This window comes from Rhodonellum sp. (assembly GCF_030656585.1).
In the GTDB taxonomy this organism is placed as follows: domain Bacteria; phylum Bacteroidota; class Bacteroidia; order Cytophagales; family Cyclobacteriaceae; genus Rhodonellum; species Rhodonellum psychrophilum.
Genome location: NZ_JAUSPP010000042.1, coordinates 1 through 57,671, shown reverse-complemented (window position 1 = coordinate 57,671; position 57,671 = coordinate 1). Strand labels below are relative to the sequence as shown.

41 protein-coding genes (1 of these 41 running past the window's edge) are annotated in these 57,671 nt (G+C 41.8%); 14 read left to right on the top strand and 27 right to left on the bottom strand.

The window, feature by feature from the left end; genetic code table 11:
* From Q7J63_RS10975 to alaS, 6 genes are all read right to left on the bottom strand, one after another.
* Nucleotides 1-562, bottom strand: partial view of a hypothetical protein gene (locus tag Q7J63_RS10975; protein ID WP_304886101.1) — the 5' portion only. The gene continues 278 nt to the left of window position 1, outside the view; the window shows 562 of its 840 coding nt (coding positions 1-562); its start codon is at nt 560-562; the stop codon falls past the left edge of the window.
* Nucleotides 559-1,137: a hypothetical protein gene (locus tag Q7J63_RS10970; RefSeq protein WP_022582219.1), complete on the bottom strand. Its 579-nt coding sequence runs from the start codon at nt 1,135-1,137 to the stop codon at nt 559-561. The genes Q7J63_RS10975 and Q7J63_RS10970 overlap by 4 nt, the downstream gene beginning before the upstream one ends.
* A 27-nt stretch (nt 1,138-1,164) precedes the next feature.
* Nucleotides 1,165-1,632 carry a nucleoid-structuring protein H-NS gene (locus tag Q7J63_RS10965; RefSeq protein WP_304886098.1) on the bottom strand — a complete coding sequence of 156 codons (468 nt, stop codon included), beginning with the start codon at nt 1,630-1,632 and terminating at the stop codon, nt 1,165-1,167.
* A gap of 268 nt (nt 1,633-1,900) precedes the next feature.
* The gene (locus Q7J63_RS10960; RefSeq protein ID WP_304886096.1) at nt 1,901-2,995 is read right to left on the bottom strand and encodes a TlpA disulfide reductase family protein; all 1,095 of its coding nucleotides are present in this window, start codon (nt 2,993-2,995) and stop codon (nt 1,901-1,903) included.
* Between the two features lie 23 nt (nt 2,996-3,018).
* Nucleotides 3,019-4,479 (bottom strand): Asp-tRNA(Asn)/Glu-tRNA(Gln) amidotransferase subunit GatB, encoded by a 1,461-nt coding sequence (gene gatB / locus Q7J63_RS10955; RefSeq protein WP_304886094.1) that lies wholly within the window; start codon nt 4,477-4,479, stop codon nt 3,019-3,021.
* A gap of 96 nt (nt 4,480-4,575) precedes the next feature.
* Complete coding sequence (gene alaS / locus Q7J63_RS10950) at nt 4,576-7,200, bottom strand: alanine--tRNA ligase (protein WP_304886093.1); 2,625 nt, start codon at nt 7,198-7,200, stop codon at nt 4,576-4,578.
* 118 nt (nt 7,201-7,318) lie between these two features.
* On the opposite strand from alaS, the gene Q7J63_RS10945 reads away from it, so the two are divergent.
* Nucleotides 7,319-8,296 carry a M23 family metallopeptidase gene (locus Q7J63_RS10945; protein ID WP_019598842.1) on the top strand — a complete coding sequence of 326 codons (978 nt, stop codon included), beginning with the start codon at nt 7,319-7,321 and terminating at the stop codon, nt 8,294-8,296.
* Nucleotides 8,297-8,793: 497 nt separating this feature from the next.
* Here the strand turns inward: Q7J63_RS10945 and Q7J63_RS10940 are convergent, their stop codons facing one another.
* Nucleotides 8,794-10,545, bottom strand: a complete 1,752-nt coding sequence (locus Q7J63_RS10940; protein WP_304886091.1) for an ABC transporter ATP-binding protein — start codon at nt 10,543-10,545, stop codon at nt 8,794-8,796.
* 369 nt (nt 10,546-10,914) lie between these two features.
* On the opposite strand from Q7J63_RS10940, the gene Q7J63_RS10935 reads away from it, so the two are divergent.
* From Q7J63_RS10935 to Q7J63_RS10920, 4 genes are all read left to right on the top strand, one after another.
* Nucleotides 10,915-11,469 carry a DinB family protein gene (locus tag Q7J63_RS10935; protein ID WP_304886089.1) on the top strand — a complete coding sequence of 185 codons (555 nt, stop codon included), beginning with the start codon at nt 10,915-10,917 and terminating at the stop codon, nt 11,467-11,469.
* Complete coding sequence (locus tag Q7J63_RS10930) at nt 11,466-12,023, top strand: sugar O-acetyltransferase (RefSeq protein ID WP_304886087.1); 558 nt, start codon at nt 11,466-11,468, stop codon at nt 12,021-12,023. The genes Q7J63_RS10935 and Q7J63_RS10930 overlap by 4 nt, the downstream gene beginning before the upstream one ends.
* A gap of 479 nt (nt 12,024-12,502) precedes the next feature.
* Nucleotides 12,503-13,081, top strand: coding sequence for a ferritin-like domain-containing protein (locus Q7J63_RS10925; RefSeq protein WP_019598848.1), 579 nt, complete (start codon nt 12,503-12,505; stop codon nt 13,079-13,081).
* 693 nt (nt 13,082-13,774) lie between these two features.
* A complete protein-coding gene (locus tag Q7J63_RS10920) occupies nt 13,775-15,007 on the top strand; it encodes a hypothetical protein (protein WP_304886086.1) in 1,233 nt (410 codons plus the stop codon).
* A gap of 294 nt (nt 15,008-15,301) precedes the next feature.
* Here the strand turns inward: Q7J63_RS10920 and Q7J63_RS10915 are convergent, their stop codons facing one another.
* The 3 genes from Q7J63_RS10915 to Q7J63_RS10905 form a co-directional block, all read right to left on the bottom strand.
* The gene (locus Q7J63_RS10915; RefSeq protein ID WP_304886084.1) at nt 15,302-16,399 is read right to left on the bottom strand and encodes a glycerate kinase; all 1,098 of its coding nucleotides are present in this window, start codon (nt 16,397-16,399) and stop codon (nt 15,302-15,304) included.
* Nucleotide 16,400: 1 nt separating this feature from the next.
* Nucleotides 16,401-17,747 carry a sodium:alanine symporter family protein gene (locus Q7J63_RS10910; protein ID WP_304886082.1) on the bottom strand — a complete coding sequence of 449 codons (1,347 nt, stop codon included), beginning with the start codon at nt 17,745-17,747 and terminating at the stop codon, nt 16,401-16,403.
* Between the two features lie 316 nt (nt 17,748-18,063).
* A complete protein-coding gene (locus tag Q7J63_RS10905; protein WP_304886080.1) occupies nt 18,064-19,683 on the bottom strand; it encodes a beta-N-acetylhexosaminidase in 1,620 nt (539 codons plus the stop codon).
* A 305-nt stretch (nt 19,684-19,988) separates the two neighbouring features.
* Between Q7J63_RS10905 and Q7J63_RS10900 the strand changes: the two genes are divergently transcribed.
* A complete protein-coding gene (locus tag Q7J63_RS10900) occupies nt 19,989-21,458 on the top strand; it encodes a Gfo/Idh/MocA family protein (RefSeq protein ID WP_304886079.1) in 1,470 nt (489 codons plus the stop codon).
* Nucleotides 21,459-21,984: 526 nt separating this feature from the next.
* Here Q7J63_RS10900 and Q7J63_RS10895 read toward each other — a convergent pair.
* The 6 genes from Q7J63_RS10895 to Q7J63_RS10870 form a co-directional block, all read right to left on the bottom strand.
* Entirely contained in the window at nt 21,985-23,370 is a 1,386-nt protein-coding gene (locus Q7J63_RS10895) for a TolC family protein (protein WP_304886077.1), read from the bottom strand.
* On the bottom strand, nt 23,367-24,722 hold the full coding sequence (locus Q7J63_RS10890) for an HlyD family secretion protein (protein WP_304886075.1): 1,356 nt from the start codon (nt 24,720-24,722) through the stop codon (nt 23,367-23,369). The genes Q7J63_RS10895 and Q7J63_RS10890 overlap by 4 nt, the downstream gene beginning before the upstream one ends.
* Before the next feature lie 12 nt (nt 24,723-24,734).
* On the bottom strand, nt 24,735-26,435 hold the full coding sequence (locus tag Q7J63_RS10885) for a peptidase domain-containing ABC transporter (RefSeq protein ID WP_304886073.1): 1,701 nt from the start codon (nt 26,433-26,435) through the stop codon (nt 24,735-24,737).
* A complete protein-coding gene (locus Q7J63_RS10880) occupies nt 26,425-27,105 on the bottom strand; it encodes a TetR/AcrR family transcriptional regulator (RefSeq protein WP_304886072.1) in 681 nt (226 codons plus the stop codon). Before Q7J63_RS10880 ends, Q7J63_RS10885 begins: the two co-directional genes overlap by 11 nt.
* A 158-nt stretch (nt 27,106-27,263) precedes the next feature.
* Complete coding sequence (locus Q7J63_RS10875) at nt 27,264-27,629, bottom strand: DUF2237 family protein (RefSeq protein ID WP_304886070.1); 366 nt, start codon at nt 27,627-27,629, stop codon at nt 27,264-27,266.
* Between the two features lie 248 nt (nt 27,630-27,877).
* Nucleotides 27,878-28,270, bottom strand: coding sequence for a DUF983 domain-containing protein (locus tag Q7J63_RS10870; RefSeq protein WP_022582298.1), 393 nt, complete (start codon nt 28,268-28,270; stop codon nt 27,878-27,880).
* 171 nt (nt 28,271-28,441) lie between these two features.
* On the opposite strand from Q7J63_RS10870, the gene Q7J63_RS10865 reads away from it, so the two are divergent.
* Together Q7J63_RS10865 and Q7J63_RS10860 are read left to right on the top strand one after the other, a co-directional pair.
* Nucleotides 28,442-28,759: a hypothetical protein gene (locus Q7J63_RS10865; protein ID WP_304886067.1), complete on the top strand. Its 318-nt coding sequence runs from the start codon at nt 28,442-28,444 to the stop codon at nt 28,757-28,759.
* Nucleotides 28,760-28,811: 52 nt separating this feature from the next.
* A complete protein-coding gene (locus Q7J63_RS10860) occupies nt 28,812-29,699 on the top strand; it encodes an HAEPLYID family protein (protein ID WP_304886065.1) in 888 nt (295 codons plus the stop codon).
* 35 nt (nt 29,700-29,734) lie between these two features.
* Here the strand turns inward: Q7J63_RS10860 and Q7J63_RS10855 are convergent, their stop codons facing one another.
* The 6 genes from Q7J63_RS10855 to Q7J63_RS10830 form a co-directional block, all read right to left on the bottom strand.
* Complete coding sequence (locus Q7J63_RS10855) at nt 29,735-29,947, bottom strand: hypothetical protein (protein WP_019598865.1); 213 nt, start codon at nt 29,945-29,947, stop codon at nt 29,735-29,737.
* An 8-nt stretch (nt 29,948-29,955) separates the two neighbouring features.
* Nucleotides 29,956-30,462, bottom strand: coding sequence for a DUF4920 domain-containing protein (locus tag Q7J63_RS10850; RefSeq protein WP_304886062.1), 507 nt, complete (start codon nt 30,460-30,462; stop codon nt 29,956-29,958).
* 92 nt (nt 30,463-30,554) lie between these two features.
* Nucleotides 30,555-31,211, bottom strand: a complete 657-nt coding sequence (gene msrA, locus Q7J63_RS10845) for a peptide-methionine (S)-S-oxide reductase MsrA (protein WP_304886061.1) — start codon at nt 31,209-31,211, stop codon at nt 30,555-30,557.
* A gap of 43 nt (nt 31,212-31,254) precedes the next feature.
* On the bottom strand, nt 31,255-31,506 hold the full coding sequence (locus Q7J63_RS10840) for a DUF3253 domain-containing protein (RefSeq protein WP_304886059.1): 252 nt from the start codon (nt 31,504-31,506) through the stop codon (nt 31,255-31,257).
* Between the two features lie 10 nt (nt 31,507-31,516).
* On the bottom strand, nt 31,517-33,730 hold the full coding sequence (locus tag Q7J63_RS10835) for a DUF4838 domain-containing protein (RefSeq protein ID WP_304886057.1): 2,214 nt from the start codon (nt 33,728-33,730) through the stop codon (nt 31,517-31,519).
* Between the two features lie 4 nt (nt 33,731-33,734).
* Complete coding sequence (locus Q7J63_RS10830) at nt 33,735-34,277, bottom strand: class I SAM-dependent methyltransferase (protein WP_019598870.1); 543 nt, start codon at nt 34,275-34,277, stop codon at nt 33,735-33,737.
* 93 nt (nt 34,278-34,370) lie between these two features.
* Here Q7J63_RS10830 and Q7J63_RS10825 point away from each other — a divergent pair, with 93 nt between their 5' ends.
* Nucleotides 34,371-36,398, top strand: a complete 2,028-nt coding sequence (locus Q7J63_RS10825; RefSeq protein WP_304886054.1) for an LTA synthase family protein — start codon at nt 34,371-34,373, stop codon at nt 36,396-36,398.
* Nucleotides 36,399-36,558: 160 nt separating this feature from the next.
* Here Q7J63_RS10825 and Q7J63_RS10820 read toward each other — a convergent pair whose 3' ends face one another.
* From Q7J63_RS10820 to Q7J63_RS10800, 5 genes are all read right to left on the bottom strand, one after another.
* Nucleotides 36,559-37,758 (bottom strand): hypothetical protein, encoded by a 1,200-nt coding sequence (locus Q7J63_RS10820; RefSeq protein ID WP_304886053.1) that lies wholly within the window; start codon nt 37,756-37,758, stop codon nt 36,559-36,561.
* The gene (locus tag Q7J63_RS10815; protein ID WP_304886051.1) at nt 37,758-38,999 is read right to left on the bottom strand and encodes a YaiO family outer membrane beta-barrel protein; all 1,242 of its coding nucleotides are present in this window, start codon (nt 38,997-38,999) and stop codon (nt 37,758-37,760) included. The genes Q7J63_RS10820 and Q7J63_RS10815 overlap by 1 nt, the downstream gene beginning before the upstream one ends.
* A 20-nt stretch (nt 39,000-39,019) precedes the next feature.
* A complete protein-coding gene (locus Q7J63_RS10810; RefSeq protein ID WP_031327211.1) occupies nt 39,020-40,471 on the bottom strand; it encodes a glycosyltransferase family 2 protein in 1,452 nt (483 codons plus the stop codon).
* On the bottom strand, nt 40,464-41,894 hold the full coding sequence (locus tag Q7J63_RS10805) for a hypothetical protein (RefSeq protein WP_304886050.1): 1,431 nt from the start codon (nt 41,892-41,894) through the stop codon (nt 40,464-40,466). Before Q7J63_RS10805 ends, Q7J63_RS10810 begins: the two co-directional genes overlap by 8 nt.
* Before the next feature lie 173 nt (nt 41,895-42,067).
* Nucleotides 42,068-42,430 (bottom strand): response regulator transcription factor, encoded by a 363-nt coding sequence (locus Q7J63_RS10800; protein ID WP_019598876.1) that lies wholly within the window; start codon nt 42,428-42,430, stop codon nt 42,068-42,070.
* A 237-nt stretch (nt 42,431-42,667) separates the two neighbouring features.
* Between Q7J63_RS10800 and Q7J63_RS10795 the strand changes: the two genes are divergently transcribed.
* The 5 genes from Q7J63_RS10795 to Q7J63_RS10775 all read left to right on the top strand — a co-directional run.
* Nucleotides 42,668-44,329 (top strand): amidohydrolase family protein, encoded by a 1,662-nt coding sequence (locus Q7J63_RS10795; RefSeq protein WP_304886048.1) that lies wholly within the window; start codon nt 42,668-42,670, stop codon nt 44,327-44,329.
* 11 nt (nt 44,330-44,340) lie between these two features.
* Nucleotides 44,341-45,723: an amidohydrolase family protein gene (locus tag Q7J63_RS10790; RefSeq protein WP_019598879.1), complete on the top strand. Its 1,383-nt coding sequence runs from the start codon at nt 44,341-44,343 to the stop codon at nt 45,721-45,723.
* A gap of 33 nt (nt 45,724-45,756) precedes the next feature.
* Nucleotides 45,757-47,058, top strand: coding sequence for an amidohydrolase family protein (locus Q7J63_RS10785; RefSeq protein ID WP_019598880.1), 1,302 nt, complete (start codon nt 45,757-45,759; stop codon nt 47,056-47,058).
* A gap of 824 nt (nt 47,059-47,882) precedes the next feature.
* Nucleotides 47,883-48,353 carry a hypothetical protein gene (locus Q7J63_RS10780; protein ID WP_304886046.1) on the top strand — a complete coding sequence of 157 codons (471 nt, stop codon included), beginning with the start codon at nt 47,883-47,885 and terminating at the stop codon, nt 48,351-48,353.
* 110 nt (nt 48,354-48,463) lie between these two features.
* Nucleotides 48,464-57,671 (top strand): MBG domain-containing protein (locus Q7J63_RS10775; RefSeq protein WP_304886044.1); only part of this gene is annotated, 9,208 nt, incomplete at its 3' end.

The following is a 57,671-nucleotide window of genomic DNA, read 5'->3' as shown; positions in this document are numbered from 1 at the left end:
TTCTTAAATTCATAAAGCCCAGTTCGTGGCTCAAAGGATGTAAAAATCCTTTGTCATTGCCTTCGGGTTTATTGAAAATATCTTTAAAAGGTGCAAAATTCACCTTATCAATCACCCATTCGTAACCCAGTCCTTCAGGTTGGAGTTTTAGGAAAAGAGTGACGTTTTCTTGTTTGCCTTTATAATTGAAAATGGCATTTACCTCAGAAAACCATCCTTCTTTGTGGAAATTTAAATACTGCGGTAATCCTTGGGAAAGTACTTCTTTTGCAAACTCAGATTTGAGATCATTAGAAACCGAAGAAGTTTGATTGTCGAACAATATGCCTAGAAATTGACTTCTCAATTGTCTATCTCTATATAAAGGATCGCCTTCATAAAAGCGCTTGGAACCGTCAACACTTTCCTCTGCATTGAACCTTCTAAAAAATTGATTGACTTGTTTGGTGGAAGCGGCGAATCTTCCGTCATCCTTAGGTTGGCCGGGGCTGTATAAACCTTGCCCCGGTACCAACTGTAAAGATGTGATAATAGTTAATAGTACTAAAATTATTTTTCTCATGCTGCGGTTTCAGTCACACGGATATCGCCAAGCATCACATCCCAGAATTCGATGGTTCTACCCGCAATTTGTGTTTGCTTCTTCTCTACATAAATGGTGATATCTTTTTTAGTCGTATCTTTGTAGTTCAAGCCACTTTCAAGGGATGTCCCTTCAAATCTCTGGTAAACTGTTACTACACCTACGTATCTGCCATCAGGCTGTCTTTCCAAATCACTGATATAGTGAATGTCATACCAGCTGATGTTCACGCGGTCATAGTTCAAAGCCATCAATCTTTCGAAATATCTTCTCACTTTGTAATAAGCGATTTCAGTTCTGTTAATTGAGGAAACACCCATCTCAGCGTCTGGTGCAAATAGCTCTTCAGCCCTGTCCATAACTCGGTTTGCTTCAGAAAATTGCGTCTCTTTGCTTCCGATGATGCTGATGTATTTGCTCAAATCTTTTACCTTTTCCAAAGCCAAAGAGTCAATTGCCTGCTTTCTGGCTGGGCTGATGTTATCGGATTGTGCTATTGATAGCGTGGCAGTTGCCAAAAACACAATCAGGAAAAGAGGAATATATTTTGTCATGATCTCTATTTTTATCTTATTGGGTGATTATTTACGACGAAGTTCAAGTTCTGAAACCCTTCCGTTACCATCAAGTCTGATATCACTGATGAAATTAAGGTTCTTTTTGGTGTCCTTCAAATAGTTCAAATATTTCGCAATAGTGGTCGGTTCATCATAATCCTTGATTCCACTTTCTTCGTGAATCACGATAAGAACAGGAGTTTCCTGGTTTGAGAACATGCTTAAAGCTTCCTGAATAGAGCTGTTTGCCATTTGTACATTACTGGAATTGGCAATACTGTTGAAATAATTTTCAAGTTTACTTACGGCCAACTCTTCAGCAGTAGCCACTGGGGCAACGGGTTTGGCAGGCTCAACTCTTTCTACTGGAGCAGGCTCTGGTGCAGCTACAACAGCCTTCTTCTTGCTCTTACAAGCACCCATGGCCAATAGGCCAAATAATGCGATGGTAAGGATCCTTGTTAGGGGTGATTGGGAGGTTCTTTTTTTCATTTTCTGTTTTTATAGATTAAGTTAATTGTAAGCTGCTCGAAATGTGAAACAAAAAGCATTCCACATAGGTATCTTGAACGAAATTTATTTTTTTTTAAATTTTGATTCGTAACATGCCCATTTGTTTAAATCCCTGTATTAAAGGCGCAAATCTAAATTAAATTCTTAACATTAAATTCAAAATATTTGCATTGACTTCAATATTATTTTACATGATCTGTATTCCCATAAAAATCATGAAACAAAAGTGGTTTTTGGCGAAACGAATTTAATCAAATAACTCCTTGAGTTTATTTTCCAAACTTGGACCTCTTAAATCTTTGGCGATAATGTTGCCTTCTTTATCGATGAGGTAAGTGGCCGGAATGGCATTGATTTGATAAGTAGCTGCGGCAGCGGAATTGAAATATTTGAGATCAGAAACATGCGTCCAAGTCAATTCATCATCTGCGATTGCCTTTACCCACGCCTCCTTAGTTCTATCCAATGAAACCCCAAAAACTTCGAATCCCTTATCTTTGTACTGGTTATACAATCGAACTACATTTGGGTTTTCCTCTCTGCAAGGTTTGCACCAAGCGGCCCAAAAATCGATCAGTACATATTTGCCTCTCAAATCCGAAAGATTCACCATTTCTCCGTTTGGATCAGGAAGGGATATTTCCGGGGCGATTTGACCGATTGCCAATACCCTCATGTCTTCCAATTGCTGCATTAAAGTTGAAATGATTTTGGTATTGGGATAATCTTTGTTGAGTTGAGTCACCAAATTGTCCATGAATTGAAAATCATTTTTGGGATTCAACATGCCAATTGCTGCCAAAGCCGCAAAACTCCCATTCATTTCCGTGATCACAGTTTTTACTTTTTCCCCATGATTCTGTTCCAGATGCATTGCCTTTTCTTGTATTGATTTTATGGCTGCTTGGTCCTTATTGGTCATGGCCTCATAATACGCAGAGTTCAATTGATTGATTTCCTCTTGGTATTCCTCCATCAGCAATTCCACCTTCAGCATGTTTTTTGAATCTTCTGACCCTTCGATTTTTAGGCTCTCAACATCATTGAAATCAAAATCCAACTGCACATCTTCTTTGAAAAGAGCTAACCTCACCACCTTCTTGTCCATTAAATTCAACTCATAGAATTCAGGACTATCCGAAGCAAGTACGAAATTGAAGACACCATTGCTGTTCATTTCCAAAGTATCGACCACTTCGGATCTATCTTCCACAAATTTTGAAAGCGTGATGATTCCTGTCGGTGCATTGCTCAATTTCCCTGAAATATTCACAGTTCCATCGAAGCTATCAGAACCATTTTGACATCCAAAAAACGAAAAGGCAAGCAGGATTAAAAACATATTTTTTAGATTTTGCATTGTTATCAATTGTCTAATAATTCCATTAATATTTTTGTCGCTACTTTTGGATCCGCTTTCCCTTGGGATTTTTTCATTACCTGTCCCATAAACATCGCCATTAACCCTTTTTTGCCGGATTTGTATTCTGCTACTTTCGCTACATTCTCAGCCAAGACACTCTCAACAATTGGAATCAAGGATCCCTCATCACTGTCCTGGATGAGATTCAACTCTTGGGCAATTGCCAAGGGAGTTTTCTCAGCGTGAATCAACATTTCAGGGTAGACCTTTTGGGTGGCAACGGAAAAATTCACCTTCCCGTCATCGATCAATTGAATCAATTCCGCCAATCTCTTTGGACCAATTGGGAAATCAGAAATGTGTAGGGTAAGTTCATTCAAATAAGACTTTACAGGACCCATCATCAAATTGGACGCAGCTTTATAATTGCGGGTAAGCGTACACAGCTCCTCAAAATAAAGCGCGATTTCCTTGGAATCGGTCAACACACCGGCATCGTATTCAGGCAGCCCGTATTCATTGACAAACTTATGGTGGAGTTCCCTCGGTAAGGAAGGCATCGCTCCTTGGATACTGGACAACCATTCCTCTGAAACGATGACAGGGCTCAAATCCGGTTCAGGAAAATACCTGTAGTCATTCAAATCTTCTTTGGTCCGCATGCTTGCCGTCAAGCCGGTGGCCGCATCAAATGTCCTTGTTTCAGAAATGATTTCCTCTCCGGACTCAATCAACAAAATCTGCCGTTCAAACTCATGCTCAATTGCCCTGGCTACATTCCGGAAAGAGTTCATGTTTTTCACTTCTACTTTCTTGCCATATTCCTCAGCACCCCAAAGACGCGCCGAAACGTTGGCATCACAGCGCAAGGAACCTTCTTCCATATTGCCATCACAGATATCCAAATATTTTACCAGTTTTTTGACTTCGGAAAGAAACACATAAGCTTCTTCAGAGGACCTCATGTCTGGTTCAGATACAATCTCGATCAAAGGGACCCCGGCACGGTTGAAATCCACCAATGTATCCACTTCACCAGCAAGGTGCATGGATTTGCCCGCATCTTCCTCCATGTGAATCCTAGTCAGGGCAACTTCTCTTTTGGTCCCATCCGAAAGGGTTATGGGCACATTTCCACCAACACAGATCGGATTTTTGTCCTGCGTGATTTGATATCCCTTTGGAAGATCTGGGTAGAAATAATTTTTTCGGGCAAATATATTTCGCCTGGTGATCGTCGAATCACAAGCCAATCCCATTTTAATGGCGAACTCAACAGCTTTCCTATTGACTTTTGGTAAAGTGCCGGGATGCCCCAAAGTGATGACAGAAATATGGGTATTGGGGAGATTTCCAAATTCGGTTGAATCGGAAGTGTACATTTTACTTTTTGTCAGCAATTGGGCATGTACTTCCAAACCGATCACCAATTCATATTTACTCTTAACTTCTGCAGAAAGCATATATATTTATTCTTCAGCTAAATAAAATTATTTTTTGACTCAAAAATGGCTTAGAAATCACCTAAAACCAAATCTGTATGTATAAAACCTTCAATCTCATGAAAACATCTCCTTGGCTTTTTGGATTACGCTCGGCAATCCACCAAGATTCTTCCCTCCTGCAGTGGCAAAGAAAGGTTGCCCTCCCCCACCACCTCCGATTTCTTTGGCCAGTTCCCTGACCATGTTGCCCGCGTTCAATCCTTTAGAGGCGATCAATGCTTCATCGATCGTCACGGCTATTTGTGGCTTCCCCTCAATATCAGCAGCCAAAACCACCAATGCATTGCCCAATTCATTTTTTATTTCAAAGGACAATTTCTTCAAGGCATCAGCAGATGGTACTGAGATTTGTGCGAAAACACAATTCATTCCATCAATCGAAATTGCTTTTTCAAGTAATTCTTCTTTGAGTGCTCCTGTTTGGCGGTTTTGAAGGACTTCGACTTCTTTCTTCAACTCGTTTCTTTCCTTCAACAAAGCTTCCACTGATTTCTTCAAATCCTTTGGGTTTTTAAGCATTTCCTGAAGATCCTTCACCAAATTCACCTGTGCGTTCAAAAAGGATTCCGCAGCATCCGCAGTGATGGCTTCAATCCTTCTGACACCTGATGCAACCGAACCTTCAGAGACGATTTTGAAGAACCCGATCGCACCTGTGGAAGGTACGTGGATGCCGCCGCAAAGTTCGACGGAAAAATTTTTGTCAAATGTGATCACACGCACGAATTCGCCATATTTTTCCCCAAAAAGCGCCATAGCTCCTTGATTTTTAGCCTCTTCGATAGGCACGTTTCTTTGTTCGATTAAAGGGATGTTTGCCCTTATTTTTGAATTGACGATGCTTTCTATTTTGGCAATCTCCTCATCCGTTACTTTCGCGAAATGGGAGAAGTCAAAACGCAGCAACTGATCATTGACCAAGGAGCCTTTCTGTTGAACATGGTCTCCCAAAACTTGTTTCAGGGCTGCCTGCAAGAGATGCGTAGCCGTATGGTTGTTGATGATCAGCCTTCTTTTTTCACTTTCCACTTTACAGTGGAAAGTCATTTCAGGAGCTGATGGTAGTTTGTCTACAAAATGTACGATCAGGTCATTTTCTTTTTTGGTATCGAGTACCCTGATTTTTTCCGCCCCTGAAATCAGCCATCCCTGGTCACCGACTTGCCCACCACTTTCCGCATAGAAAGGGGTTTTGTCCAGAACCAACTGATAGCGATCTCCTTTTTTATCCGTGATCAGACGGTATTTGATGATGTTACTTTGGGATTCCAAATGATCGTAACCGATAAAATCCACGCCCTCATCTTCATTCACCATCACCCAATCGCCGGTTTCATGCTCCGCTGCAGCTCTGGATCTGCTCTTTTGCTTTTCCATTTCTATTGCGAACCCTTTTTCATCCACTGAAATCCCGTTTTCCCGAGCAATCAGTGAAGTAAGGTCCAAAGGAAAACCAAATGTATCATAGAGTTCAAATGAAGTCTTGCCATCGATGATGTTTTCATTTTTCTCCTTCAAATCCAATTTTATCTGATCCAGGATCTTGAGGCCGTTGTCTAATGTTCTTAAAAATGAAGCTTCCTCTTCCTGGATCACCTTGGAGATGAAATCCTGCTGCATGGCAATTTCAGGAAAAATCTCACCGAAATTCTCGGCAAGCAAGGGTAGCAACTCAAAAAGGAAAGGCTTTTGCAAGTCCAAAAAAGTATAGCCGTATCGGACGGCTCTTCTCAATATCCTTCTGATCACATAGCCAGCTTTGTTATTGGAGGGCAATTGTCCATCAGCAATCGTAAAGGAAATGGCCCGGATATGATCCACGATAACACGCATCGCAATATCCGTTTTTTCATCTTCACCGTACTTTTTACCTGATTTTTTTTCAATGGCCTGGATGAAAGGCATGAAAACATCCGTATCATAATTGGATGATTTGTTTTGGACAGCCCTCACCAGACGTTCAAACCCCATACCGGTATCCACATGCTTGGCGGGAAGTTCTTTCAGGCTTCCGTCGGAAATCCTGTTGAACTGCATGAAAACAAGATTCCAAATCTCGATTACCTGTGGATGATCATTGTTGACAAGATCATATCCTGATTCCCTTTCCCTTTCTACATCTGTCCGCAAATCCACGTGGATTTCGGAACAGGGACCGCAGGGACCTGTATCACCCATTTCCCAAAAATTGTCCTTTTTGGAACCAAAAATAATCCGATCCTCTGAGACGATGTTTTTCCAAATGTCAAAAGCCTCATTGTCCCGATCCAATTGGTCCCCTTTGTCCCCGCCAAAAACAGATACATAGAGTCTATCTTTTGGCAGTTGATAGACAGTCGTCAATAATTCCCAAGCCCATTCAATCGCTTCTTTTTTGAAATAATCACCAAATGACCAGTTTCCCAACATTTCAAACATCGTATGATGGTATGTATCCACCCCCACTTCTTCAAGGTCATTGTGCTTACCGGAAACCCGCAAACATTTCTGGCTGTTGGCCACTCTTTTTGCTTTAGGAACCTCATTTCCAAGGAAATAATCCTTGAATTGATTCATGCCCGCATTCGTAAACATCAAGGTAGGATCGTTTTTCACCACGATCGGAGAAGAAGGGACAAAGTGATGTTGTTTTGACTCAAAAAATTCAATAAAAGTACTTCTGATTCGTTTGGCTTCCATGTAAGCTTTTGACTATGTTCGGATTATATGTTTTTATGACTATATTTGCAAACTTGAAACAGAAATTTCCAAGTCCATCAAGGGCTACAAAATTATAAGATTTACCCTGCAAATTGTAATGAGTAGAATAAAATATTACTACGACCCCAAAACCTGCAAATACGAAAGATATACCCGAAGCAAATGGGATATCCTATTGAATACCCTTGGATTCCTTTCTTTGGCCTCCATCCTATCCGTCGGTATTTTGATTGTTTTCAATTTGTATTTTGACAGCCCAAAGGAATTGCTCCTGAAACGTGAAAACAAAGAATTGACCTATTACTACAAAATGCTTGAGGAGCAGGTTGGCAATATGGACCAAATGCTTGCCGATTTGCAGCAACGGGATGATAACCTGTATCGGGTTATTTTTGAAACAGAACCCCTACCTCTTGCCATAAGGAATGCTGGAATCGGAGGAAGTGATCGTTTTAGTGAAATCAAGCAGAAGGGCTTAAATAAGGAGAAACTCATTGTCGATGTTACCGGAAAGGTAGAAAATCTTAAAAGAAAGATGTATGTTCAATCCGTTTCCTATGACGAGGTGTATCGACTCGCCTCGAGCAAAGATGAATATTGGGCTTCAGTTCCCGCCATTCAGCCTATTTTCAATGAAGATTTGAACCTTCTTGCATCAGGATATGGAAATCGTCTCCATCCGATCCTTAAAGTAATCAAAATGCACAATGGAGTTGATTTTGCAGCTCCCAAGGGAACTCCGATTTATGCCACAGGTGACGGAGTCATTCAGAGTGTCAAAACGGAATTTGGAGGTTATGGAAAGTATATTGAAATCGACCATGGTTTTGGATTTGTGACCAGGTACGCCCACATGAATGATTTCAAAGTGAAAAAAGGACAAAAAGTCAAACGGGGTGACCAAATCGGTACCGTCGGAAACACGGGGTCTTCCACCGCGCCTCACGTGCATTACGAAGTGATCAAAGACAATATCTTCATCAACCCGGTCCATTATTTTTACAAGGATTTGGATCCAAAAGAGTATGATAAAATACTGGAATTGGCTTCCCGGGAAAACCAATCTCTTTCATAAATTTTCTTTGTAGAGTTCATCAAGAATGCGAAAAGGTGCAAGTCAGAGGGGAAATTAAAGTCCCATTGGTTTGCACCTTTTCTTATACCCCAGTTTTTGAAAGATTGTGTCCTTCTTTTGCATTTCCAACTGGAATACATCCTGAATGATTATGGTATCACTTTTTGTTTGCAGTTTTCGAATTTACCCTATCGGTAATACGCCTTATTCTCCACATAACCTGATTTTTTGAGGTGTCTATCCCATCAAAAACACAATGCATATTTCGGATTGAACTGGTTTATGGTTTATGGATATTCGTTTCCTTATCAATCGTTGCGGCATGGATTAAACGCGTTTTTTGCATTACAGACTCAATGCAAAATTGTAATTGACTGACAACCAATTGGATGTTGACTATTCTTGATTTGACCTTATTGGTGTCAGGAATTATTCTCCCAATAGGCTGATTTTCTTTCAGTTTCAATCCCATTTGGAAACCCATTGCATATTTTGGGTTAAATCCTGGCTTGGTAGGTATAGAGTTGATAATAGCGCCCTTGTTTTTGGATAAGCTCCTCATGTTTTCCTTGTTCGACAATCTCTCCCCTCTCAATGACCAAGATTTGGTCTGCTTGCCTGATCGTACTGAGTCTATGTGCGATCACAAAGGTGGTTCTCCCTTGCATCAATTTCTTCAAACTCAATTGTATAAGTGATTCACTTTCAGTATCTAAATTAGACGTCGCTTCATCCAAAATCAGCACTCTTGGGTCTGCCAAAACCGCTCTTGCAATCGCAATTCTTTGCCGCTGACCACCTGAGAGCTTCACGCCCCTTTCTCCTATCAGCGTGTCCAATCCATCCTCAAACCTGTCCGTGAATTCCTGCACGTGTGCAGCGTGAACTGCCTGTTCCAATTGCTCGGCAGTGGCATTGGGTCTGGGGAAAAGGATGTTTTCCTTGATCGTGCCTTCAAACAAGAAATCATCCTGTAATACCACCCCCAACTGGGAGCGGAAACTTTCGAGTGAGATTTGCTGGAGATCGTGTCCATCTACCGTGATCAATCCTGAATCAGGGTTCAAAAATGAGGCTGCCAATCCAGCAATTGTTGTCTTTCCGGATCCTGAGGTTCCGACCAGAGCAGTCACGGATCCAGCAGGTGCGTCAAAACTGATTCCTTTCACCACTTCTTTTCCTTCCTCATAGGCGAAGGATACATTGTCAAAGCGGATATCACCCTTTATATTCGGCAAACGAAGGGTTCTTTTTCCACCAGCATCTTCCAATGGAGTATTCATGATCTCTTCTGTCCTATCCAATCCTGCAAAAGCTTCAGTCAACTGACTTCCGATATTGCTCATCTGAACGATTGGCGCAATCATAAATCCCAGATAAAGCGTAAAAGCAAGGAAATCCCCAAAGGTCATTTGATTGTCCATAATCATGTATCCCCCCATTCCCATGATCCCGGCAGAGGCTAGACCCAGCAATAAAGTCGCGGCAGAGGTGACGAAACTGGTAGAAGTCAAGCTGGCTTTCACATTTAAAAACAAACGTTCCACACCTTCTTCAAATGTTTTTATTTCCTGGGCTTCTGCGTTGAATCCCTTGATCACCCTGATTCCTCCGAGTGTTTCTGTCAATCGACCGGTAACTTCAGCGTTGATTTTCCCCCTTTCCCGAAAGATTGGGCGGATTTTACTGAAAGCTTTCAGCGAAATAAAACCAAATACGATCACAGGCAACAGCACATATAGCGTCATGAGTGGACTGATGGCGATCAACAAACCAAGGGAAACCGCGGCTGTAAGCACTCCACCAATCATTTGGGCGAATCCCGTACCGACCAAGTTTCGGACGCCTTCCACATCTGTCATGATTCTGGATACCAATTCCCCTGTTTTGGTGTTGTCAAAAAATCTGATGGGAAGCTTGATAATGTGGCTTTGAACCTGCGCCCTAAGCTTGGATATCAAGTTTTGGGCTTCTACACTTAGAATCTGGGTCAATGCATAGGAAGTTGTGGATTGAATCACAATGGCGGCCACAACAGCTAAAATCAGCCATTTGAGCATTTCCAGGTCATTGCTGGGGATTACGTCATCAATAAGGTACTTACTCGCCCCAGGAAGAATCAATCCCGAAAGTCTACTGATAATGATCAGGAACAAGCCAAGAAACAATTGTTTTCTCCTTGGCCAAATGATGGTTTTAAAAACGGAGGCCATCGTGACTCTCTTTTCTGCCGTATTCTTCTTGGCCATGTTGTGTTGGTGGTTTTTATTCAAAAGTTTTACGACAACACCCATTGGTGACGGATAAGTTCTAATTTCAAATATCTTTTTGGAAACCAAGAACAAAGGGCCTTTAAAAACATAAAGGTTCTTTTCCGAAACCAATATTCGGTGGGACTTGCACAAAACATGATTGTACGGAAAAAAATGGTGGTCACTTGTCACATTCAGAATTAAATATTTGTGGTTTTTTGGAAAATCCGATCCCAAAATGGCGCTGCTCCTTGAGATTAACCAAAACTCAGGGAGAGCTAATATCAAATCCCACTTTATCTTGGGAGAAAAACTTCCTAAAAAATCATTATTGTAGTAACTTGGCCAAAACACAGAAATAAAATAATGGATAAAAAAAACCGTTGGATCAATGAACTGAATGCAGTTACCGAAGCTGTAACAAAGGATTTTGGAATACTTTCATCCGAAATCCTTCTCCTCAAAGCCAATCCAAATGAGTGGAGTATCTCGGAAAATCTAGATCATCTGATCAAAGTCAACAGCAGTTATTTCCCTATTTTTAAAAAATTGAAAAACGGAACATTTAGAGGCGCATTCATTGGGAAATTTGGCTTTTTTACCAAATTGTTTGGGGATATGATTTACAAATCAGTTTCCGATGGAGGCAAAAAAAAGATCAAGACATTTCCACTTTGGGAACCAAATTTGGCAACTTCTTCTGGAAACATCCTTGATCAATTCAAAAGCCACCAAGCAGAATTGATCGACTGGATAACGCAAATGGCCCCCTTTATTGACAGTAAAGCCATCATCCATTCACCTGCCAATAAGCTGATTGTCTACACATTGGAAAAAGCCTTTGAAATCATCGTTGCCCATGAAAAAAGACATCTTGAGCAAGCAAAACGAGTACTGACCAAAATCCAAGACCAAATATGAAATCAGAAAAACAAAAAATGCTTGCCGGAGAGCTCTATCTCGCAGCTGATCCCGAGCTCAGTGAGGAGCGGCTGAAGGCTAGAAAATTGATCAAGGCATTCAATGATTCTCAACCGGATGCAAATGCAGAACGTGCAGCGCTATTGAAGGAATTGTTGAGAAGGACAGGGAAGAATTTTTGGATTGAACCTCCATTTTTTTGTGATTATGGTTACAATATCAGGGCTGGAGAGGATGTTTTTTTCAATTTCAATTGTGTTATTTTGGATGTGATGCCCGTCACTTTGGGAGATCGGGTTTTGGTGGGACCAAATGTTCAAATCTATACAGGAACCCATCCAGTAGAATTTAAAGTTCGAGGGTCCTTATTGGAGTTTGCAAAACCTGTAGAGATAGGTTCAGATGTTTGGATTGGAGGAGGAAGTATCATCTGCCCGGGAGTAACGATTGGAGACCGATCTATCATCGGAGCCGGATCGGTGGTGACGAAAGATATTCCGAATGATGTATTGGCGGCCGGAAATCCCTGTAAAGTGATTCGTACCTTGAATTGATTGGATTTTAGGTAATGATTGTTGAGAGGTTTGCTTTCAGCATGCTCTTTTTTTTTCAAATTCTAAAGATTTTTTTGAATAACGAATATTTTTAAATCATAAATTAAGTAAATAAATTCTCAAAATATAAATATTTTTTTCATTTTATTTCGTTATAATGTTGTTATTTAACTATAAACATGCAATAGGTTTCCCAATGGGATTGAAACTGAAAGAAAATCAGACTATTTGGAGAACAATGTGTTTTCCAAAATGGTGGAGTCAAAAACAGTCAACAACCAACTGATCATTAGGTAATTTCAGACGGGGTTAGAATTGGTAATGCATAAAACGGGTTCAACATTTTCGAACCATCAAGGATTTTACGAAGACAACTGATTCAAAAATCAACCAGGAAATCCGATGACCTTTTTTATAATTTGAAATCCAAGAGGCAATGGAATCAAAAACGAATGATTAACAACTAAACCACATCAAAAATGAAAACATCAAAATCAAATACAGGAAGCAGTCATTCTGCTGCCAGTTACACAACGAGTGTTTCAGGCAAAAAAGAGCTGCAATCCTCACAACTCATGGAATTATTTGAGGACGAGTTGAAGGATATATATTGGGCTGAAAAAGCGCTAACCAAGGCCATCCCCAAGATGATCAAAAAGGCGACATCCGAAAAATTGGTGAAAGCACTGACCACACACCTTGAAGAAACCAAAGAGCATGTGACAAGAGTGGAAAAGGTTTTTGAAACCTTTGGCAAAAAAGCCAGTGCAGTGAAATGTGATGCCATGGAAGGCCTGATAGATGAGGCGGAAGGAATTATGGAAGAGTGCGAAAAAGGAGCCATGTGCGATGCTGGGATCATTTCGGCTGCTCAAAAAATTGAACACTACGAAATTGCGAGTTACGGAACACTGCGTCAATTTGCAGAAACGCTTAAGTTGACCGAGGCTGTTACCTTATTGGAAGATACATTAGAGGAAGAAAAAGCCTCGGATTCATTGCTCACCGAAGTGGCTGTTTCAGCAGTAAACAAACAAGCGGCAACAGAGAAAGCATAAACCATTGGCCTTCATTTTCAGAAAGTGCAGCAATTTTCATTGTTGCACTTTCTTTTATTTCTACCCCTTAATTGGAAAACAGGGGGATATCCTGATTAATTTAAACCCTGAATAATTGAATATGACTTCTAATATGTTTCCTGCCAATAGTTTTCAAACATCCTTGAGAATGCCCTGCATTTGGAGATATGACATCAAGTAATTTATACATAAATAAACACAAGTTGCTTTTAATTAATAATTTATAAAACTTTAGAACGAAGCAACTCGGAACCAGACCATTTCCACCTTGGTGGCGAAAAATGATTCCGCAATTACCCTAAATATGCCTTAAGCTTCCTGGTTAAAATAAAATCAATTTCAAATTTTCAGCATTCAGGAGAATACCCTGTTAGGTTGATTATTTCATAAGATCCATTTGGAAAATAGACCGTATTTAGGAAAAGAGTATGAATCTTTGTGAGAAATACTTCTTTTTACAACCGAAGAAAACAGCATAGATTAACCTTTTGAAACAATCTTGATTCTCCCGTAAGATTCACTCTCATTTCTGGAAACAAATGAAGCAGGTTTTCCGTACTTGCAACATGTAATTATTCCTAAACGGATAGTGATATATGGATATGGCTTATTGAATCCATTTATTGTGCCTTAAGAGAATACATTGACACCCATTCACCATTTCCACCGCACATGAAATCCGTTTTATTTTCACTCCTCATTATATGCTCAGCATGGGAAAGTTTTGCTCAAAGCGATACCGACTCCAGCAAAATCGTCCTCATCAACAAAGAGATGGAATCTTTGAGGAATGACAACGAGGCATTGCTCAACAGCTTGGATCTTACCAACAGAACCCTAAATGACCTGATCACGGACAAAAAAGTTTCTGATGAAACAAAATGGGAAACCATAAAATCCAATATCAACCATTCCACACAACTTTATAAAGTGCTCAGCGATGACATCATAGATTTGAAATCCAGGCTTACCGATGAAGATTATCAGGGATTTATCAAATCACTTAGCAGCATCCAAGAGGGACCACTTGGCTTTTCTTTTCAGGACATCATCATTGAATCTGCCAATAAAATCGTGCTGTTTCCCACCAAAACCCAAATGGATCGGTTTATTGATATTTCAAAAAGTATCATCAGCAGTCCTATCATCGCAAGCATTCCTTTTGTTTCCAATGCTGTATCAGCATCCAGTTCAATCCTCAACATCGCCTACAGTTCATCCCTAACGGATAAAAAAAGTGATCTCGGAAAATTAAAGACTTTCGAAGGAGAACTCAACCGATACATTTCCTATTACACTACATTGGACAAAGCCAATGTCCTGAATCAAACTTCCAATAGTGACAGAAGAGTTTTATTGGAAAACCTTCAGTTGGATCTACTGGCCAAATTGAAAAAAGATGCTCCCAAATTGAATTTCACTGTGTCCGACAGGTACGATGGAGAAACCATTGACAGTTATTTCAATAGAATTTTAGGCAGCTTCAATAGGGACTGGAGTGAAAAATACCTGAGAGATTTAGAAAGAAAATTCCAAAACAACCGAGGAGAAACCAATTATTCAGCGCTTCTCCAGAAGGAATTCGATGTGAAGTATTACAACAACAATGTGAATGGCTTAGTCGAAATCTCCAAAAAATACTTGTTGTATTATGACAATTTCTTTGAGATTGCCAACAACTATCAGTTCAGGATCATCGAAGCCGTTGACCTCGCAAAAGCGAACGGCATCATCAAATCTAAAAAAGCAAATGGTGGAGACCTTTCTCCAAATCAAGTGTATGAGGGAATCGTGAAAAGTCTTCATGACAAGAAAAACGCAAGAGACAATGGGATCATCAACAGCATCAATATAGGAGAACTCAAACAGCAAATAGAAAGAGTGATGGATTACAAAATCATCTGATCTGGTTTTGGACTCTTCATTTGAAAATTTATTTTCTTTTCAAGTATGCCCTTCGGAAACATCAACAATACAGAAATGAAATGTATAAAGTTTATATATCCCGAAACACACGTTCCGTTCATTTAAGGGGGTTGAAATTGCAAGCAAGAACAGATTTTTTGGAGAAGAAGGCGTCCGACCGATAGGGTAAAGTCAAAAGCAACAGGCAAAGACTGATTAATAGGTGATTTCAAACAGGAATGAAATTGGCAATGGTTAACAGGAGTTAAAACCCCTATTTAATGACTTTAATACTTACAACTTAAATGCATTAAGCACAGAATCATATAAATAGTTTTTTGCTTCGGCAACAAAGGTCGGTTCGTTGAAATTGAGTTCTGGAAGGTGTATGACCTGATCGAAACCACTGCCATCTCCCCCATTCCCGGAGGTAATCAATACAGTGTGTTTCCCGAATTTTTTGGCCATTTGAAGCAATTCATAACTACCCTTTCCTCCTGCAGATTGGCTGTCATATCGTCCCTCCCCTGTAATGATCAAATCAGCATTCTTGATTTTGCCCTCCATACCTGTTTTTTCAAAAAACCAATTGGCTCCCATTTTTAGGTCCATGGGAAAGAAAGCAGACAAGCCAAAGGCAATTCCCCCAGCAGCGCCAAAGCCCTCTTGGTCAAGGATGGTCTTTTTGGATTTTTTCTCCAAGTGACTGGAAAAATGTTTGCAGGCATTTTCATAAGGAATAATTTCGGTTTCCTTCAATCCCTTTTGCGGGCCAAAAACGGGAATGGCGCCCTGGGAACCCCAAAAATAATTGTTGACATCACAAAGACAGGTGAATTTGATATCTGGCTTTGGGATGGGATTCTGGATATGGGCAATTTTTCCCATGATACCTTCAGAAAACATTGAGATTTCTCGACCTTTTTTATCCAGAAAAATAAAACCCAAAGCCCTTAAAATCCCCAGGCCCATATCCATCGTCGCGCTGCCACCCAGACCCAAAACGATATGCTTTGCCCCGCCATCAATGGCTGACCGAATCAACTCCCCCGTTCCATAGGTACCTGTAGTCCATGGATTTAATTCGTAAGGTTTCAAGTTTTTTATACCAGAGACTGTGGAGACATCGAGGTATGCCGTTTGGTGTTTTACATCCAAATAATAAAACCCAAGGATAGGTCGACCCAAAGCATCCAGAGCCATTTGAAATGTTTGGGGCAATCCCATTGCCTTTCCCAATAAAAAACAAGTCCCATCGCCACCGTCGGCAATGGGACTCAAAATGCTTTCAAAATCCGGTCTCACTTCTTTCAAAGCCAGTCCAATAATGACGGATGCCTCATCCGCTTCCACGGTCCCTTTGAATGCATTGGGAGCAATGAGCACCTTCATCTTATTCGTTTTTGAATCTTTCAAAATAATCCTTACTGGCAGCCTTCACTTTTGGCGCCAAATAAATCGTGGAAATCATAGTTGGAATAGCCATAATCGCATACATCCCATCTACAAAACTCACGACAACTTCCAGGGAAACCACAGCCCCAGCCACAATGGTCAAAAGATAAAAATAATTATAGTAATCCGCTTTGTCTGCCCCAAAGAGATAATTGAAACACTTGTGCCCATAATAGGAATAAGTGAACATGGTCGAAAGTGCAAATACCAAAACAGCCAACATCAACAAGTATTTCCCAAATCCAGGCAGCGCCATTTCAAAAGCGGAAAGTGTCAATCGAACGCCATCGTTCTCGGTGGTTTCCCAAACACCAGTCAATAAAATCACCAAAGCCGTCAAGGTACAAACCACGATCGTATCGATAAATGGACCCAACATAGCGATCAGACCTTCACGGATGGGCTCATTGTTTTTGGAAGCCCCGTGAACCATCGGTGCTGTTCCGATTCCTGCCTCATTTGAGAAAGCAGCTCTTCTGGCGCCGATTACGATCACTGCTCCAACAGCTCCTCCCATGACGGCATTACCGGTAAAAGCATCTTCAACAATCAGCCAAAGCGTTGCCGGTACTTCTCCTAGGTATTGAAAAACAATAATAACAACCGTAATAAAATACAAACCCACCATAAAAGGAACCAAGCGGGAAGCTACTGCGGCTATCCTTTTGATACCTCCCAAGATCACCACTGCGACGATCAGCATCATGCTGATTCCCAATATCCACTTGGTGCTTTCACCCTGATCCCATCCATTGGGTTGGAAAATGACGGATCTGAGCACAGCCGTCAATTGGTTTGCTTGGAAGATGGCCAGAAGGCCGAGAATTCCCGCTACTGAAAAAAGAACTGCAAGGGGTTTCCATTTTTTACCCATTCCCTCCTCAATCACATACATGGGACCTCCTTGGATTTCTCCAGAACTGTCTTTTCCCCTATACATGATCGCAAGGCTACAGGTGAAATATTTGGTGGCCATACCCACAAATGCGGACATCCACATCCAAAAAATGGCACCGGGGCCACCCATATTGATCGCAATGGCAACTCCACTGATATTTCCCAGTCCAACTGTAGCTGCAATGGCTGCTGACAAAGCCTGTCGGGAAGAAATCTGTCCAGGAAGATTCTCATCGTATTTGCCACGCACCACCTTTAGCGCATGGCCAAAACGTCGGAAAGGAACAAATCCAGAATAAACAAATAAAATCAAACCGCCTCCCATCAACAACACCAACATTGGGGTATCCCAAATCCAATTGCTAAAACCAATGATGTATTCTCCCATTCTGTATGCCTAAATCGTATTTTAAAAGAAACAGCATATTAACAGCAATTTTCGGTAAAAACAAAATCCTAACCTGTCAGGATTCATGAAATTCATGATTTGGTCGAAATTGCTTCGGGAAATTTAGGGAATCATTTTTTCCAATTTTCTGAAATCCCAGAATTTCCTTCTCAAAAAAAAAGCCTTGGGTTTGACCCAAGGCTTTAATGCTCAAACAAACTGACTTTTTTATTCAAAAATCCAATTTTCATAAAGCCTGAAACAACAAAATGCTTTTGACTTAAAAAATGATATTTGTTGCGGTTGAGGCTCCTTTTTATTTTCCCCAATCCACCAAAGGAGATTTATAGTAGTTGATACCCATCAATTCCCATCTTTTCCCATGATCGATGAGCCTTTTCTTGTAGGAATCCCAATCTTTCGACTCTTTCGGAACCCAAGCAATCTCAGCAATGGCGGTGATCCTCGGGAATACCATGTACTCCAATTCTGATCGGTTGGTGATCGTCTCGGTCCAAAGTGGCGCCTCAATCCCCAATATATTTGATTTCCCTATTCCATCCACCATTGCCGTCGGTTCCCAATTGTAAGCGCTATCCAACTCGATGTAAGCTGCCCAATGAAGTCCCAAAACCGTCGTAGAATCATATTGCATGTCAAGATAAGCCTTGGTTGCAGGAGACATGATGACTTGCGCACCTTGATCCACGGCCATCTTGGCATTTTCCGCCACTGCCCAATACTGCGCAACACTTCCGGGAAGCAAGGTCGCATGTGCAATTTCATCCCATCCAATGGAAGTTTTTCCGTATTTGGCTACAATTTCCTGAGCCCTATTGATAAATGGAATGTAATCCTTCATTTCCGTCACGTGGGACTCATCTCCACCGATGTGGATGTATGGACCTGGGGTCATTTCTGCCAATTCCCGGATCACATCATCCACGAATTGATAGGTAATTTCCTTGTCCGTGGCCAAAGTACTGAATCCAACCACAATACCTGTGTAAAGCTCACTGGCCAATGGATCCAATCCTTCCACTCCTAAGGCAGCTCGGTCCACTTTGACGCTGTGTTCTTTAGGAACCGTGATCCCTGGGTTCAATTCACCGTAAGACGCCAAAGCTGAATTGGTATGGCCTGGCATGTCGATTTCCGGAATGATGGTGATGAACCTCTCCTGGGCGTACGCTACAATGTCTTTGTATTGTTCTTGGGTATAAAAGCCACCCTTTCCTCCCCCTACTTGGGTGCTGCCACCTATTGTCGTCAAGTTTGGCCAGGATTTGATTTCTATCCTCCAGCCTTGGTCATCGGAAAGATGCAAATGCAACATGTTCATTTTATAGAATGCGAGGAGATCAATGTAATGTTTGACATCTTCCACAGAGAAAAAATGTCGGGCAACGTCCAACATGGCGCCTCGGTAAGCATATTCGGGAGAATCCGTGATGGTTCCAGTCGGGATTCTCCATTTCACGCCTGAAACTTGGCTCTTGATTTCCAACTCGGCCGGAAACAATTGTCTAAGGGTTTGGATTCCAAAAAACAAACCTGCTTCTGAACTTGCCGACAATTTGATGCTTTGCTTCGTGATGTCCAATTGATATCCTTCGTTTCCCACGGAAAGCGAAGGATCCAAAGCCAACACAATCGCTCCTTCACCCGGTTCTGTTTCTGTATTGGTTTGGAGGTCTAATGAGGTAGCGTTTTGAATTAATTGTTGAAGATATGCGGAGATCTGTGTCAATTGTGCACTGTCTCCTACCAGATGGATTTGGGTATTTTCAACCAACTCAAAAGAATCTCCCGTTCCAACAACCGAAATCGGCTGAGGAATAATGGCATAATCTGTCATATTTGGTGTTTTTTCTTTGGAACAAGAAGTGAACAATATCGCCAATAAGGCGAAAAAAAGAAAAGGAAACGATTTCATAAGATTCAAATTTTGGGAAAACAAAGGGAATATTATCAAGTAAACTTAATTAAAATTTTCTGCTATGTGGCAAATCTTTTTAGAATAGTTTAGGAATTGAAGAAACAAAATCAAAAATTGCATATCCGTAATAAAAATTACACTCAAATCCTTTCATGAAAATATTGGACACCCATTTATCCCATTAAAAATCCATTCTCCCTAAAGAACAATTGAAAAAACCAGAAAACTATTTAATTTGAAGCATAAAAAAAAGTGGACAATTTCTGAATGAATCCATACAATTAAACCTAAAAATATACCTAATGAAAAAGAAAGATTTACCCGGGAAGCCAAATGCCAGAAGGGATTTTATAAAAACCTCGGCGACGGCTCTTGCTGGGTTTTATTTTGTACCAAGACATGTAATTGGGGGACCTGGATTCATTGCTCCCAGTGACCGATTGAGAATTGCCGGAATAGGTGTTGGAGGGATGGGCCAAGGTGATGTCCGTGGGGTTTTCAACAGCGGCAAAGTGGATATTGTGGGCCTTTGTGACGTGGATGACACCAGGGCAAAGGCCAGTGTAGAGGCACATCCAAAAGCCAAGTACTACAAGGACTTTAGGGTTATGCTTGACAAGGAGCACAAAAACATTGATGCGGTGACGGTTTCCACGCCCGACCATAACCATGCCGTCCAAGCCATGGCCGCAATGCAATTGGGCAAGCACGTGTATGTCCAAAAGCCACTCGCACATGACATCTACGAAGCCCGAATGTTGACCCAGGCTGCTGAAAAATACAAAGTGGTGACTCAAATGGGGAATCAGGGTTCCTCAGGAGATGGAGTAAGACAAATGATGGAATGGTACAATGCCGGCCTGATCGGCGAAGCTACAAAAGTACATTGCTGGACCGACCGTCCTGTTTGGCCACAAGGTCTGCCTTGGCCAACACAAGCCGCAACACCTCCGGCTGATCTGGACTGGAACCTTTGGTTGGGAACAGCACCCTATAAAGACTATGTCCCAAATCTACTGCCCTTCAACTGGAGAGGCTGGTGGGATTATGGAACGGGAGCGTTGGGCGACATGGCCTGCCATATTATAGAACCTCCATTCAGGGTTTTGGGACTAGGATATCCTGATTCCGCAGAATGCAGTGTTGGATCCGTTTATGTCGGGGAATTCAAACGTGGGTATTTCCCGGAAAGCTGCCCTCCTTCTTCCCATATCACTTTGCGATTCAAAAGGGAAGGAAAAGAAGAACTGGAATTCCATTGGATGGATGGAGGAATTCAACCTACCCGTCCGATTGAATTGGAAGCAAATGAAATCATGGGCGATGGTGGAAATGGTGTCATCATTGAAGGAACCAAAGGGAAAATGATGTGTGGTACCTATGGCGTAAATCCCAGATTGCTCCCCACTTCCAGAACCGCTGAAGTTTCTGTACCACAAACCCTCTACCGTGTACCGAATGGAGACAGGGGGCATTACAACAATTTCGTAGAAGCTTGTATTGCAGGTCACGGCAGCAAGGAATTCCACCAATTGAGTTCCCCTTTCTCAGTTGCAGGTCCATTGACTGAATCCGTATTGATGGGTAATTTGGCCATCCGAAGCTACGACTACCGTGAACCAAGAGCTGGCGGGAACGAAAACCAATTTGACTATCCCGGTCGGGGGATCAAATTGCTTTGGGATGGTGCCAATATGAAAGTGACCAATTTCGATGCTGCCAACCAATTTGTCAAACGGGAATACCGTGAAGGCTGGACTTTGGGCATCTAAAAGAATAATCCCCAATTGGTAGGAGGAATTTCTTGCCAATCACAATGGAGCATGTATACCAAATCCTGTTTTAGGATTTTGGAGATTAAGAAGAAATACCCCCAGATACTTTCTGGGGGTATTTCTTCTTTTAACCCTTCCTATACATCATCAATTTTATTTCAGCTTTTAACCCGTTTTATGCAAAGCGGACTCAACTCAATATTGTAATTGACTGAAAATCAATTGAGTGTTGACTATTTTTGATTACACCCTATTGGTGTTAGGAATTATTCTTCCAATAGGCTGATTTTCTTTCCGTTTCAATCCCATTTGGAAACCTATTGCATATTGCGGGTTAAACTACTTAATAATCTGTCGGTTGTTTGTCGATTTTGACTGTATCATATCGACAATAGACTTCATTTTACAAAAGTCTGATTTTCGTGCAGTTTCAAGCACTATCTGTAAATGCAACGCATATTCCATCTAACTTACCTTAAGTTTGATGCTTTACGTTAATTTTCCACTATCTTAGAATTTGGACTTAAAAGTCAAAACCCAATCCAGCAGCATTCAGCATTTTGGAATAGGCTATTTTTCTATTGGCCTCCAAATCATTCAGGATCAATCTGGAATCCAAAAGTGTCACCTCTCTTGCATTGATCAGGAAAAGTGAGCTTTCCCCCATTTGAAAACGGGTTTGCTCGCCTTCTAGAAGTCTGGTCAAACCCAGAATATTGGCGTTAAAAACGCCAAGCTGTCGCTGCAAGGTTTCAAATTTGTTGATTTCACTTTCCAACTTTGTCCTGAGTTGAATCGATTTCAATTCCCTATCCGACTGTTTAAAATCAAGTTTTGCCTTGACCAATCCCAATCCTCCTCGTTCTTTTCTTAAAAACAGGGAGGTTTGAAAAGTGAAACCCCATTTGTAATTGTTTTCAAAGAAGGGAGAGGCATTCAGAGGTCCAACCGCTTCAGAAAGGAAATTATAATTGACTTTCATCACCGGCTTTAATTGTTCCGCTTTCCATCTCCTCTCGATCTCCAAAGTATTCAATTCAAAATCCGCCAATCTCAGCAGAGGGTGATTGTTGATCAGCGCCCTCATCTCTTCCTTGTCAAAATCCAATTCGATGAACTCCAGAACATTTTGTGGAACTGCATTTTCCGCAATATCCAAGGGGACATTTTCCGGATCCCACAAAAACGTGTTCAGTTCCTGGGTGGCATTGAAATACGCAATTTCGGCGGATTGAAGTCTAAAAGCTCTGTTAAGGACTTGTGTGTAGGCTTCTATCGTATCAATGGCCGCCAAACTTCCTTCAAAAAAACTTTCCTTCACTGCCTCAAAACGAATTTCTGCCAACACAACACTTTCTTCCAACAGATTTTGGTTCTGAAAACTAGCGGCCCAATACCAATAAACTTGTGTGGCCTCCAAGTAAAGATCATTGAGGATCTGCTGTCTCTCAGCTTGCGTAGCATCGATATAAACCTCTGCTTGGCGCAATGCAGCCCTTCTTTTGTCTATAAATAGTCCTTGACCCAAATTTACTGAGGCTCCAGCGGCAAGCAAACCATTCCCGGGAACAGTTCTCTCGGCATTGAGGTAAGTACCAGTGTTTTGTTCAAAAACACCTTTCAGTTCGACCCCGCCAACGGTGGGAACAAGAAGACCTGCTTCCTTTTTACGATAATATTCAGTTTCGCTGAACTCTTTTTGGTCATAATTACCATACAAAAGAGGATCAAACCCCCCTCTCGCAATTCTCATTTCCTGCTCCCCAAAACGCAAGGTAGTTTCTGCTTGCTTGGAAACTGGATGAAAATCCTTCACCAACTCGAGGAAATATTCATAGGTAAGCATCTCCTGCCCAATGGCCCCAAAAGAGAAGATTAAGCACAAAACAGTCAATGAAATTTTTCTCATTTCTTGCTGTCTTTAATGGCCTGCTGTTCCCTTCTGGTATAATAATCAGCTGGAAAACCGTTCAATTGCCGCCAGATTTCATACCAAATCGGCACATCGTTTAATAAGGCAATGCCATCGGCCCCGGAGCCGATTTTAAGTGCATCAGGCCATGGATGCTCTTCTGGATCTTCTACCACCAAAACGCGATATCCGTCTGAAGTACTCGTAAATCTATCTATGGCTACCACGACGCCCCCAAAAGTCCCGTTCGAAAGCTGTGGCCAACCCGAAAATACAATCGCAGGCCAGCCGTCAAAAATAAACCGAACCCTATTCCCTTCTTTTACCAAAGGCAAATCTACGGGAGCAACGTACATTTCAACAGCCAGTTTAGCATCGGCTGGTAGGATACTGATAATTTCGGCACCTTCACTGATGGTTTCTCCGATTCCTACCCGAATGGCTTTGGTGACATATCCGGTTTGAGGTGCAAGTATATATCTGTAGCTACTTCTGACCTCATAGTTTGAGAACTGGTTTTCCAACTGTGATGCTGTAGCCTCTGCATCGTATTGAGACGACATTGCCGAATACATATCGGCTTCGGTTTTAGCCATTTTATCCCTAAAATCATTGTCGATCGCCTGCAACTCAATTTTGGCAGAAATAAATTCATTCTTGCTGCTCAAGAGCGTATTTTCTGCTGAAATCAAACCGGATTGAACTTCCTGAAATCTCAATTTCCTTGTTTCAAAATCCGTAAGCGAAGTCAAACCTTCCCTATAAAGGTTTTCTGCCCGCTGAAGTTGCTCGACCCCAACCTGGAAATTCACTTTGGACTGTTCAAACCGAATGCTATCAGATTTCACCTTCAACTCTGACATTTTGAGTTTGTTTTCCGCCTGCTCTTTCCTGAGAATATTATTGGCCCTAAGAGCCTCAAATTGATTTTTTTGGGCCACTACCCTCCCTCCATAGGATTTTGCAGCCATGTTTTTGGCATCTACCTGAAGTTGGGTCCTTTCCAATAAAAGTGGATCAAAGAAATTGTCCTTGATTTCAGAAACCTGCAGAATGGTATCTCCTTTCTGGACATAATCCCCTTCAGCCACATACCATTCTTCAATCCTTCCCGCGATGATGGAATTCACCGTCTGGGGCCGCTGATCGGGTCTCAAGGCTGTGACATATCCATAGCTTCTGACATTTTGTGTCCAAGGCAAGAATATGAACAAGATAGCAGCGGCAAGCAACCACAACAATACCCTGATCCGGTTTTTCCTTTCATCTTCGGGCAAAGTCATCCGATAACTCTCGTAACCGTCAAATGACAATTTTCTCCCGATCTTATTCTTCGAAATGTTTAACATACCTATAGAATTTTAGGAGTTTTTTAATCGTAAATAATCTTGACTTCTCCCATCAAAGATTATTTTTCCTTTTTCCAATTCGATAACCCTTGGAAAAAGGCTTATTATTTCCTCATCTTCAGAAATCATCATTACTGTCCATGGGCCTGAGGAAATATATTCCTTAACCCGTTTTTTTATTGCCGGAGAAAAATCTGAAAACAAGGCCTCTAAAAACAAAACCTTTGGTTTTCCAGACAAACACCTGGCCATAATTATAGAGCTTATGACAGCCTTACTGACGCCCTTTCCTTCCGGCATCAATTCAGTATTCAAATCATCTGGAAGTTCATAAACAAATGTGTTCAAGCCAACGAGTTCGACAATTTCCCTCAGAAAATTCTCTTTTATTTCCCTCCCAAGTACTATGTTTTCTCTAATGGTACCACTAAAAATGGATTCATGTGTAAGGCTATCTCCAACAAAACTTCTGAATTTCCCAAGATCCATGGTATCAATGGGCAATCCATTTACGATGATTTTACCCCTGTATTCAGAATACAGACCCGACATCAAATTCATCAAGGTACTTTTTCCGCTTCCACTTCCTCCGGCCAAAACCACCTTTTCTCCAGGTTGGAGGGAAAGTGATACGTCATTCAAAATTTCATATTCTGAATGTCTTGTCCTAAAACTAAGGTTTTGAATTTCAAATTTAAGTCCCGATTTTTCGGGGGTGAGTGATTTTTCTGTTCCTGCCTGCATTTCCATTGGCAAATCCATCACCTGACCGATTTTTTCAAAAGCAGTAAGGGTATCATAAACCGTCTCCAAGGACAAAATGATTTTTTCAACTGAATTCACTACCAAAACAATAATAATCTCGGCAGCGACAAATTGGCCAATACTGATCTCATTGTTGATCAACAACAAACTTCCTGCTACCAAAAGGGAGGAGACAATCAGTACTTTGAACACGATCAGGATTTTGTATTGGAACACCAACACCCCAAAATGCTGATTTCTGTATTCTACATAAGACTTCAGCAATCTGTCCACTTTGATAAAAGGTAGATTTGAATTTCCTGCCAATTTAAAAGTGGCCATAGTTCTGCCGATTTCCTCCAACCAATAGGCTACCCCATATTTTGCTTTGGATTCATTCAGAGAGGTTTCCATTCCCTTTGGGCTTGTATAATAAAAAATCAGAAACAAAATTATGATCAGAATAAGCCCAAAAATGATGAAAAACTGGTGGTAAAAGGCCAAGAGTAACAAGCCAAAAAACACCTGAATGGTTGCTGTGGTAAAATCGGTCAGGATCTTTGCCATGCCTTTTTGAAGATTCATCACGTCAAAGAAACGGTTGACGAGTTCGGGGGTGTGTTTATCATGCAATTCATCCAATTTCAACATCGGCAAGCGGAAAGCAAAGCCAAAACCTGTCTTGGTGAATATTCTTTGCTGCATTTTTTCTGTGAGGTACAATTGATTGATTTGAAGATATCCGCCAAAACTAATCCCAGCGGCAACTACAAAGACAAGCAAAAGCCAAGAAGTGCTTACCCTTCCTCCCAGGATAAAATTAAAGATCGCTTGGATACCAAGCGGAAGACTGAGGGATACAAGACCATTGAGAAGTGCATAGAAATAAATCGAATACACTTCTTTTCTTTCATCCTGAAGAAATTTCCAAAATCTTTTGATCGGGGTGAGGGCGATGTCAATATTCATTTTCAATTGTTTTAAAAACCATGTTTTGGAAAAACTCCGTTCGTTTTTCATCTCCGTTCTTGATTTCTGTCAATCCCGGTAGATGTTCGGAATAGTAGGATTGCATTAGACCTGATCCCATTACTGTGGATACCAGTGCCTTTGGAAATTCATAATCAGGGTTGATCTCCGTGATGATTGCTGCTATCCTATTTCCAATTTTATGATAATAATGGAAAAATCCATTTTGATATTCCTGATCAATTTCCTTGGTCATAAAAGCCTTCGTTGCTTCATTTGTTAGCAGATGCTTTAAGGAAACCGGATCTATGTAATCGTTTACTTTATATATAGGCCCGTTCACCAATATTTCTAGTGCAATCTTCAGTCTTTTTTTTGGATCAGGCAAATTCGCAGTGGATATAATGAGATTATGTTCCAAATATCCCCAATACCAAACCATAAGAAAAAGCAATAGCTTGTGTTTATTTTCAAAATACCGATAGATGGCAGATTCTGTACAATCGACCTTCCCCGCCAGTTTTTTGAAAGTAAATTGTTCAAGTCCCAGTTCTGAGATCATTATAATTCCTTTGGCAACAATCACTTTTCCCAAATCAGAACTGAAAGGATCTTTCAAATAGATATTTTTGTTGACGTCAACCCTGATTTTCTTGAAGAGAGATTCCATTGGCATAAATTTAAATCAAATGCTTAAACCGACATCTTCTGAAAAAAGTTTACTTTACTTTTAAAAAGTTTGTATTACAAACAAATTAAATAGGCGAAGAATGTAGCGACTCGGTCTTTGAGGCAAACAGGCTTCATTAAATCCTGTTTTTACAGATTCTATTTGACCACCATGGCATATTTGACCAACTCTTCCAAAGAAATAAATTCCAATGTTTTTTCATGTGTTGCTTCTAGATAAATTTTAGGTGCAACTCCTTGATAATGGGCTTGCATCCACCTGCTGGCGCAAAGGCACCAACGGTCTCCGGGTTTCAAACCTGGAAATGCAGCTGCGGGAATCGGGGTAATAAGGTCATTTCCCATTTTCTTGCTGAAATCCAAAAACTCCTGCGTCATCACAGCACATACTGTATGCGTTCCCACATCATCCTTTCCCGTCTCACAACATCCGTTTCTATAGTATCCTGTAAGTGGAGAAGTACTGCAAACCATGAGCAATTCCCCAAAGACATTATTCGCCATTTTTTTATTTGTTTTGTTTGATTATTAGGAGAAGTAAGAAGGATTTATGCATATCCACTGCTGTATAAGTCATTTCCACTTTTGAGAAATGGGCGTGATATCACTGATAGACATCGGGGCCTTTGGAAAAAAGACCGAAGAAATCAAACCCCTTGTGTTTTTTGGGTTTTCAACTGGTCCATTGGTTTATGGACAAAGTAGCGTAAATACCCATACGAATTTAACAAAAGGATTAAATCCCAATCCATTCAAGCCTTGAGTTTCTTCCAATCTGGGTCATATTTCAGTTTCCCCACCAAATTAAGATAAAGAACTTTTGAATAACGCAACATAATAGGCACCAACAACAGATTTCCAATCAGTACGGTCGTCACATATACCCAAACATCCGGATCATCAAACAGATAGTTGAGCACAATCAGGACATTGACGACTAGGGCTACGGAGAATGCATAGCTGATGTACATGGCACCATAGTAAAAATCAGGCTCTGGGGTAAGTACAGCATTACACGTGGGGCAATGGTTGTGCACGTCTGAAAGCTTTCTGTAACTAATGATCGAGGTAGGGAAGATTTGCCCCTCCCTGCATCTTGGGCATTTTGCAAGGACCATTGCTGCTCCTAAACTAACTTTTTTCATAACTAAAATATTGTGACCTAAAGATAAACAATCCAAAAGAAAGACTCTTGGTTATGTAACACATTAATGGAAGATTTTGATTCGGGGTTGAAATGGTTTTCTTAACTTTGCAGCATGTTAAAAAGATTGAGGATACATAAGCTAACACGATGGATAAATTTCATCCTGCTGATGAACTTTCTGAATCTATCTGCAAGTTTTTATCAATCAACTGAATCCCAGTCGATTTTCATTCAGTCCCAAGACCCTTTGGATACACTTACAGAACTGGTCTTGGAGTATTTTTTGGAAATGGATGACGACACTGTTCCCGACACTGAAGTACCGGGAGGAAAAAGGTCATTGCTCGATCTGAAGATGAATCTTCCCCACAATTTCTGGAAACTTGAATCTGTAAAGCTAAATTTATGGCTTAAACCCAATGCTTTTTACGCTGATTTTTCCGAGAGCCTGTCACAGGAAATTGACTCCCCACCACCCAAAAGCTAGGGTTCTTTTTAATGTCCTAACTTAATTCAAACAAAAATTTCCATTTATTTAGATGAAAAAAATCCTTGCAATGCTCGGGCTTTGCCTGTATGCCTTACCTTCAATTGGCCAAAATCTGTCTGACAGCCTTAAAATCGAAAAGAGAATTTTAGATAGCCTTTTCCTTGACGAAATAGAAGCGCCACAATCCAAAGAAAAGGCCAAAATCCTCCATGCAGAACCCTTATACATCGATTTGATTCGTGATCTGGGCGCCCGAAAAGGAGAAAAAGAATGGAATTTTGGCTTCGGAATGACCGATAAAAATGGTTTTGATGAATATGAAGCCTTGGTGGAATACGAATGGGCTCCAATCGATCGCCTTGGTTTTGAGATTGAAGTTCCTTTGACTGTCTTTTCCTCAAGAGGAGAATTGTCACAAAACCTAGAAAAACCCTCCAATAGGCTCGAATCCATTAAATTGGCGACTCAATGGACCTTTTTGGTTTCTGAAAAAGCAAAGACCTCACTTGCATTGGGCTATATTCACGAATTTGAGTTTGTAGACCTCAACAATCTCAGTTTTCGCCAACTCTTCAAGGGGAATATTTATAACCCAATTTTCATTGCCGCAAAAAGATGGGGGAGCAATTACCACACCCTAATCTATACTGGGCCAAGGATTGAAAAAGAATTCAATCAAAAAAGCCATGTCAGCTATGACATCAATACGAATTTTCACTACATGATCACCGGAACCAGGAATTTTATAGGACTGGAAGTCAACAAGGAAATCTACCAAGGAAAAATGGAAACCGTATTGAGACCACAGATGCGGATTGGCTTGTCAGAAAGCATCATGGTGGGGATCGTCACAGGCATCCCGCTTAGCCGTCAAAACAATGGCATCAGTTCTTTTCTTAGGATCATTTATGAACCCGGATTCAAGGCAATGCATTGATCAAAAAAGCCTTTGGGGGAATCCCCAAAGGCTTTTTATTCTTCTGGATTCCATTCGTCCAAATCATAATCCTTTCCCCTGCCCCACCGAAGCAATTCTTCAATGGTGTAAACCTCAGTTGTATCAAGGTCTTTGACTCTAAAATCCTCACTGGAGATCCTCGCCAAGATCTGAAACCTTCGATTTTCCCCAAGATTGGTAAATTCGTAAGTCCTGCCCACGCGTAAGTTGTCCAATGCTATTGCCATATTTATTTTTATGCGTTTTCTTTTATAATCACTCCTACTGCCTCAAATTTATATTCTTCCTTGTCGGAGGTGATTGCATCAATTTCTTCTTTGGATTTTCCTGCATCCTCAGCATAATGCTTTTGTGAAGCCACGTCTGTGATGGATCTGGTGGCCACACCATCCATAATTACGGGATAACCCATCGCATTTTTTGGAACAAAGAAACCATAATCCTTAAAGGTCACCCGCATCAACTGCCCATCTGGCAATTCCACCGTCATCCAGCATCCTTTATCGGCACAAACCTCTTTGATCTCTCCTATCACTTTCCCTTCAAAATCTCCTTTTGTTTCCAAGGTTTCATACATTTGGGCAATGGTATAAACATTGGATTCATCAACTTCGGCACCGAAATTCCCAGTGGCAAAAGCCTCTGTCGTTTCAGTTAACTCCGAGGCCTCCTCTTTTTCACTCGGTGCGGGATTACAAGACCAAAGTAAGGTGGTTATTACAAAAACAGCTGATTTTTTCATGTGTGGTAGCGTTTAAAATATTTCCTAAAAGTAATTAGAAAATAGTATATCGTCAAGAAACAGTTTTCAACACCTTTCCATTCCAGCAAATCTTATTTCAATTTTTCAGCAAACACCTTCTTGAATTTTTCCACTTTGGGTCGGACCACTATTTGGCAATAAGGCTGCATGCCATTGTCTTTGAAATAGTTTTGATGATAATCTTCAGCAACATAGAAATTGCTAAAAGGTGTGATTTCCGTGACAATTGGTCTGTTGAAAGCCCCAGCGTCATCCAATTTCTTTTTGAAAAACTCCGCTTCTTGTTTTTGGGAATCTGAATGATAAAACACTGCCGATCTGTATTGTGGACCTACATCCGCACCTTGCCTATTGAGCGTCGTCGGATCATGGGTGGACCAGAATATTTCCAGAATCACTGAAAATGTGAGGATCTTCGGATCAAATAGAAATTGAATAACCTCGGCATGTCCTGTGGTGCCGTTGGTCACTTGTCTGTATGTTGGACTGGCAATGTGTCCCCCACTGTATCCTGATTTTACCTTGTCTACGCCGTTAAGTTCTTGATAAATGGCTTCAATGCACCAGAAACAACCTGATCCAAGTGTGGCCATTTCGTATCCTTCCGGGATTTCAACATTGGTTTTGGGTATTTCTTGCATATTTTTTTCGTTGTATTGATTTTGGGACTGGCCGTTGGCCAGCAAACTTATAAATGAGAAACTCAACAGGATTAAAAGGAATTTCATGTTTTTTTTGGGATAACACTGAAAAGTACCGATAGGTTTATGGCTAGGTCTTTATTCTAAAAAGGGTTTGTGGCAAAAAATACTTGGGGACGCTTCCTTCCTCCTGAGAAAGGGAAACCCTTCCCTCTTCAAGAAGCCGCATCATTTCATCCATTACCTCGGGAATAAAATGTTCCCAAGACTGCGGGAAAATCCATTGGATAACTTCACTCGGGCTAAAAGACTTGTCACCTTTTAATCTTCCCATTTCCAAGATCGCCGTTTCTAAAATCGATATTGAATCCTTTTTTACCACGATTGATTTTTTATTTCAACAAAATTTCATCCAACATGACCATGGGCATTTTATCTTTCCGATACGTCCAATGGGGAAGCCGGGCTTGGTTCTTAATCAAGATTTTGAATTCCTCAAAACGATGCGCCTTTTTGATTTTCAAATCAATGGTTTTTCTATCAACTTCTGGATGCTCCCGAAGTGACACCAAATGCTTGACCGAAAGCAATTTCCATTTATTTTTTCGCCAACCAAAAACCCGAACATTCTCAGGCGGGAAAATCCAATGCCTCTGATCTTCCAAAAACCCGATTTGTACCGACTTAAAATCGATCCCTCCGGTCTTGATCACCAATTCCGGATCTGTTTCATACCAACCCACCCACTGGATTTTAAAATCTAGAAATCCCCTGATCCCATTGACCAAGTCCGAGGGACCATTTCCTTGGTATTCAGATGAAGGTGCTGTCAAATAGGTAACGTGAAAATTCTCTGCCTTATTTTCCAACAAGGCATTTTCAATTATATTCTCCCATTCATGCACATATAAATCAGGGCTGGGTCCGTTCTCCCTGATTTCATAAATGCCTCTTTGATTGGCATCCTTTGCAAAGCTCTTAACTCTTAAAGGAAGGTGACTGGGGACAACCCAATTTCCATTTTCCTTTTGAAACATGCCAAAATCATTTTTTCCATAATATTTCGCCTGCTCCAAATACACATACTCCAGGGATTTCCTGACTTTGGCCACACGGCTGGCAAATAGTGGGTCGGATTCCGTAGCCTCTTCCGCCTTTTTGATCAACTGATCGTATTGGTCCATATAGGATGGAGCCAAAAAAGTCTTGGATTGGGCAATTGGGCCTGAATAAATATCCAATATTTTATCCTGTACCTGTTGCCCGGCTTGCAAAAGGCTGAGGTAGGCACTGATGTACTCCGAAGCATTTCCATAAAAGCGCAAGAGGAATTCTTCCATTTCCTTCTCAAAATCCAGGTGAACATCCCAAAGCAATTTTGCCAAGAGATATTGCCGGAGTTCATAAAAATCACCAGGGATATCTCCATACCCTTGGACAAATAGTCCCTTCACTCCTTTGGATTTGTAGAATTGGAAGTTTTTCTGCAACACATGCAGATTTGGAAATGGGGATAAATAATGGCTAAACTGAACGGTATAATCCCAAACAAAGGTTTTGGGATTTACCGATTGCCAATCCTCCAAGATATTTCCCACAAATTCGCTTCTGCTGTCTTCAGGAATGGCTTGCCCACGATTGATTTCTATCGGACAATAAATCGTCGTGACATTTGTCAATGGTTTGATCTCCGATGGCGGCAAAACAGTGTGTTGATAGGCGAGTGTGGCGAACTCCTGGTCGGGGAATTCGGAGGCCAATCGATTCACAAAATGGACCAAAGCTCCTGTGGGCCCGCCGTTGGCATCATTTATACTTTTGCATTGCCCACAGCCACAATGAATCACACCATCATTCTGACTGATGGAAAAATACCTTGCTCCGGGATTTTCTAAAATCAGAGTTTCAAGATTCTTCTTTGCAAGCGCAAACACTCCATCATTGGTCATGCAGATGGATTCTGATCTTCTTTTGCCTTTATATAAGGCAAAGTACTCAGGATGCAAATCGAAATACTCTTTGGTTGAAATCAATTTAGAAAAGGAATGTCCCCAAAGCCCAAAATCATCGATGTGCCAATCCAATTTGTGCCAACCCCTGAAGGATTGATCGTAGGCCTCGGGATAAAAAAGTGCCCTGTATTCAAAATCCGGCTGATAGGATTTGTCAAAATTCTTCGGGAAAACAATCGTTTTGTCTTCGGGATAATAAGTAAAATCGACCGTGTATTTTCGGATTCCCAAGATTTCCAAAAATGTGGACACCGAAAATGACAGTGCTAACTGGTCTTTTGCAACCAGTGAAATTCCGCTATCAAGAGATTGGATTTTGAAATACGTGTTCTCAAAACCACTTGGATTTATTTCAAGTTTGAGAAAAAAACTTTTGGGTTTTGATGGTCCAGTATAAATTGGAAGCGATGCATCGAGCCAATTCAGAAGTTCTGATTGAAGGAATTCAGCCTGCTCTCTTTCAATTTCGGAAGATGCCCAAATCAGCGGAAGACCATGTTTTTGCGAGAATTGAAATTGGTCTTGCCTTGCAAAAACATGGCCACCAGCCAAGAGCAAAAATAGCCAACAACCGAATAAAGGCTTTAGCGGCATTGCTTCAATTGCAGACCATGATAAAAGCTGGCGGGAAATTTTTTAGGGTGAAAGAAGTTTTGATTTCGCTAAAATGATTGGCAAACTGAAATTTCAACGCGTAAGAATAACAGATCTGGATAAACTTACCTGAATCTGAAACAGATTCTTTGCTTTTTTTGTAGATCTGATGACGATTTGATTTTGGGATCAGGCTCAGTGGCAATGACGAGAAGATGAAGTCTGCTTTTTTCCCATCCAAATACTGGTCAATATTTTCTGCTGAATCACAAATGACATGAACATTGTCTTGAGGAAAAACCTTTTCAAGGTTGGTGCAAAAATTCTGGCTAATTTCAAAAACCAACAACACGGCGTCAGCATCCATTCTTTCCACTATTCCCTGAGTAATACTACCATCTCCCCCTCCCAATTCTACAATTAATTTAGCACCCTTAAAATCGGCGAATGACAACATTTTTTTAACGAGTGCTTTGGAGCTGAAAGTTACTGCGCCAGTGGTGGACAAATTTGTGAAGAGCTCCTTCAAAAGTGTACTTTTGTTCATATAGGTCTTGTATAGTCGTGCAATATAGGTATTTTCGAAAAAAATAATCGATAAAGTACGTCGCCCCCCTGCATTTAAGTCAGAATAATAAATATGTCCCACCAAGCTGCGATCAATTCCAATTTTCTAACCACGATAAAAGACAATTTCAAAAACTTTTGGCTGATCGCAATTCCCTATCTTATTCTGATGCTGTTGTTGAGACTGGTGGAAGTCATCTGGGTTTTCAAGATTCACCCATTGGATTTCCAACCGATCAATATCATCCTCGGAGGGCTCATTAGGGATTTCGAATGGATATTCTATCTATTGGGTTTTTTCTTGCTGCTCAATGTATTGATTGGCTTTTTTCTACCCAGAACCATCGAAATAATCACGCGGATCATGATCACTTTTCTTCTGATCATCCACGGAGGTTTGATTTTTTATTTTACCAAATCTCTTTTCCCGTTGGGAGATGATCTTTATGCCTACTCGACAAAAGACATCATCGCCACACTAAAGGCTTCCGGGGTGATCAATATGCTAAATGGAGTCGTGATCCTTGTTTTGGTTTCTGTTATCTACTTTTTTACAGGATTGGGAAAACGGATTAGGATTTCCTTCAATACGGCTTTGGTACTCAGCGGTATTTGTTATGGATACCTCCTTGTTTTCAACCTGATTGCCATCCTTTCCCCAAAGCCTATTTCTGGTATGGAAACCAACCTGAAGGCCAATAAATCCTTCTACCTCTACGACCAGTCCTACAGCCACTTCACAGCTGAAAGCAATCTCTATTTTGATTTTTATCTTGCAAATACCAATGATGAAAATCAATTGATGACTAAAAAATATTTGAATTCAGAATATCCATTTTTGCATGAAAACAATTATCCAGATGTTTTGGGGCCATTCTTCAATGAATTTGACTCCATTCCAGATTTGGTTTTCATCATTGTAGAGGGCCTGGGAAAAGCTTATTCAGGGGAGGACGCTTATTTGCGTAGTTTTACCCCTTTTTTGGATTCGTTGGCCAACCACAGTCTTTATTGGAAAAACAATCTTTCCACGACCGGTCGGACCTATGGGATTCTGACCGGCATGTTTGGGTCATTGCCTTTTTCTAAAAATGGATTCATGGAGAATGCGCCCAATCTCCCCAAACATTCCAGTTTGTTTTCACTGCTGAAACACAATGGTTACTACACCAATTTCCACATCGGTGCGGATATCAATTTTGACAAAGTAGGTTCTTTTCTAAATTATCAACAGGTAGACAGAATCCTTGACCTCACTTCTTTTGATCCTGACTTTGAAGTCACTCCTTCCACATCAGGATTTTCATGGGGTTATCCAGACAAAGCTGTGTTTGAAAATGGAATGCGAAAGCTTCCCCGAAACCATCCGCAGCCGCAGATGACTGTTTTCCAGACGCAGACTTCTCATGATCCTTTTATCATCCCCAATGAAGAAAAATACCAGGCGATGCTGCTCACCCATCTTACCAATACCCTCAAAGTAAAACCCAGTGAGATGGCAAGTTACCTGAGTTATAAAAGTCTTTATGCGAGTGTTTTATATGTAGATGAGGCAGTGAAGGAGTTTTTTGAGGAATACAAAAAAATGCCCAAGTATGAAAACACCATTTTCATTATCACCGGTGACCATCGACTTCCTGAAATTCCAATGGCCACACGAATAGACAGATTCCATGTCCCTTTGATGATTTATTCCCCAAAACTTTCCCGTACGAAGCGAATCCATGGCGTCAGTACACATTTTGATATTGCCCCCAGTATCCTTTCCTTTTTATCTTCCCGATATCCGATGGATTTGCCGTCAGCGGTGGCTTGGAAAGGTTCAGTCTTAGATACTGCTGCTAATTTTCAATCCTTCATTTCTGTTCCGCTGATGAGAAACAAAACCCAACTTAAAGAATACATCAGTGGTGAATATTTGATTTCTGAAAATGAGCTGTATAAAATATCCGACAACATGAATATAGATATTGTCCAGGAAATTGGATTGAAGGACAAAATTTCCGGGAAATTCGAAAACTACAAGAATTCCAATACCTATTCCATCGAATCGGACCGGTTGTTGCCGGATTCCCTGATGATTTATAATCGTAAAAAATAAAAATCTGAAGCTTTTTGGTTTTTTTTGATGGCACTAGGCTAAGTGTATCCAGCACATTAATTTGTTATCCATCCCCAAACGGGACCCGGACTTATGCTCCAAATGGTCTGATTTTTTTACAGTTTCAGCCCCACTAATAAACGGAACGCCTATTTAGGGTTCAATCCGTATTTTCTTTCTTGTTCACATCATCAAGAATATAGCGCATCAATGGAAAATAGTAATTCCAGAAAAAACTGTTTCTCTGTGAATAATCTTCAGCATCCATAAACATCCTCCAAAGTTTTGCGATTCCATAGAATCTAAAGGAACTGTTGGAGATCACATTGTCTGCAAAGTCCCCGGAAAAATAATAAAATTTCCCTTTCCCATTTGGTTTCACTACAACTGCTGGAAAATACCTGGGCAATCCCATTTCCCGAAGCATCTCTAGCCCTTCTCCTGTAGGATTGATGTCATAATAAGAAATGACATCGAAATCCCTGTCAATCAAAACAATATCGAACCAATAGGGGTACCAAACAAATTCAGGAATCCCTATTTTGTTTCGAAAAGCCGTTCCGGTGGTAATGATAGGCACCTTGTTCAGCGTGTGTTTTTCATATTCCAAGATCTCTATTTTCCCTGTATCCTTCAGAAACACCAAGCCAGAACCTTTCAAATCCCATTGCTTGTCATGCTGTTTGTTGTAAGAATCAATCATCCAAAATGGCAATTCATCATTTAGCAAAGTATCCAGTTCATCAAAATACCGAACGATCCATCCGGTCCATTTCAACCCGACCAGGGTTTCAAATTCATTTTTGATCGCTTTTGGGGTAGGTGAGGCAATGGTGTTGAATTCAGAAATGATTGTTATTTCTTCCGAATAAGCCTTTTGTAAAAAATTGAGGTCTGCCTTGTCCATTCCTCCATAAATTTTCTTTGAAGGTCCCTGAAGCGCCTCTTTTTCAAGATCATTTTCATAAACGCCATAGGTGTCCGAAAAATAGATCAGTTCGGTCTTCTCTACCAATTCATCTATTTTTTGATCCGTCAAGCCATTTAAGTCCTTGATGGAGTGCGTACCATCTTTGGCCGGAAAAAAACCAAAATAATCTTCTTTGAAATTGAAGAAATCCCCGTTGGGTTTAACATACCTGAGGTGATTGAGTGTCCAATGGATGGAAGAATGTTCTTGGAAGTCAAGGTTGACCACGGTTTTATCTACAATGATCACGTTCAAAGTTGCTTTTGGCACCAAATTCCACAGCAAAAAGGCACCCAAGGGTATCGCCAAAAAAATGAAAAGGAAGGAGAATATCCATTTTAGCAAAACCCTAAACTCCTCTGGAATCAATTTTCCCAATTTATTTCCCATCAGAATCTAAATTCAGTTCCTATGGAAACATTCAGGTTATTCCTGAATCTTCCCGCATTGATTTCATCCTTGGAATAGCCGACAAACCCAAAGCCCATCCAACGTTCGGTCCATAGGTGTTGGTATCCCAATCTGGCCCTGTACGAATTGAGCAATTGGGATTGAAAATCCCTGTTTTCTTCATCTGGAGACACGCCAGAACTGAATTGGATGCTGATAAAATCCTCCGCTCCCTTGAAGTAATAGCGGGTTTGGAAATTTCCACTCACTGAATTTCCCTCTTGGCCAGGGATCAAATTCATTCTGAAATTAAACCACCAATTGCTGACATACTTCCCAAGGGAACCCGTGATGATATGTGTCGTTTCTGAAAATTGTAAATACCTGTAACCAGCGTCCAATTCAAATGCTTTTGGAAGATTCCAATAGATACTTGATCCGAACCTGAATTTTGGAAAAAAAGAAGCTCCCGAATACCCAATATTGAAATATCCATAGGAATTTTTCCCCAAGGAAGGATAGGCATCCAACTCTACCTGGGTTCCGTTGCCATCAAACCTAGAGGAATTGGTGACCCTTGCAATCAAGGTTCCGGTCAGTTTGGTTCTGGTCCTTCCATAAATTGAATAGGTATTCCAGGGCGAAATTTGTCCTTCAAAAGAGTCATAATCATATGTGAATCCTACTGCATTAACCCTGCTGAGCCTTCGGAGAATTTGGATATAGTTCAGTAAACCTTCCAACTTTGGTGCTTTTTGGAAAACCGAGTTCGCCAATTTAAGCGCCGTTGCATAGTCTTCTCTATAATAATGTATTTTAGATTGTCTGTACTGGATTGCATTGGCCTGAGGGCCTATCTTTTCCAATGCCATTTTCAGGATTTCATCCGCTTTTTCCAAATCTTCCTGCCACAAAAGATTGTCAATGTAACCCAAATATCCATCCTCATATTCCGGACTGGCCACAATCGCCCTTTCGAAATAAAGGGATGCCGAATCATATTTACCATCCCAGCTGTAAGACCTGCCGACCAAAATAAGGACATCTGGATAGGTAGGGTATTTCTCCAGTACCTTGAAAGCTATTTCCCTACCCTCCTGCCTTTTTCCATCTAGAATCAGTTTTCTGGCTTCAATGAATAGTTTGTCCGGGTCAAAGCTTTCTTGCCCAACAGCCGGAAAAGCAAATATCCCCCACAGGAGTAGAAAAGAACACTTGATTTTGAGGTATCGTTTAATCATCGGTGGAATGGTTTGGCTTATCAGGTATTGGAAACTTTTTGTTTGTCAGTAGCTTTATTGAAGCCTGCACGAATCATGATTCCCCAACCACCTTTGCCCCGGATAAAATCCCAATGGCCTTTCAATCCCCAGAATACGATTTTGGGATGAATCACAAAAGGTTCCAACAACACGGTAATGAGGAGTTTTCTCAGGTCTTTTTTGTCCTTGTAATTATTGTAGGCAATTTGCTCAAACAATATACTGAAGGAAGAAATCATGATAGAAAAGAAGTAAATCACCACAAACAAAACAATCAGGTAAATTGCACTGCTGTCTCCCGAAATGATCAAAAGAAGTGTATAAAGTACCCCGAGTGTTTCCATAATGGGTGCTGCCTTTTCAAACAAAGACCAAAAGGGATAAGAAACCATGCCCATGACGCCATATTTGGGATTGAAACTGATTTTTTGGTGGAGTTGTAGCGTCTCAATGGTGCCCCGCATCCATCGGTTTCTCTGTCTGGATAGGATTTCCTCGGATTCTGGCACTTCCGTCCAACACAAAGGATCAGGAATAAAACCAACTTTATACGGGACCTTGATTTCTTCCATGTATCTCCGCATCCTGACGACAAGTTCCATGTCTTCCCCTACGGTTTTAGGAAAATAGCCTCCTACCTTGAGCACCAGCTCCCGATCAAAAAATCCAAAAGCACCGGAAATAAGCATCAGTCCATTGAGTCTCGTCCAAGCCATCCTTCCCATCAGAAAAGCCCTAAAGTATTCGATCACCTGAAACCTTCCCAAAAGGGAATCTGGAACCCTGTATTTGATTACTGTCCCATCCTTTACCTCACAATTATTGGCAACACCGATGACGCCACCGACTGCAATGACTTTCCGATTGGTTTCTTCCATAAATGGCCGCATCATCCGGGTGAGGGAATCGCTCGAAAGAATACAATCCACATCTATACAGGCTATTATTTCTTGGCAGGCGATGTTGATTCCCACATTGAGCGCATCTGCTTTTCCTCCGTTTTCCTTGTCGACAAAGGTCAGTTTGGAATAACTGGGATTTGTGGATTTATAGATGGCCCGAACGGGCTTGGTCTCAATGGAGGGATTGTAAGCGTATTTTGTTTTGACCAAGTCAAAATTGTCAATCATCACTTGGATAGAATCATCTTTTGACCCGTCATTGATGATGATTACTTCAAATTTGCCATAATGCAATGACAAAAGACTCTTTGCATTTTGCACCAAACTTTTGGACTCATTGTAGGCGGGGGCGATCAAGGAAATCCCTGGAGCAAAGGGACTGGTAATAATGTCTCCATAATCCGAGAATTTATTTTTCCGAAGATGGTCCCGCATTTCCAGGGCGGAGAGAATGGTGGTAGACAGGTAAATCAAAATGATTGAAAAACTGTAAAGCAGGAACATAATCCCCAACACATCCATTAGTATACTGAACAATAGACTATACATGGGTCAAAATGGGGTCTTCTAGGTGTTGACAGATTCTTATTACTTCCTTATCTTCCACACCCTTCGTCATTTCATGAAAATTATCTTTACTTAAAGTGTGCATGGTGTCCATTATTGCCTTTTTGGATTCAAAATCAGTCAAAACAGCAAATCTTTCGATTAGAAGCGCTTGAGACTGGATATCTCCTAAATTTTTCAGTACAATCATGGCCTGAATCCTAAGGGCGTGAGAGTCGGAAAACAAAGCATGATGGATTTGCTCCAATTCACTTTCGGCATTCAGCGCATCATAGGTTTTCAGGATTTGGATTTTCTCAAAATCACCAGCTTTATAAAATATTCCTGAAAGACTTTTGATAGCCTCCATTTTACCCATAATCTTCACCAGCTTGATTCCAAAAATCCGAACAGACTCATTTTCTGAATCAAACAGATTTTCGATTTTTACGACTTTCTGTGAAGTTAAGAATTTGATTATCCTAAGATAAATCATTTGCTGCCATCTGGAAAGCGGATATTTTTGATTGACCAAGACTTGGAGTTCACTGTCATTGGAAAGGTTCAAAATGGTCGCGACGGCATTGGATCGAATGTAAAAATTTTTGTCCATGGCAAAATCCTGAACTCGTGAAAGGGCCTCGTTGACATCCATTTCATTGATTTCAGTGATTCCTGTAGCGATAATGTCCCAGCGTTTGCTTTCCAGTTTTTTCATGGAAAAAACATGAAGATCAAGTTTTCGGTATATCAATTTCAATTTGGCTTTGAAATCCCCCTTCATGTTCTTGTTCAAACTGATGATTTCCTGAATCATCACGTTTCGAAAAAGTGATTGTGACAGGTAATTTTTCGGAAAAAACGCCTCTAAATCCTCCGTAGAATAGGCTTGGAGTTGCGCAAGCTCATAATCAAAAAGCAAAGTCGAAATGGGCTCATAACATAATTTCTTGAATCTTTTGGTCAGGATTCTTTCTCTGTTTTTGCGCATTTTTACGATGACCATAATCAAAACCAAAACCACGCAAGACACCAAAAAAAAGAAAAGAATCCCAATCAAGAGAATCATCTTAATGTCATTCAAAATCTTGATTTTAATTTTATAAAGAGGTTTAAAGGGTATTTTGGCTCCTTTCAAAATCAACTCTCCTTGGTCATCAAGGCTTTGATTTCCTAAAGTCTTGTCATTCAACAACAATTCATTCCGACTAAGATTGTCCAAATATTCCTCAAGCGCTGAGGTGGTGACTTCATCGTCGTAAAGAAAATAGCGAACGACTGAAGTGGAGTTGCGTATTTTGAGAAGAGAGTCCTGCAAAAAAAGAACTGCTCCATAATCAGGTAAAGAAGCGGAAGTCCACTTATTGTCGATTAGAGGCGATTTTGTAAAGCCTAAATCGGTTAAATTTAGGGTTGTATCAGACACCTCCAAGTCAATTTGGTAGGAAACCCCCTGAATGATTGAATTGGAACCTAGAATTCTGCGCGAATCTTCTCCTAAAATCCCAGGAGACTGTCCAAAAGAAAAATTGGTGAAGCAAAGATTTAAAAATAAAAGTAAGTAAAAATGCTTTTTGTAAAACTCTACGTTCATTGATACTAATTCTTGATTAACCTTCTTACCCTTATCGCCAACTCATTGGGATTGAATGGCTTGGGGATAAAATCAGAAGCACCTAGATTAAAGGCTTCCAGCACAGTGCTCTCCTCTTCACCTAAAGAACTCAAGACTATTATCGGGATATTTGGGAAATATTTCTTAGAGTGATTGATGATTTCAATACCATTTTTGAAAGGAATCATTACGTCTGTAATGATCAAATCAAGTTGATTGTTATCAATAGCATGAATCCCTGCCAAACCGTCCTCAGCCGTTGTAACATTGTATCCATCTTTCTTTAGGCGAAAACGCACCAAGCTTGATATCAATAGATCGTCTTCAATAATTAAAACATTTTTCATATTAATATCATTTAATGATATCGAAATATACAAGATAAGAATTATAAAAAAAGTGATATTTCCCGCTTAAAAAAAGCTCAAAAATCATCAATTGATTTTGTATTATGATAATTGACGTCCAATTCCAATTAATTGCCGTTCCTACCTTTTTAATCCCTAGAAAAAAAAAAACTTTTTTCAGAAAAATATCTTTTGTTAGCTTACAAGCTTATAAAAAACCAATAACAGAAGGTACAAATGAATATCAACCCAAATATTAAGCTTTTTGGTAGCTTATTGATTTTGGTTCTTTGCACTTCCCTTTCACCCTTGATTGCCCAAAGTGATCCTACCGGAGAAAAGAGAGTTACAGGAACCTATGCCATTACCAATGCCACCATCACCACAGCGCCAGGAAAGTCAATGGCTGGTGCCACCATTCTCATCAAAGATGGATTGATTCATGCGGTAGGCACCAATCTCAGTTTACCCGCTGAAACACAGCTGATCAAGGCAGATTCACTTTTTATATATCCCGGATTCATCGATGGTGCCAGCAATTCAGGCATCACAAAACCCAACGATCCCCAAAAAGGCGAAAATTTCAACCCTTCTGATCCCTCCGATGAATTGGCTGGAATCACCCCCTGGAGACAGGTGATGGATCATTTTGATCCCAAAAGCAATCAAATCGCAGATTGGAGAAAAACAGGATTCACCATCGCACAATTGATTCCCGATGGTGGGATGCTTACAGGCAAGTCGGCAATTGTCGTCTTTGGCAATAGCAAGTCCTCCAATGTGTTGGCGCAAAACACTGGCCTTTATGCCAAATTCAGAGGGTCAAGAGGGACCTATCCTGCCACAACCCTTGGTGTCATGGCCAAATTCAGGGATCTCTACAAAAACGCGGAATTGTCGGCCCAACACGCTCGGCTTTTTGCTTCCGCAGCGGGTTTGGCCAGACCGGAAATGAACAAAACCTATGAGGCATTTTATCCAGTTTTGGACAAAAACATCCCTATCCTTTTTGAGGTAGCGGACGATCTTGAAATCCGCAGAGCATTGAGCTTACAAAAAGAGCTTGGATTTCGGATGGTTCTCGTGGGCGTCACCGATGTGGATCGCGTCATCGATGAGATCAAAGGATCAGATACCAAGATTTTACTCAGCTTGAATTTACCGGATGACAAAGCTTTCAAGGACAAAAAAGACAATAAAAGTGAGGACATCAAATCTAGGTTGGACCGCGTCAAGGCTGCACATCAGAATGCCTTGAAACAAGCTGGAATCCTCGAAAAAGCAGGGGTCAAATTCGGATTTATCACCTTGGGTGCCAAATCAGGAGACATGATGAAAAACATCCGACTTATGGTTGCCAATGGACTCAGTGAGGATGCTGCTTTGGCTGCTTTGACGATCAACAATGCCGAAATACTGAATATTCAGAAATTCACCGGAACCTTGGAAAAAGGGAAATTGGCCAATTTGATCATTTCCACCAAGCCAATATTCGCTGAGGAAGCTGAAGTGAAATATGTGATGGCTGATGGATACTTATTTGATTATGACTTGAAAGCCAAGAATAAAGGAAATGGGATTGAAGGAGTTTGGGAATATACTTCGGAAACTCCCGCCGGCAGTTCTGGCGGAACAATCGAAATCAAGAAAGGGGATGCAGGATATACCGGTACCATCACCTATGATGATCCAGCCGGGACAGGGAAGGCGAGCACAGGAATGAATTCCATCACCTATTCAGACAATACCCTGAGTTTCAATTTTGAGGTCCCCGTAGAAGGGAATCTCCTTAAGGTAAATGTGACTGGAGAAATTAAAGGCGGATCGTTCGAGGGCAACCTATCCATTGCGGAATATGGAAGTTTTCCAATGAAGGCCAATAAAAAACCAAACCTTTAATCACCAATCAGATGAAGAAATTTACCTCAATAATAGCTGCTTTATTGGTCTTGGGAAGCATGCCATCAATGGCCCAAACCCAAAAAGGATCAATCCTGATCAAAAATGCAACCGTGATCACCATTACCAATGGGACATTGGAAGATACAGATGTGCTGGTTGAAAATGGCATTATCAAGAAAGTCGGGAAAAACCTCAGCGCTTCGAATGTTCAAACCATAGATGCCACTGGCAAATTCCTTATGCCAGGAATCATAGATGCCCATTCCCATGTGGGCTTAGATGCCGTCAATGAAGCCACCTCCCCCATTACTTCAGAAGTGAAAATGGAAGATGTAGTCAATCCATATGATGTGGGAATTTACCGCGCATTGGCAGGTGGCGTGACCATCTCCCATGCAATGCACGGTTCTGCGAATGCGATCGGTGGTCAGAACATTACCCTGAAACACCGATTCGGAACCAGCAATCCCCAAGATCTATTCATGCAGGACGCAGCCCGAACGATCAAGTTTGCCCTGGGGGAAAACCCAACGAGGGTTCACGGTCGAGGCAACAACAATCAACCCCGAACCAGAATGGGTGTTGAGGCAGTTATCCGAAACGGTTTCAATGAGGCCATCCAATACAAAAAGACCTGGGAAGACTACAATGCCGCTTTGAAGAAAAAAGGAGCCACTCCCATTCCTCCTAAATTTGATACGCGCCTGCAAACCTTGGTGGATATCCTTGACGGAAAGATCATCATCCACTGTCATTCTTATCGTGCCGATGAAATCTACATGTTGATCAATGTCTGCAGGGAATTCAACATCACAAACATTGTTTTCTCCCACGTCAACGAAGGCTTTAAAGTCGCTCCGGAACTGGCTGAATATACGATGGGTGCCTCTATTTTTGCGGATTGGTGGGCATACAAGTTTGAGGTGTACTATTCCACAGCTTACAACGCGGCCATACTGACGAAAAATGGAGTGGTCACTTCCATCAATTCTGATTCAGGGGAATTGATCCGTCACCTCTACCACGAAGCGGGAAAAGCACAACGCTACGGAGAATTGACAGATGACCAAACACTCGCATTGATTACGATCAATCCTGCCAAGCAATTGGGGATCGCCGATAAGGTCGGGTCTATCGAAGAGGGAAAACAAGGGGATTTGGTGATTTTCAATGAACATCCACTCTCTGTTTATGCCATTCCACAAATGACTTTCGTCGATGGGGTCAAATATTTTGACATCAATACCGATGCGAATGACATGCGGATCAAGGTAAGTGCAACAGACGCAGTTGAACCGATCTTTCTCAAGGAACATGATGAAAGATGCATGCATGGTGTTGATTTCTTCTTCACCAACTTCGGTAGGAATCTATTTGAACATTCCCATTAAAAGAACCTTGGATACTCCAAAACACTATTCAACATGATGAAATTTAGAGCAATATTATATACAGTTGCATTGGCCTTGTCACCGATTTTGGCGCAGGCCCAATTTGACGGAGAATTCATAAAGCCCAGAAATGGAAGGTTTCTTCTGCAGAATGCCACCATCGTCACAGTGACCAAAGGAACGATTCAAAATGGAAGCGTCCTGATCGCCAACGGTAGAATCGAAGCCGTGGGAACCAATGTGGCAGCAGGAGATGCCGAAGTAATCGATTGTTCAGGCCAATTCATTTATCCCGGTATGTTTGATGGAGGAAGTCAATTGGGCTTGGTAGAGGTTGGTTCACTGGCCGAAACCCAGGATTATGCCGAAATCGGTCAAGTAACCCCAAACATGCAAGCCCTTGTAGCCGTCAATCCAAATTCAATAGCGATACCCGTGACACGTGTCAGCGGGGTGACGACGATATTGGCCACACCTTCGGGTGGAATGTTTCCTGGAACAGCCGCATTGATCAATCTCAATGGATACACGCCAGATCAAATGTATGCTGGTTTTAAAGGTGTGATCCTTAATTTCCCCTCCTCCGCTAGAAGAAGCACTTGGGACAGAAGAAGCGACGAGGATGTCAAAAAAGATGCTGAGAAAGCACAGAAAAACCTAAACGATATCTGGGAAAGAGCCACAACTTATCATCAATTGGTAAGCGCAAAAGCAGCTTTGCCTTATTACCCAGAAATGGAGCAATTGGCAAAAGTGGTCTCCGGTGAATTGCCACTATTGGTCGAAGTGAATGCGGCTAGTGACATTGAGTTGGCCATCAAATGGCTTGAAAACAAAGAAATTAAAGCGATTCTGACAGGTGTGGCGGAAGGCTGGAGAGTAGCCGATAAAATCGCAGCAGCGAATTTGCCCGTGATCACTGGACCGATGCTGGCCATACCGACCAGACAATCAGACAGATTTGATGCTTCCTACACCAATCCGGGCAAAATGGCGAAAGCAGGGGTAAAAGTGGTGATTCGCTCCAATGATTCCGAAAACACCAGAAACCTTCCCTTCAATGCCGGCTTTGCCGCAGCCTATGGAATGGGAAAGGAAGAAGCCTTGAAAGCGGTGACCATCAATTCTGCCGAAGTCTTTGGCGTAGCCGATAGATTGGGTTCCATCGAAGTGGGAAAAGATGCCACGCTTTTCGTTTCCACAGGTGATCCTTTTGAAACCAGATCACAGATCCGCCATGTATTTATCGACGGATTTAGGGTTCCGATGAGCAACAGACACATTCGATTCTATCAGGAGTTTTTGGAAAGAAGCCCGGGATTGGAGAAAAATTAAATTGTTCAGCCCTTCTAAAAAATCCGGATCTGTTTGTTCAGGTCCGGATTTTTTTTGTTTTTTTAACCCGTGTTATGCATTGCGAATTCAATTCAAGATTGTAATTAACTGATGGTCGGTTAGATGTTGATTTTTATTGACATCACCCTATTTGTGTCAGAAATTGGTCTCCAAATAGCCTGATTTTCCGGCAATGTCAATCCCAATAGGAAACCCATTTCAGACTCCGGTTTAACCAGTCAAAACGCAGGATCTGAAGTTTGCTTTTTCGCTAAATTTTGAACCCGATTTTTTTAACAATCTTTGAAAAACCTCAACCAACAAAAGGCCCAGAATACTGTAAAAAATTACCTCGATTTGCTCAATGAATTTCGCTGGGACATCCAGCTGTTTTTTGTTATGGATTCGTAATAATTATTGCCTATGAATGGTGTATTTTTATTCAATTGCATGCTAAGTTTGATAAATTTTAGGATAGCAATAAAATAAAAATCCAGCTGATTTTTTGAGGGAAAAAAAACCGAGAAAATTCATAAGGCTATTCAATATCGTCTCTGAATGGGTTTTCAGTTCTACTCTTCGGGCCTGAAAAATCAGGATTTTTATCTTTTGGACAATTATTCATTAAAATTTTTGACGTTTTCGTCCATTGATTTTTGAAGTTCCCATTAGTCAAAAAGAAGTTCCCCGGGTTCATGTTTCAAAAACCTCTTTCGGAACATAATTTCCAGACAAAATTCAGGAATTTTCTCTTGATTAGAGCTCCTATCGTGCATTGTTCAAGTCTTTTAGCTTTTCAAAATCACCCAAACCGTTAGCGACATATGAAGAAATTCTACCCAACCGAATCACCAAGCCACCTATTCAAACGCTTATTTTTCTCAAGTCGGAGGAGTGCGAAAACCCAGAGTTTTGAATCCAAAAACCAAGCCGTGAAAGATGGAATTTTTCTTGCTGAAGGGAAAGGAAAATCCAGATTCCACCCTTTTTTAGAAAATCATTTCAGCCGGATTTTCATCAATTTTTTCTGTGTTGAAACCGTGAAGTCATTTGCAGTTTTATCAACTGCTTCCCGCTCATTTCTTCCGGATTTTGCGGGAGAAGTCGAGACTGAATTTGATCCCTATCAAATCCAAAATCAGCATCACCCAAAATCAATCGGGTCATTTTCTTACTTGCATTCCATCCTCAACAATGACCTCGAGGAAATTTCATTAAGATGGTCAGAAATCCAATCATCCACTGCAAATCACATTTTCTTTTACCGAAGAATTTCAAAATCCCTACATCTCTAAAAGTAGCTTTTGAAATTTTACCCTTGTTGAATTATTGACAGGTCTGTAAGTGTGTTTGAAAAAAACATACTGTGAAAAAACGCAATAGCCCAACCCAAATCTCTGGTTTTATGGAATACTTATTTATTAAAAATTTGAAAATGGCCAAATCAAAGCTGTTCGAAAGGTTGATACAAAAATTGAATCTAGGATCCAGTTTAGTGCTCCCTATCCCTACCCCTTCTGGAATACATGTCCTTCTTGCATGTTTTTTCTCTATTTTGATGGGTTTACACTCACCTCTTGTAGGACAAACGATTATCCCTCAGCCCTTATTGATTGATGGTGAAGTAACAGCCATTGCTGAAGATGGCAATAATTTTAATAGTGGAGGAGCATTTACAACAGTAGGTGGTAATACTTCCGAGCGAATCGCCAAAATTTCCACTACAAATGAAGTGGTAACAGAAAGGCAACCCCTTTCTATTGGGAAAGTGAACGTAATCGAAATTAGGCAAGCCGAGATTTCAGCGGGTGTGCCTGATGCGCCAACAGGTCTAGTGATTACCCCAATCAATGGGGGAGGTATGATTCAGTTTACTGCACCTGCCAATGATGGGGGAGCTGTCATTACCAATTATGAATATTCAACAGATGATGGCGCAACTTGGATCACTCCTTCACCGGCGATAACGGAAAGCCCCCTGATTATCAGCAGTGGCTTAACCAATTGTACCCCCTATCAGCTGAAGCTCCGTGCGGTAAACGCTTCGGGAAGCGGTAGTGCTTCAGAAGCCATGGGTTTAACTCCCGTCACATCCATCGATAGCGGTACCAATTGGGTATCTGGAATTTCGGCAGAGAATAATAATTGGACTAGTGTGGCCTACGGCAACGGCCTTTTTGTGGCAGTGTCGAATACCGGTACAACTAACAGGGTAATGACGAGCCCGGATGCGATAACTTGGACAATAGGGAGATCTGTGGGGAATAATAGTTGGAGTAGCGTTACTTACGGAAATGGACTTTTTGTGGCAGTGGCGAGTGCCGGTAGGGATGACCGTGTGATGACCAGTCCGGATGGTTTTAACTGGACGCTGAGGACCCCGTCGGCGAATATTGCATGGCAGTCGGTTACTTACGGTAATGGCTTATTTGTGGCTGTGTCTAATAGTGGTACGGGTAACCGGGTGATGACGAGCACCGATGGGATTACCTGGACGTCAAGAACCTCTGCGGCGGACAATAACTGGGCTAGTATTGCCTACGGCAACGGGATGTTTGTGGCGGTCGCTACTTCCGGTACGGGTAATCGTGTGATGACGAGCCCTGATGGGATTAGTTGGACATCAAGGACCTCGGCTGCCGATAATACCTGGAATAGTGTTACCTATGGCAATGGCCTTTTTGTGGCGGTTGGTAGTACCGGAACAGGTAACCGAGTGATGACCAGCCCGGACGGGATTACTTGGACGTCAAGGGTCTCGGGGGCCAATAATAGCTGGAATGGTGTAACCTACGACAATGGCCTTTTTGTGGCGGTTGCCAGTACCGGTGCGGATAATCGAGTGATAACCAGTCCTGATGGAATTACTTGGACAATACGGTCCTCGGCGACGGATAACGATTGGCGTTCGGTGACCTCCGGCAACGGCCTTTTGGTGGCGGTTGCAAATACTGGAACTGGCAATCGAGTGATGATAAGTACCTTTTCTCCAGTTGCCGATGCACCGGTAATCACAGCAATAACTTCAAGAGACAATGCAGTAAGGGTTGATTTTACCCAAACTGCCGCTGTATTTGCGCCTTCAATCAGCAATTATGAGTATTCTACGGATGGTGGGAGCAGTTGGACAGCACGTTTTCCGGCTTCTGCCCAAAGTCCAATGGACATCACTGGTCTTGATCGAGAGACAAGCTATAGCATACAACTGCGGGCGATCAATTCGGTTGGTACTTCTTGTGTTTCCAATAGCATATCGGCAACGCCTTCAATCGGCACGGCTCCGGATGCTCCTACCGATCTGGTGATTACTCCGCTCAACAACGGCGGTATGGTGCAGTTTACAGCACCTGTCAGCGATGGAGGGGCCGCCATCACCAATTATGAATATTCAACAGATGATGGCGCAACTTGGATCACGCCTTCACCGGCAATCACGGAAAGTCCACTGATAATAAACAATGGCTTAACGAACTGTACCCTCTATGAGTTAAAGCTCCGTGCGGTAAATTCTGCGGGAAGCGGAGCGGAATCTGAGTCAATTGGGTTAACTCCCACCACATCCACCGAAAGCGGCATCACTTGGATTTCGGGGACTTCGGCATTGGATAATGGCTGGAAAAGCGTTACATACGGCAAAGGAATTTTTGTAGCGGTGGCTAACCTAGGTGCCAGTAGTCGTGTGATGACAAGTTCCGACGGGATTAGCTGGACAGCGAGCTCAGCTTTTTTGTATAATAACTGGACCAGCGTTTCCTATGGCAACGGGCTTTTTGTAGCGGTTGCTAATTCTGGTACGGGCAACCGTGTGATGACTAGCTCTGATGGGCTCACCTGGACATCGAGGACCTCGGCGGCTGATAATAATTGGACCAGCGTTAGTTACGGCAATGGTCTTTTTGTGGCGGTGGCTAATTCCGGTACGGGTAACCGTGTGATGACGAGTCCAGATGGGATTAACTGGACGCTGAGGACCTCAGCGGTGAATAACACATGGGAGTCGGTTACGTACGCTAATTCCCTTTTTGTGGCGGTCGGTAGTTCCGGAACGGGCAATCGTGTGATGACGAGCCCTGATGGAATTAATTGGACATCAAGAACCTCGGCAGAGGATAATACCTGGGCTAGTATTACCTATGGTAAAGGGCTTTTTGTAGCGGTTGCGAATTCTGGCTCGGGAAATCGTGTGATGACGAGTCCTGACGGGATTACCTGGACGTCAAGGGCTTCGGCGGCAAGCATTAGCTGGAGTGGTGTTACCTTCGGCAATGGGCTTTTTGTAGCAGTGTCTAATACCGGTTCCGGTAATCGTGTGATGACGAGCCCGGATGGTATTACTTGGACAATACAATCCTCGGCGACGGATAACGATTGGCATTCGGTTACCTCCGGCAATGGTCTTTTTGTGGCGGTTGCAAATACTGGAATAGGTAATCGTGTGATGACAAGTTCCTTTTCTCCGGTGGCCGATGCACCGGTAATCACAGCAATATCAGCAAGAGACCAAGCTGTAAGGGTTGATTTTACGCAAACTGCCGCTGTATTTGCGCCTTCAATCAGCAATTATGAATATTCTACGGATGGCGGGAACAGTTGGACAGCACGATTTCCTGCTTCTACCCAAAGTCCTCTAGATATCACTGGCCTTAACCAAGAGACAAGCTATACCATACAACTGCGGGCGATCAATTCGGTTGGTGCTTCTTGTGTTTCCAATAGCGTAATGGCAACGCCTTCAATCGCCACTGTTCCGGATGCCCCTACCGGTCTGGTGATTATCCCAATCAACAATGGCGGTATGGTTCAGTTTACCGCACCTGCCAATGATGGGGGAGCTGCCATCAGCAATTATGAATATTCAACAGATGATGGAGCAACTTGGACAACGCCTTCACCGGCAATCACGGAAAGTCCGCTGATCATAAACAATGGCTTAACGAACTGTACCCCCTATGAGTTAAAGCTCCGTGCGGTAAATTCTGCGGGAACCGGTACGTCCACGGAGACCATGGGATTAATTCCCGCTACATCCATCGATATTGGCACTAATTGGATTGGACAAACTCAGGCAGTACGTAATGGCTGGAACAGCGTTACCTACGGTAATGGACTTTTTGTGGCAGTGGCAGGTACCGGTACAGGAAACCGTGTGATGACGAGTACTGACGGGATTACTTGGACATCGAGGACCTCTGCGGATAATAGATGGAACAGCGTTACCTACGGCAACGGACTTTTTGTGGCGGTGGCGGATACTGGATTCGGTAACCGAGTAATGACGAGTCCAGATGGAATAACTTGGACGTCAAGGACCTCTGCCACGGATAATGATTGGGCTAGTGTTACTTACGGCAATGGTCTTTTTGTGGCAGTGGCAATTACCGGTACGGGTAATCGTGTGATGACAAGCCCGGATGGGATTAACTGGACCTCCAGGACCTCAGCGGAGAATAACGGCTGGAACGGTGTTGCATACGGCAAAGGGCTATTTGTGGCAGTGGCTTATAACGGTGCCGGTAGAGGAGTGATGACAAGCCCAGATGGGATTACGTGGACGAGTAGAACCCCAGCGGCGAACAATATCTGGCGAAGTATTACCTACGACAATAATCTTTTTGTGGCGGTATCATCTAATGGTAATGGTAACCGTGTTATGACTAGCCCGGATGGAATTAACTGGACCATACGATCCTCGGCAGCCAATAATACCTGGATGAGCGTTACCTATGGTAACGGACTTTTTGTGGCGGTGGCAAGTACCGGTACGGATAATCGTGTGATGACGAGCCCAAATGGGACTGACTGGACATTGAGAACATCAGCTTCGGATGAAAGCTGGTATTCGGTTACCTACGGCAAAGGGCTTTTTGTCGCGGTGGCATTTTCTGGAATGGGTAACCGTGTAATGACTAGTGGTTATATTCCAGTAGCCGAGGCACCGGTGATAACTTCGGTAACAATTGGCATCACTACTAATGTTGCTTTTACCCAATCCTTATCAGAATTTGTACCGGCAATTACCAACTACGAATACTCAACTGATAATGGTGATAGCTGGGTTGCTGTTTCACCTGCTGCAACTTCAAGTCCATTGAGCATCAGTGATTTTCCGGTTGATGCAAGTTCTATCATGCTTCGTGCTGTCAATAGTGCGGGAAGTTCCTGCCCTTCGGAAGCATTTACGATCCTGAATGAGAAAGTATTGACTATTGCTGTTGATGCAGACCAAAGCAAAGTTTTCGGAGAAGCTGACCCAATCTTCAGTTATGAAGCAACCGGATTTGAAGGGGATGACAATTCCACAATTCTAACCGGAACACTTTCCAGAGCAAGCGGAGAAAACGTCGGGACCTACGCAATTGAACAAGGTAATTTGAGTGCTGGAGACAAGTATTCAATTGACTTTACAGGAGCCAACTTTACGATTACCCCGGCAACAATTGAAGATATCGATTTCGAAAACGGTAGCTATGTCTTTGATGGAACTTCTAAATCTCTTGTAATAGTTGGCAACCTCCCGGAGGGTACTTCTGTATCCTACAGCGAGAACTCCAGAGCGGAAGTGGGATCGCAGGAAGTGACCGCAACGATCACAGGTGACAACTATACTACGCTGGTGCTGACTGCTAATTTGGAAATCACTCCGGCACCTGTTCCCCCTGCTGCACCTACAACACTTTCTACTACCCGAAAGAATGGTGAGGTGGAAATTACCTTCACTGATGGCTCAGACGGGGGAAGTGCGATCACGAATTACGAATATTCCCTGGACGAGGGAGACTCATGGACTCCACTGGATCCAGCCCAAACGACCTCACCGCTTACCCTCACCGGTCTCGAAAATAGTGTTTCTTATACGATTCAGCTTCGCGCAGTCACATCCACCGCAACAGGAATAGCAAGTGCTTCCGTAACAAGTTCCGCACTCTTTGCAGGTGGAACTGGTACAGAATCACAACCGTATCAAATTGAAAATTGGGAGCATCTTTTTAACATTCGAAATTTCCCGACTAATTACTTCATTTTAAATAATGACCTTAATGCTGCAAGTTCAGGCTATGAAACTTATGCCGCTGAAACGGCTAATTCAGGTGCTGGATGGTTACCTCCCTCTAGTCTTACTAATATTTACTTTGATGGAAAGGGATATAGAATCATAGATCTTTTCATTAACAGGGAGGATAGCGAATACATTGGTTTGTTTGGAAATCTATCCAATTCAACTATAAAAAATTTAACCTTAAAAGATTTTGATGTTGAAGGCGCAAATTATACAGGAACTTTAGTTGGGTCTGTATATTATTCAGATTTTGATAATGTACATGTAATTAATGCCCGCGTAACATCGGGGGATTATTATGGCGGATTATTGATTGGAAGTGCGGATTTTACAACTATTATTAATTCTTCTGTAGATGGAGTTCTTTTAGGTGAGAATTACATTGGAGGGATTGTGGGCAATTTGTTCCGAGGCAAAATTGAAGCAAGTTTTGCTCAGGCAACTATTTCGGGAATCTCAGTTATCGGAGGTTTGATCGGATATTATAATGGACAAACGACAGAAACTTCCATTAATAAATCATTTGCAAGAGGAACCATTCAAGGTGCTGAGTATTTAGGAGGATTAATTGGTCAATCAGATCAAACTAAGATCATAAATTCATATTCCCTCGTCGATATTTTAGGTTCTGGCAATCAAATAGGAGGAATAGTTGGATTTGGTGACCGTACAGCATTAATAAATGTATATGCCATTGGAGAAATTCAAGGGTCTGGATCATCTGTTGGAGGGCTTACTGGAGGACTTGACTATTCAAATCCAATTGAAAATGGATTTTGGGATTTAGAGACTTCCGGCCAAGCCGGAAATGCAGACGGTGGCACAGGGCTGCCAACAGCAGAGTTGAAGGATAAAAATCTTTATTTGAGTGCGTCCTGGGAGTTTGATACGGTCTGGAGAATAAAGGTTTCGGCTGAAGATGATGGATACATTTCTTACCCCTATCTACAAGCTTTTGCTTATGATGAAATAGGCGCAAGTACTGAGGTAAACCCGATTCCGGGATTAGTTCTGGTTTCTTTACCTGAACTAACTACTGCTACTTCTATCAATGTGACTACAGTTTCTGCTACACTCGGCGGAGAAGTTACTTCTGACGGTGGGGTAGCAGTGACGGAGCGAGGTATTGTTTGGTCGGTTAATACCAACCCTACCATTACCGACACAAAAATTGAAATGGGTTCTGGCAAGGGCACTTTCTCTGAAACCGTTACGGGATTGCCATCTGGTTCTACGATTTATGTCAGAGCTTATGCGACCAATTCGAAGGGAACTGCTTATGGAGAGGAAGTTTCCTTTGACACTCAATCACCTACGGCACCCACGATCGCGAGTACTCCGATTACAACTATTCCATATGATCAATTTTACAATTACACTATTGAAGGTTCGGTAGAAGGTGAATTAGAAACAACAATCAGCGCACCTACTTTGCCAGCATGGTTAAGTTTCAATTCAGGCGAGTCTGGACCAGCTTCATTAGCTGGGACGGTACCTGATGGAGTTCGACTTAGAGGTGCAGCTGCGGACAATGATGGAAATATTTATACCATTCGAACAGATGGTACTCAGATCTTTAAAATCACCCCCGATGGTACCAGTACTTCTTGGAGGTCAGGAATTTTTGGAAATGTCTTCTCACTGCATATTGCTAATGGTTACCTCTATATTTCAAGAAATAATAATTTTTCAAATGCTATCACTCGAGTGCCGTTGAATAATCCGTCAGCTGAGGAAGAGGTTTTCTTGTCAAGATCAGGTGGAGTAATCTCCTTGATAGATAAAGATGGCTTCATCTATGCTGCAAATTATCCTTCAAGTGAGATTCTAAAAATCAATGAGACTACCAAAGAAGTTTCAGTTGTATTGAGTGATCTGTTTTCAAATAGTCCATTTGGATTGACAATTGATAATGACAACAATTTATTTTTTGCAGCTTTCGAAATGAATTCAATCCTGAAATATGATGGAATTGAGTTAATTACAGTTTTATCAGACTTACCGAAGGGACCAACCTCCATCAAAACAGACGATAGCGGTAATTTTTACATATCAATGGATAATGGAGGCATAAGAAAATACAGCTCTGATTTTTCTTCTTTTGAAGTAGTGTCTATGAGTGCTTCAGATAATATTTGGAGTTTATCGCTAAGTTCTAGTGGTCTTTTGGTATATGCAAAAGTCAACACCAATGAAGTTTATCGTCTTCAGACAAGGGATGTATTGACAGGTACTCCAGCCAAATCAGATTTAGGAGATCATCCGGTTACTCTCCGAGCTACGAATGATGCAGGCTTTACTGAGCAGTCGTTTACCATTACAGTGACTGATGAAAGCGCACCATTCATCACTACCCTTTCACCTGCTAACAATGCGACGAATGTGGCTCTTCAGCCTACACTTATCCTCACTTTTGACGAAGAAGTGGACTTGGGGAATACAGGGGTATTCAAACTTTCTAAAGTAGGAGAGGATCATTGCACCTTGGTATCCATCTTTGAATTTGACCTAATCGATCCAGAGGTTCGTGCGTTATTCGTGCTTTCCGAAGATAGACTTAGTGTATCCCTATCGATCACCGAAAATCTTTCTTTAAATACTCAAATCCTAGTGGAGATTCCGCAAGGCTTTGTGGTGGATGGTTCGGATAATTCTATTGAAGGATTCTCTGCAGCTTCCTACACATGGACTTTCACCACACGGAATAAAAACGAGCAGACGATCACATTCGATGAGATTGGAGAAAAAACCTATGGTGATCTTACCTTTACCTTAGGAAATGCGGTGACAGACCGAGGACTGACGGTGACTTATGCCGCCGAAGACCCAACGGTAGTCAGCATCAGCGGAAATCAGGCCACTATTCTAAAGACGGGTACTACTAAAATTACAGCAACTCAGGCTGGTGATGAGGAGAATTTTGCGGCAGAATCGGTGGAGCAGAACTTAACGGTCAATCAAAAAGCCTTGACCGTGACAGCCGATGAAAACCAGAGCAAGGTTTACGGATCAGTAGATCCAAGTTTGACCTATAGGTTGACTTCTGGAGAGTTAATTGGTGAAGACGAATTCACCGGAGCACTCACCAGAGCCGAAGGCGAGGACGTAGGCAACTTTGAAATCATCCAAGGCAGTTTGACAGCTGGAGACAACTATACGATTGCCTTCACAGGCGCTGACTTTTCGATCACACCAGCAGAAATTACAGCCATCACCTTCGAAGACGGAAGCTTTGTTTACGACGGCACTGCCAAGTCACTTGAAATTGAAGGAACACTTCCGGAAGGAACTTCGGTAGCATACAGCAACAACAGCCTGACCAATGTCGGAAGCCAAACGGCAACCGCAACGATCACGGGTGACAACTACAGCACACTGGTACTGACCGCTACTTTGGCCATAACACCGGCAACAGTCGAAGGCATCACTTTCGAAAACGGAAGCTTTGTTTACGATGGAAATGTCAAGTCGCTTGAAATTGAAGGAATACTTCCGGAAGGAACAAGCGTGAGTTATGCTGATATTTCCAGAACTGACGTAGGAAGCCAAACGGCAA

Bases quoted from the DNA above. Each gene is read 5' to 3' on its own strand.
- Q7J63_RS10860 (WP_304886065.1), top strand. From the start codon at position 28,812: ATGAAAAAAATCCTTGCAATGCTCGGGCTTTGCCTGTATGCCTTACCT.
- Q7J63_RS10930 (WP_304886087.1), top strand. From the start codon at position 11,466: ATGAAATCAGAAAAACAAAAAATGCTTGCCGGAGAGCTCTATCTCGCA.
- Q7J63_RS10790 (WP_019598879.1), top strand. From the start codon at position 44,341: ATGAAGAAATTTACCTCAATAATAGCTGCTTTATTGGTCTTGGGAAGC.
- Q7J63_RS10800 (WP_019598876.1), bottom strand. From the start codon at position 42,430: ATGAAAAATGTTTTAATTATTGAAGACGATCTATTGATATCAAGCTTG.
- Q7J63_RS10880 (WP_304886072.1), bottom strand. From the start codon at position 27,105: ATGGAATCTCTCTTCAAGAAAATCAGGGTTGACGTCAACAAAAATATC.
- gatB (WP_304886094.1), bottom strand. From the start codon at position 4,479: ATGCTTTCTGCAGAAGTTAAGAGTAAATATGAATTGGTGATCGGTTTG.
- Q7J63_RS10960 (WP_304886096.1), bottom strand. From the start codon at position 2,995: ATGTTTTTAATCCTGCTTGCCTTTTCGTTTTTTGGATGTCAAAATGGT.
- msrA (WP_304886061.1), bottom strand. From the start codon at position 31,211: ATGAAATTCCTTTTAATCCTGTTGAGTTTCTCATTTATAAGTTTGCTG.
- alaS (WP_304886093.1), bottom strand. From the start codon at position 7,200: ATGGAAGCCAAACGAATCAGAAGTACTTTTATTGAATTTTTTGAGTCA.
- Q7J63_RS10820 (WP_304886053.1), bottom strand. From the start codon at position 37,758: ATGGGAAATAAATTGGGAAAATTGATTCCAGAGGAGTTTAGGGTTTTG.
- Q7J63_RS10795 (WP_304886048.1), top strand. From the start codon at position 42,668: ATGAATATCAACCCAAATATTAAGCTTTTTGGTAGCTTATTGATTTTG.
- Q7J63_RS10920 (WP_304886086.1), top strand. From the start codon at position 13,775: ATGAAATCCGTTTTATTTTCACTCCTCATTATATGCTCAGCATGGGAA.
- Q7J63_RS10825 (WP_304886054.1), top strand. From the start codon at position 34,371: ATGTCCCACCAAGCTGCGATCAATTCCAATTTTCTAACCACGATAAAA.
- Q7J63_RS10940 (WP_304886091.1), bottom strand. From the start codon at position 10,545: ATGGCCAAGAAGAATACGGCAGAAAAGAGAGTCACGATGGCCTCCGTT.
- Q7J63_RS10865 (WP_304886067.1), top strand. From the start codon at position 28,442: ATGAACTTTCTGAATCTATCTGCAAGTTTTTATCAATCAACTGAATCC.
- Q7J63_RS10965 (WP_304886098.1), bottom strand. From the start codon at position 1,632: ATGAAAAAAAGAACCTCCCAATCACCCCTAACAAGGATCCTTACCATC.
- Q7J63_RS10915 (WP_304886084.1), bottom strand. From the start codon at position 16,399: ATGAAGGTGCTCATTGCTCCCAATGCATTCAAAGGGACCGTGGAAGCG.
- Q7J63_RS10970 (WP_022582219.1), bottom strand. From the start codon at position 1,137: ATGACAAAATATATTCCTCTTTTCCTGATTGTGTTTTTGGCAACTGCC.
- Q7J63_RS10900 (WP_304886079.1), top strand. From the start codon at position 19,989: ATGAAAAAGAAAGATTTACCCGGGAAGCCAAATGCCAGAAGGGATTTT.
- Q7J63_RS10870 (WP_022582298.1), bottom strand. From the start codon at position 28,270: ATGAAAAAAGTTAGTTTAGGAGCAGCAATGGTCCTTGCAAAATGCCCA.
- Q7J63_RS10855 (WP_019598865.1), bottom strand. From the start codon at position 29,947: ATGGCAATAGCATTGGACAACTTACGCGTGGGCAGGACTTACGAATTT.
- Q7J63_RS10780 (WP_304886046.1), top strand. From the start codon at position 47,883: ATGAAGAAATTCTACCCAACCGAATCACCAAGCCACCTATTCAAACGC.
- Q7J63_RS10895 (WP_304886077.1), bottom strand. From the start codon at position 23,370: ATGAGAAAAATTTCATTGACTGTTTTGTGCTTAATCTTCTCTTTTGGG.
- Q7J63_RS10835 (WP_304886057.1), bottom strand. From the start codon at position 33,730: ATGCCGCTAAAGCCTTTATTCGGTTGTTGGCTATTTTTGCTCTTGGCT.
- Q7J63_RS10910 (WP_304886082.1), bottom strand. From the start codon at position 17,747: ATGGGAGAATACATCATTGGTTTTAGCAATTGGATTTGGGATACCCCA.
- Q7J63_RS10885 (WP_304886073.1), bottom strand. From the start codon at position 26,435: ATGAATATTGACATCGCCCTCACCCCGATCAAAAGATTTTGGAAATTT.
- Q7J63_RS10925 (WP_019598848.1), top strand. From the start codon at position 12,503: ATGAAAACATCAAAATCAAATACAGGAAGCAGTCATTCTGCTGCCAGT.
- Q7J63_RS10875 (WP_304886070.1), bottom strand. From the start codon at position 27,629: ATGGCGAATAATGTCTTTGGGGAATTGCTCATGGTTTGCAGTACTTCT.
- Q7J63_RS10810 (WP_031327211.1), bottom strand. From the start codon at position 40,471: ATGTATAGTCTATTGTTCAGTATACTAATGGATGTGTTGGGGATTATG.
- Q7J63_RS10945 (WP_019598842.1), top strand. From the start codon at position 7,319: ATGAGTAGAATAAAATATTACTACGACCCCAAAACCTGCAAATACGAA.
- Q7J63_RS10785 (WP_019598880.1), top strand. From the start codon at position 45,757: ATGATGAAATTTAGAGCAATATTATATACAGTTGCATTGGCCTTGTCA.
- Q7J63_RS10935 (WP_304886089.1), top strand. From the start codon at position 10,915: ATGGATAAAAAAAACCGTTGGATCAATGAACTGAATGCAGTTACCGAA.
- Q7J63_RS10905 (WP_304886080.1), bottom strand. From the start codon at position 19,683: ATGAAATCGTTTCCTTTTCTTTTTTTCGCCTTATTGGCGATATTGTTC.
- Q7J63_RS10815 (WP_304886051.1), bottom strand. From the start codon at position 38,999: ATGATTAAACGATACCTCAAAATCAAGTGTTCTTTTCTACTCCTGTGG.
- Q7J63_RS10830 (WP_019598870.1), bottom strand. From the start codon at position 34,277: ATGAACAAAAGTACACTTTTGAAGGAGCTCTTCACAAATTTGTCCACC.
- Q7J63_RS10890 (WP_304886075.1), bottom strand. From the start codon at position 24,722: ATGTTAAACATTTCGAAGAATAAGATCGGGAGAAAATTGTCATTTGAC.
- Q7J63_RS10850 (WP_304886062.1), bottom strand. From the start codon at position 30,462: ATGAAAAAATCAGCTGTTTTTGTAATAACCACCTTACTTTGGTCTTGT.